This is a genomic window from Sulfitobacter noctilucae, assembly GCF_000622365.1.
In the GTDB taxonomy this organism is placed as follows: Bacteria; Pseudomonadota; Alphaproteobacteria; order Rhodobacterales; family Rhodobacteraceae; genus Sulfitobacter; species Sulfitobacter noctilucae.
In genome coordinates, this window is record NZ_JASC01000003.1 from 278,165 (window position 1) to 333,734 (window position 55,570).

General features: G+C 58.9%; 59 protein-coding genes, 1 tRNA gene and 1 riboswitch (1 of these 61 only partly in view). Of the genes, 38 read left to right on the plus strand and 22 right to left on the minus strand.

Annotated elements, in window-relative coordinates:
• From Z945_RS0103775 to metK, 7 genes are all read left to right on the plus strand, one after another.
• Positions 1–46: the final stretch of an OmpA family protein gene (locus tag Z945_RS0103775; RefSeq protein ID WP_025050790.1), read on the plus strand. The gene continues 530 nt to the left of window position 1, outside the view; 46 of the gene's 576 nt are visible here — the last part of the coding sequence; the start codon falls outside the window, past its left edge; its stop codon occupies positions 44–46.
• 11 nt (positions 47–57) lie between these two features.
• Entirely contained in the window at positions 58–378 is a 321-nt protein-coding gene (locus tag Z945_RS0103780) for a hypothetical protein (protein ID WP_174412324.1), read from the plus strand.
• 129 nt (positions 379–507) lie between these two features.
• Entirely contained in the window at positions 508–1,518 is a 1,011-nt protein-coding gene (locus Z945_RS0103785; protein WP_025050792.1) for a PhoH family protein, read from the plus strand.
• 67 nt (positions 1,519–1,585) lie between these two features.
• The gene (gene ybeY, locus Z945_RS0103790; protein ID WP_025050793.1) at positions 1,586–2,092 is read left to right on the plus strand and encodes an rRNA maturation RNase YbeY; all 507 of its coding nucleotides are present in this window, start codon (positions 1,586–1,588) and stop codon (positions 2,090–2,092) included.
• A gap of 35 nt (positions 2,093–2,127) precedes the next feature.
• Positions 2,128–3,027: a hemolysin family protein gene (locus tag Z945_RS0103795; protein ID WP_025050794.1), complete on the plus strand. Its 900-nt coding sequence runs from the start codon at positions 2,128–2,130 to the stop codon at positions 3,025–3,027.
• Between the two features lie 8 nt (positions 3,028–3,035).
• On the plus strand, positions 3,036–4,529 hold the full coding sequence (gene lnt, locus Z945_RS0103800; RefSeq protein ID WP_152541054.1) for an apolipoprotein N-acyltransferase: 1,494 nt from the start codon (positions 3,036–3,038) through the stop codon (positions 4,527–4,529).
• Positions 4,530–4,561: 32 nt separating this feature from the next.
• A riboswitch (SAM-SAH riboswitch) is annotated at positions 4,562–4,611 on the plus strand.
• 3 nt (positions 4,612–4,614) lie between these two features.
• Complete coding sequence (metK, locus tag Z945_RS0103805) at positions 4,615–5,796, plus strand: methionine adenosyltransferase (RefSeq protein ID WP_025050796.1); 1,182 nt, start codon at positions 4,615–4,617, stop codon at positions 5,794–5,796.
• A gap of 62 nt (positions 5,797–5,858) precedes the next feature.
• Here metK and Z945_RS0103810 read toward each other — a convergent pair whose 3' ends face one another.
• Positions 5,859–6,647, minus strand: coding sequence for a response regulator (locus Z945_RS0103810; RefSeq protein ID WP_025050797.1), 789 nt, complete (start codon positions 6,645–6,647; stop codon positions 5,859–5,861).
• Positions 6,648–6,769: 122 nt separating this feature from the next.
• Here Z945_RS0103810 and trmB point away from each other — a divergent pair, with 122 nt between their 5' ends.
• The 9 genes from trmB (at position 6,770) to Z945_RS0103855 (ending at position 14,675) form a co-directional block, all read left to right on the plus strand.
• Positions 6,770–7,471, plus strand: a complete 702-nt coding sequence (gene trmB / locus Z945_RS0103815) for a tRNA (guanine(46)-N(7))-methyltransferase TrmB (protein ID WP_025050798.1) — start codon at positions 6,770–6,772, stop codon at positions 7,469–7,471.
• Between the two features lie 194 nt (positions 7,472–7,665).
• Entirely contained in the window at positions 7,666–9,018 is a 1,353-nt protein-coding gene (gene aroA / locus Z945_RS0103820; protein WP_025050799.1) for a 3-phosphoshikimate 1-carboxyvinyltransferase, read from the plus strand.
• Positions 9,019–9,049: 31 nt separating this feature from the next.
• Positions 9,050–9,679, plus strand: coding sequence for a (d)CMP kinase (locus tag Z945_RS0103825; RefSeq protein ID WP_025050800.1), 630 nt, complete (start codon positions 9,050–9,052; stop codon positions 9,677–9,679).
• A 133-nt stretch (positions 9,680–9,812) separates the two neighbouring features.
• A complete protein-coding gene (locus Z945_RS0103830) occupies positions 9,813–10,190 on the plus strand; it encodes a rhodanese-like domain-containing protein (RefSeq protein WP_025050801.1) in 378 nt (125 codons plus the stop codon).
• 335 nt (positions 10,191–10,525) lie between these two features.
• Positions 10,526–12,199: a 30S ribosomal protein S1 gene (gene rpsA / locus Z945_RS0103835; protein WP_025050802.1), complete on the plus strand. Its 1,674-nt coding sequence runs from the start codon at positions 10,526–10,528 to the stop codon at positions 12,197–12,199.
• Positions 12,200–12,401: 202 nt separating this feature from the next.
• Positions 12,402–13,097 carry a hypothetical protein gene (locus tag Z945_RS0103840; protein ID WP_025050803.1) on the plus strand — a complete coding sequence of 232 codons (696 nt, stop codon included), beginning with the start codon at positions 12,402–12,404 and terminating at the stop codon, positions 13,095–13,097.
• A 236-nt stretch (positions 13,098–13,333) separates the two neighbouring features.
• Positions 13,334–13,618 (plus strand): integration host factor subunit beta, encoded by a 285-nt coding sequence (gene ihfB / locus Z945_RS0103845; protein ID WP_025050804.1) that lies wholly within the window; start codon positions 13,334–13,336, stop codon positions 13,616–13,618.
• Positions 13,618–13,968: a LapA family protein gene (locus tag Z945_RS0103850; protein ID WP_025050805.1), complete on the plus strand. Its 351-nt coding sequence runs from the start codon at positions 13,618–13,620 to the stop codon at positions 13,966–13,968. The genes ihfB and Z945_RS0103850 overlap by 1 nt, the downstream gene beginning before the upstream one ends.
• A gap of 8 nt (positions 13,969–13,976) precedes the next feature.
• On the plus strand, positions 13,977–14,675 hold the full coding sequence (locus Z945_RS0103855; protein ID WP_025050806.1) for a phosphoribosylanthranilate isomerase: 699 nt from the start codon (positions 13,977–13,979) through the stop codon (positions 14,673–14,675).
• Between the two features lie 17 nt (positions 14,676–14,692).
• Here the strand turns inward: Z945_RS0103855 and Z945_RS0103860 are convergent, their stop codons facing one another.
• From Z945_RS0103860 to Z945_RS0103885, 6 genes are all read right to left on the minus strand, one after another.
• Positions 14,693–16,189 carry a phosphomannomutase/phosphoglucomutase gene (locus Z945_RS0103860; protein ID WP_025050807.1) on the minus strand — a complete coding sequence of 499 codons (1,497 nt, stop codon included), beginning with the start codon at positions 16,187–16,189 and terminating at the stop codon, positions 14,693–14,695.
• 13 nt (positions 16,190–16,202) lie between these two features.
• Entirely contained in the window at positions 16,203–17,036 is an 834-nt protein-coding gene (kdsA, locus tag Z945_RS0103865; RefSeq protein ID WP_025050808.1) for a 3-deoxy-8-phosphooctulonate synthase, read from the minus strand.
• On the minus strand, positions 17,033–18,775 hold the full coding sequence (locus tag Z945_RS0103870) for a KpsE/RkpR family capsule polysaccharide export protein (protein ID WP_025050809.1): 1,743 nt from the start codon (positions 18,773–18,775) through the stop codon (positions 17,033–17,035). Before Z945_RS0103870 ends, kdsA begins: the two co-directional genes overlap by 4 nt.
• Positions 18,753–19,412 (minus strand): ABC transporter ATP-binding protein, encoded by a 660-nt coding sequence (locus tag Z945_RS0103875; protein ID WP_025050810.1) that lies wholly within the window; start codon positions 19,410–19,412, stop codon positions 18,753–18,755. Before Z945_RS0103875 ends, Z945_RS0103870 begins: the two co-directional genes overlap by 23 nt.
• 166 nt (positions 19,413–19,578) lie before the next feature.
• On the minus strand, positions 19,579–20,604 hold the full coding sequence (locus tag Z945_RS0103880; protein ID WP_025050811.1) for a permease: 1,026 nt from the start codon (positions 20,602–20,604) through the stop codon (positions 19,579–19,581).
• The gene (locus Z945_RS0103885) at positions 20,597–20,941 is read right to left on the minus strand and encodes an ArsR/SmtB family transcription factor (protein WP_025050812.1); all 345 of its coding nucleotides are present in this window, start codon (positions 20,939–20,941) and stop codon (positions 20,597–20,599) included. The genes Z945_RS0103880 and Z945_RS0103885 overlap by 8 nt, the downstream gene beginning before the upstream one ends.
• Positions 20,942–21,093: 152 nt before the next feature.
• Here Z945_RS0103885 and Z945_RS0103890 point away from each other — a divergent pair, with 152 nt between their 5' ends.
• The 4 genes from Z945_RS0103890 to Z945_RS19295 all read left to right on the plus strand — a co-directional run bounded on the left by Z945_RS0103890 (position 21,094) and on the right by Z945_RS19295 (position 23,582).
• Complete coding sequence (locus tag Z945_RS0103890) at positions 21,094–21,681, plus strand: uracil-DNA glycosylase family protein (RefSeq protein ID WP_025050813.1); 588 nt, start codon at positions 21,094–21,096, stop codon at positions 21,679–21,681.
• Complete coding sequence (locus Z945_RS0103895) at positions 21,674–22,456, plus strand: SseB family protein (protein ID WP_025050814.1); 783 nt, start codon at positions 21,674–21,676, stop codon at positions 22,454–22,456. Before Z945_RS0103890 ends, Z945_RS0103895 begins: the two co-directional genes overlap by 8 nt.
• A gap of 122 nt (positions 22,457–22,578) precedes the next feature.
• Positions 22,579–23,103 carry a YHS domain-containing (seleno)protein gene (locus Z945_RS0103900; protein ID WP_025050815.1) on the plus strand — a complete coding sequence of 175 codons (525 nt, stop codon included), beginning with the start codon at positions 22,579–22,581 and terminating at the stop codon, positions 23,101–23,103.
• Entirely contained in the window at positions 23,100–23,582 is a 483-nt protein-coding gene (locus Z945_RS19295) for a rhodanese-like domain-containing protein (RefSeq protein ID WP_037970412.1), read from the plus strand. The genes Z945_RS0103900 and Z945_RS19295 overlap by 4 nt, the downstream gene beginning before the upstream one ends.
• A 17-nt stretch (positions 23,583–23,599) precedes the next feature.
• On the opposite strand, the gene mdoH is transcribed toward Z945_RS19295, so the two are convergent.
• From mdoH to Z945_RS0103940, 7 genes are all read right to left on the minus strand, one after another.
• Positions 23,600–25,498 carry a glucans biosynthesis glucosyltransferase MdoH gene (gene mdoH, locus Z945_RS0103910; RefSeq protein ID WP_338152099.1) on the minus strand — a complete coding sequence of 633 codons (1,899 nt, stop codon included), beginning with the start codon at positions 25,496–25,498 and terminating at the stop codon, positions 23,600–23,602.
• A complete protein-coding gene (locus Z945_RS0103915; protein ID WP_025050817.1) occupies positions 25,471–27,000 on the minus strand; it encodes a glucan biosynthesis protein G in 1,530 nt (509 codons plus the stop codon). The genes mdoH and Z945_RS0103915 overlap by 28 nt, the downstream gene beginning before the upstream one ends.
• Positions 26,997–28,256 (minus strand): OpgC family protein, encoded by a 1,260-nt coding sequence (locus Z945_RS0103920; RefSeq protein WP_025050818.1) that lies wholly within the window; start codon positions 28,254–28,256, stop codon positions 26,997–26,999. Before Z945_RS0103920 ends, Z945_RS0103915 begins: the two co-directional genes overlap by 4 nt.
• Before the next feature lie 15 nt (positions 28,257–28,271).
• Positions 28,272–29,627, minus strand: a complete 1,356-nt coding sequence (locus Z945_RS0103925) for a tetratricopeptide repeat protein (RefSeq protein ID WP_025050819.1) — start codon at positions 29,625–29,627, stop codon at positions 28,272–28,274.
• 187 nt (positions 29,628–29,814) lie between these two features.
• A complete protein-coding gene (locus tag Z945_RS0103930) occupies positions 29,815–31,014 on the minus strand; it encodes a CaiB/BaiF CoA transferase family protein (RefSeq protein WP_025050820.1) in 1,200 nt (399 codons plus the stop codon).
• On the minus strand, positions 31,001–32,617 hold the full coding sequence (locus Z945_RS0103935; protein WP_025050821.1) for a thiamine pyrophosphate-binding protein: 1,617 nt from the start codon (positions 32,615–32,617) through the stop codon (positions 31,001–31,003). Before Z945_RS0103935 ends, Z945_RS0103930 begins: the two co-directional genes overlap by 14 nt.
• Before the next feature lie 142 nt (positions 32,618–32,759).
• Entirely contained in the window at positions 32,760–33,338 is a 579-nt protein-coding gene (locus tag Z945_RS0103940) for a GcrA family cell cycle regulator (protein WP_025050822.1), read from the minus strand.
• Positions 33,339–33,728: 390 nt separating this feature from the next.
• On the opposite strand from Z945_RS0103940, the gene Z945_RS0103945 reads away from it, so the two are divergent.
• From Z945_RS0103945 to Z945_RS0103955, 3 genes are all read left to right on the plus strand, one after another.
• Positions 33,729–34,904 carry an aspartate aminotransferase family protein gene (locus Z945_RS0103945; RefSeq protein ID WP_025050823.1) on the plus strand — a complete coding sequence of 392 codons (1,176 nt, stop codon included), beginning with the start codon at positions 33,729–33,731 and terminating at the stop codon, positions 34,902–34,904.
• A 73-nt stretch (positions 34,905–34,977) separates the two neighbouring features.
• Positions 34,978–35,883, plus strand: coding sequence for an ornithine carbamoyltransferase (gene argF, locus Z945_RS0103950; RefSeq protein WP_025050824.1), 906 nt, complete (start codon positions 34,978–34,980; stop codon positions 35,881–35,883).
• Positions 35,873–36,904 (plus strand): 2-dehydropantoate 2-reductase, encoded by a 1,032-nt coding sequence (locus Z945_RS0103955; RefSeq protein WP_025050825.1) that lies wholly within the window; start codon positions 35,873–35,875, stop codon positions 36,902–36,904. Before argF ends, Z945_RS0103955 begins: the two co-directional genes overlap by 11 nt.
• Positions 36,905–36,926: 22 nt before the next feature.
• Here the strand turns inward: Z945_RS0103955 and Z945_RS0103960 are convergent, their stop codons facing one another.
• The gene (locus Z945_RS0103960) at positions 36,927–37,385 is read right to left on the minus strand and encodes an NUDIX hydrolase (RefSeq protein ID WP_025050826.1); all 459 of its coding nucleotides are present in this window, start codon (positions 37,383–37,385) and stop codon (positions 36,927–36,929) included.
• A gap of 105 nt (positions 37,386–37,490) precedes the next feature.
• Positions 37,491–38,264, minus strand: coding sequence for a tRNA pseudouridine(38-40) synthase TruA (gene truA / locus Z945_RS0103965; protein WP_025050827.1), 774 nt, complete (start codon positions 38,262–38,264; stop codon positions 37,491–37,493).
• A gap of 91 nt (positions 38,265–38,355) precedes the next feature.
• On the opposite strand from truA, the gene Z945_RS0103970 reads away from it, so the two are divergent.
• From Z945_RS0103970 to Z945_RS0103990, 5 genes are all read left to right on the plus strand, one after another.
• A complete protein-coding gene (locus tag Z945_RS0103970; RefSeq protein WP_025050828.1) occupies positions 38,356–39,771 on the plus strand; it encodes a YcjX family GTP-binding protein in 1,416 nt (471 codons plus the stop codon).
• The gene (locus Z945_RS0103975; RefSeq protein WP_025050829.1) at positions 39,768–40,211 is read left to right on the plus strand and encodes a GNAT family N-acetyltransferase; all 444 of its coding nucleotides are present in this window, start codon (positions 39,768–39,770) and stop codon (positions 40,209–40,211) included. Before Z945_RS0103970 ends, Z945_RS0103975 begins: the two co-directional genes overlap by 4 nt.
• 1 nt (position 40,212) lies before the next feature.
• Positions 40,213–41,211 (plus strand): YcjF family protein, encoded by a 999-nt coding sequence (locus Z945_RS0103980; protein ID WP_025050830.1) that lies wholly within the window; start codon positions 40,213–40,215, stop codon positions 41,209–41,211.
• A gap of 283 nt (positions 41,212–41,494) precedes the next feature.
• On the plus strand, positions 41,495–44,485 hold the full coding sequence (ileS, locus tag Z945_RS0103985; RefSeq protein WP_025050831.1) for an isoleucine--tRNA ligase: 2,991 nt from the start codon (positions 41,495–41,497) through the stop codon (positions 44,483–44,485).
• Positions 44,486–44,551: 66 nt separating this feature from the next.
• Positions 44,552–45,007: a methylated-DNA--[protein]-cysteine S-methyltransferase gene (locus Z945_RS0103990; protein WP_025050832.1), complete on the plus strand. Its 456-nt coding sequence runs from the start codon at positions 44,552–44,554 to the stop codon at positions 45,005–45,007.
• Between the two features lie 15 nt (positions 45,008–45,022).
• Here the strand turns inward: Z945_RS0103990 and Z945_RS0103995 are convergent, their stop codons facing one another.
• The 3 genes from Z945_RS0103995 to rpmB all read right to left on the minus strand — a co-directional run bounded on the left by Z945_RS0103995 (position 45,023) and on the right by rpmB (position 46,328).
• The gene (locus Z945_RS0103995) at positions 45,023–45,532 is read right to left on the minus strand and encodes a copper chaperone PCu(A)C (RefSeq protein ID WP_037970416.1); all 510 of its coding nucleotides are present in this window, start codon (positions 45,530–45,532) and stop codon (positions 45,023–45,025) included.
• A 42-nt stretch (positions 45,533–45,574) separates the two neighbouring features.
• A complete protein-coding gene (locus Z945_RS0104000; RefSeq protein WP_152541043.1) occupies positions 45,575–45,916 on the minus strand; it encodes a hypothetical protein in 342 nt (113 codons plus the stop codon).
• 112 nt (positions 45,917–46,028) lie between these two features.
• Positions 46,029–46,328, minus strand: coding sequence for a 50S ribosomal protein L28 (gene rpmB, locus Z945_RS0104005; RefSeq protein WP_025050835.1), 300 nt, complete (start codon positions 46,326–46,328; stop codon positions 46,029–46,031).
• 330 nt (positions 46,329–46,658) lie between these two features.
• Between rpmB and Z945_RS0104010 the strand changes: the two genes are divergently transcribed.
• Entirely contained in the window at positions 46,659–47,351 is a 693-nt protein-coding gene (locus Z945_RS0104010; RefSeq protein WP_025050836.1) for a CDP-alcohol phosphatidyltransferase family protein, read from the plus strand.
• A 7-nt stretch (positions 47,352–47,358) separates the two neighbouring features.
• Here the strand turns inward: Z945_RS0104010 and Z945_RS0104015 are convergent, their stop codons facing one another.
• Positions 47,359–48,063, minus strand: coding sequence for an NAD-dependent deacylase (locus Z945_RS0104015; RefSeq protein WP_025050837.1), 705 nt, complete (start codon positions 48,061–48,063; stop codon positions 47,359–47,361).
• 199 nt (positions 48,064–48,262) lie between these two features.
• Between Z945_RS0104015 and infA the strand changes: the two genes are divergently transcribed.
• The 5 genes from infA (at position 48,263) to Z945_RS0104040 (ending at position 50,496) form a co-directional block, all read left to right on the plus strand.
• On the plus strand, positions 48,263–48,481 hold the full coding sequence (gene infA, locus Z945_RS0104020; protein WP_005978431.1) for a translation initiation factor IF-1: 219 nt from the start codon (positions 48,263–48,265) through the stop codon (positions 48,479–48,481).
• Between the two features lie 51 nt (positions 48,482–48,532).
• On the plus strand, positions 48,533–49,111 hold the full coding sequence (locus Z945_RS0104025; protein WP_025050838.1) for a Maf family protein: 579 nt from the start codon (positions 48,533–48,535) through the stop codon (positions 49,109–49,111).
• On the plus strand, positions 49,108–50,130 hold the full coding sequence (locus Z945_RS0104030; RefSeq protein ID WP_025050839.1) for a ribonuclease E/G: 1,023 nt from the start codon (positions 49,108–49,110) through the stop codon (positions 50,128–50,130). Before Z945_RS0104025 ends, Z945_RS0104030 begins: the two co-directional genes overlap by 4 nt.
• Positions 50,127–50,318, plus strand: coding sequence for a DNA gyrase inhibitor YacG (locus tag Z945_RS0104035; RefSeq protein ID WP_025050840.1), 192 nt, complete (start codon positions 50,127–50,129; stop codon positions 50,316–50,318). The genes Z945_RS0104030 and Z945_RS0104035 overlap by 4 nt, the downstream gene beginning before the upstream one ends.
• Positions 50,319–50,421: 103 nt before the next feature.
• Positions 50,422–50,496, plus strand: a tRNA-Phe gene (locus tag Z945_RS0104040).
• A gap of 66 nt (positions 50,497–50,562) precedes the next feature.
• On the opposite strand, the gene Z945_RS0104045 is transcribed toward Z945_RS0104040, so the two are convergent.
• Together Z945_RS0104045 and Z945_RS0104050 are read right to left on the minus strand one after the other, a co-directional pair.
• Positions 50,563–51,741: a tyrosine-type recombinase/integrase gene (locus Z945_RS0104045; RefSeq protein ID WP_025050841.1), complete on the minus strand. Its 1,179-nt coding sequence runs from the start codon at positions 51,739–51,741 to the stop codon at positions 50,563–50,565.
• A 10-nt stretch (positions 51,742–51,751) separates the two neighbouring features.
• Positions 51,752–52,309, minus strand: coding sequence for a hypothetical protein (locus tag Z945_RS0104050; protein WP_152541045.1), 558 nt, complete (start codon positions 52,307–52,309; stop codon positions 51,752–51,754).
• A gap of 125 nt (positions 52,310–52,434) precedes the next feature.
• Here Z945_RS0104050 and Z945_RS0104055 point away from each other — a divergent pair, with 125 nt between their 5' ends.
• The 4 genes from Z945_RS0104055 (at position 52,435) to Z945_RS0104075 (ending at position 54,752) form a co-directional block, all read left to right on the plus strand.
• Positions 52,435–52,683, plus strand: a complete 249-nt coding sequence (locus Z945_RS0104055) for a helix-turn-helix transcriptional regulator (protein WP_025050843.1) — start codon at positions 52,435–52,437, stop codon at positions 52,681–52,683.
• Between the two features lie 221 nt (positions 52,684–52,904).
• On the plus strand, positions 52,905–53,732 hold the full coding sequence (locus Z945_RS20440; RefSeq protein ID WP_161634071.1) for a helix-turn-helix domain-containing protein: 828 nt from the start codon (positions 52,905–52,907) through the stop codon (positions 53,730–53,732).
• A complete protein-coding gene (locus Z945_RS19300; protein WP_037970419.1) occupies positions 53,662–54,036 on the plus strand; it encodes a hypothetical protein in 375 nt (124 codons plus the stop codon). Before Z945_RS20440 ends, Z945_RS19300 begins: the two co-directional genes overlap by 71 nt.
• 239 nt (positions 54,037–54,275) lie before the next feature.
• Positions 54,276–54,752, plus strand: coding sequence for a nucleotidyltransferase (locus tag Z945_RS0104075; RefSeq protein WP_025050845.1), 477 nt, complete (start codon positions 54,276–54,278; stop codon positions 54,750–54,752).
• Positions 54,753–55,570 lie beyond the last annotated feature (818 nt).

Below are 55,570 nucleotides of genomic sequence, written 5' to 3' on the forward strand. Positions count from 1 at the left end.
TGGCATGGCAAAGAACCGCCGCGTCGAAATCATTTGCATACGCTAAGGGGACGTTTCGTGATCAAATCCAAAATTCTTCTCGTGACGGCCCTTGGGTTCGGACTGACTGCCTGCGGCGACTTTGAAAACGGCCTCCGCGGCTATCCGTCCGACAAGACGCGCGACCGGGGTATCAATGGTCACCATCTGAGCACGCTTCAGGCGGGCATCTGGGTCGACCCGAACGGCTGTGACCACTGGATCATCGACGATGGTGTCGAAGGCTATCTGTCGGCGCGTCTGGACAAATTCGGCAAGCCCGTCTGTTCCGGCGTTGCACCACCAACACATACCGTGGGTGATTTCAAAGGTGGCTCGTTCATTCCGGATCCAAACTGATCTTGGCTGACCAATGCTCCATAGCCGGGCCGGAGTGCGCAGCACTCCGGCCCGTTTTGCGTTTGGGGGGTGTATTTTGACAGCCGCCTCCCTATCTCAAAGTTTACACCTCACACCAAGGAGCTTCCCTTGCCTTCAAGCGATCTGTTGACAGCGCCCTCTGCGGCCAAACCCGTTGTGATCGAATTCCCTGACAACCGCCTTTTGGTTGATCTCTGTGGTGCCTATGACGCGCATCTGGCCACCATCGAGAAAGCGTTCGAGGTTCAGATCGTGCGGCGTGGCAACCAGTTGAGCATCCTTGGCGATGCCGAGGCAAGCGCACAGGCAGGGCAGGTGCTGGGGGCGCTCTACGTACGCCTTGAAGGCGGGCGCGCGGTGACACAGGCCGAAGTCGACAGCATGTTGCGCATGGGGGGCGCTGAAGCCGACACAGGAACGTTCCAGGGCGACCAGCTTGAAATGCCGGTGGGCGAAACGATCGAAATCCAGACCCGCAAGAAAAGGGTGGAGCCGCGCACCGAAGCGCAAAAAGCCTACGTCACCTCTTTGTTCGACAATGAACTCGCATTTGGCATCGGCCCTGCGGGGACAGGTAAAACCTATCTTGCGGTTGCCGTCGGCGTTTCGATGTTCATCGGCGGGCATGTGGACCGGATCATCCTCAGCCGTCCGGCGGTAGAGGCGGGCGAAAAGCTCGGATATCTGCCCGGCGATATGAAGGACAAGGTCGATCCGTACATGCAGCCCTTGTATGACGCGCTGAACGACTTTCTCCCGGGCAAGCAACTGGCTAAACTGATCGAGGAAAAGCGCATCGAAATTGCACCCCTTGCGTTTATGCGCGGGCGCACGCTGGCCAATGCGTTTGTGGTGTTGGACGAAGCACAAAACGCCACCTCGATGCAGATGAAGATGTTTCTGACCCGCTTGGGTGAAGGCTCCCGCATGGTGATCACCGGAGACCGCACCCAGATCGACCTGCCGCGCGGCGTTCCGTCTGGCTTGGCCGATGCGGAGCGTTTGCTGAAAACCATCCCCAAGATCAGCTTCAACTACTTCACCTCCAAAGACGTCGTGCGCCATCCCTTGGTCGCCGCCATCATTGAGGCCTATGAAGCAGACAGCCCTACCGGCTAGCGCTTTCTCTTTTTGGCCCTAAATCCCGCGGAGGTCCGGAGGCAGAGCCTCCGAAAGAAAACGCCTGATGCAGAACATGGACATCTCCCTTGAAGACCCCCGCTGGGATGCCGTCGATTTCGACGCGCTGGCGCTTGCGGCGGTGCGGGCGACGTTGACCTATCTTCAGGTGGATTGGCAGACGAGCGAAGTCAGTATCCTCGCCTGTGATGACGCTCGCATCGCCACACTGAATGCGGATTTCAGGGACAAACCCACCCCGACCAATGTGCTTAGCTGGCCCAGCGAAGAGCGCGCAGCGATGAGTGATGGCGGCATGCCCGAACCACCAGAGCCCGGCCCCGACGGGGCCATCGAGTTGGGTGATATCGCGATTGCCTATGAAACCTGCGTGGCTGAGGCCACGGCACATTCGAAGCTGCTCGCCGACCACATCACCCATCTGATGGTACATGCGACCCTGCATCTATTGGGGTTTGATCATGAAACCACGCGGGATGCCGCTCTTATGGAAGGGCTGGAGGTCAAAATACTTGGCAAAATGGGTCTGAATGACCCATATAGGGATTCTTAGGCGGCTGGACCCGCTGCTTCATAAGACAGGACCAAATGGGCGACACAGACGGATCATCTAATGCAGCGCCGCGCGCGCAAGAGGATGAAGAATTAGACTCGCAAGAAGACCAGACCGCAAAGAGCGGTGGTTTCTTTTCCCGCGTTATTGAGGCGCTCAGTCCATCGGACAGTGACGATTCCAGCGAAATGACACCGCCCCTCGTGGACGGGGTAACAGCACGCGGCATGATGAACCTGCGCCGGATGCGGGTGGATGACGTGGCGATCCCCAAGGCAGACATTGTTGCGGTCCCGATCGGTTCAAGCATGGACGAACTGGTTGCCATCTTTAAAGAAAGCGGGATGACCCGGCTTCCGGTCTATGATGGCACGCTTGATACCCCTGTGGGTCTGGCACACCTCAAGGATTTTGCGCTGGAGTACGGGTTCAACGGCGCGGCCAAGACCTTTGATCTGCCCGGCCTGCTACGTCCTCTGCTGTTCGTGCCGCCCTCGATGACGATTGGTGTTCTGCTGACCAAAATGCAGGCCGAGCGGCGCCATATGGCCTTGGTCATCGACGAATACGGCGGCGTGGACGGACTGGTCACCATCGAAGACCTTATCGAACAGGTCATCGGCGAGATCGAAGACGAACATGACGTCGATGAAGGGATCTATTGGACGGTTGAGAAACCCGGCACCTATCTGGCGCTGGCAAAAACGCCACTTGAAGATTTTGAAGCCGAGATCGGGCATTCCCTGACCGACCATGACGATGTGGACGAAGAGGAAATCGACACGCTTGGCGGTTTGGTCTTCATGCTGTCGGGGCGCGTCCCCGCACGAGGCGAGGTGGTGCTGCACCCCGATGGCCCGGAGTTCGAGGTGATCGACGCGGACCCCCGCCGCATCAAACGTCTGCGTGTACGCACGATGGGTGCCAACGGGTGACAGACCGAATGGCGTCGCTGCGTCGGAGCGGCATAGGCGTTGCACTCGGGGCGCTGGCAGCTTTCGGGCAGGCCCCCTACGATCAGCCGGTCCTATTGGTCGCGGCCTTCGCCTTTGCTGTCTTCGTTTACCACGACTGCACAAACCCGCGTCAGGCAGCGTTTTTTGGTTGGGCATTCGGGCTGGGCTATTTTGCCCACGCGCTGCAATGGATTGTCTCGCCTTTCATGGTTGATGTCGCACGGCACGGGTGGATGGCCCCCTTTGCCTTGCTGTTCCTGTCGGCGGGGTTGGCGCTCTTCTGGGGAATGGCCTTCTACCTTGCACGGCGGTTCGACCCACTGCGCGCCTGGCCGTTGATCCTGTGTTTGCCTGCCGTTGAACTGCTACGTGCCTATATCTTTACCGGCTTTCCCTGGGCCATGCCTGCGCAAGCGATGATCAATGTGGCGGGCGGGCAGGCACTGGCATGGATTGGCCCTTATGTGCTGAATTTGGTGATCGTGGCAGTTGCGGTCGGGCTTGCCTTGCGCGGTCTTACCGCGGCGGAGCGTATCCTGCGCTATTGTGCGCTGCTGCTCGCTCTTGGATCTGCCCTGCTGCCGCCGATGGCACCGGAGGCCGCGCTGACCGGGCAGTCTATCCGCCTGATCCAACCCAATGCGGCACAACGTGACAAATGGGACCCCGACCAAATTCCGGTCTTTTTCGCCCGGCAGTTAAAGCTGACCGCTGCGGCACCGGAAGCAGGCAAAACGCCGCCCGATCTCGTGCTCTGGTCTGAAACGGCAATTCCTTGGGTGCTGGATCGTGCCGAACCCGCATTGGTACAGATCGCACAGGCCGGCGGCGGGGCCCCTGTCGCGCTGGGCGTTCAGCGTCGCGATGACATGCAGTATTATAATTCGATGGTCGTGCTGGATGCCGCAGGCGGGGTGATGCAGACCTACGACAAACATCATCTGGTGCCCTTCGGCGAATACATGCCTTTTGCGGATCTGATGGCGCGGATCGGCGTGTTTGGATTGGCCGATCGGGCGCTTGGTGGATACGCCTCTGGACCGGGTCCACAGGTGCTGGATTTTGGCCCACTGGGCCGAGCTTTGCCGCTGATCTGCTACGAGGCTGTCTTTGCCCACGATGTGAACGCCGCCCCGGAACGTCCTGAATTCCTGATCCAATTGACCAATGATGCGTGGTTCGGCAAGGCCGCTGGCCCGCGTCAACATCTGGCGCAGGCCCAGATGCGCGCTATCGAGCAAGGCCTTCCGCTGGCTCGGGCGGCAAACACCGGCGTCTCGGCAATGATTGACCCATATGGCCGCGTCGCCGCAGCCCTGCCGCTGAACACTTCCGGCTTTCTTGATGCCGCGCTGCCGGCGCCATTGCCGCCCACGCTTTATAGCCGCACAGGCGATCTGCCCTTTGCGGTTGTGTTGCTTCTGGGGCTCGTTTTTATGGCAACAATGCGGCTTCGCGCTGAACGAAACCTTAGCGATTGACCGCTACAAGGGCGGTCGGTAAGCAAGCGCAATCGATGTCACAACGGCTTCCTGACGTGGCATTGCAATCATTATTGGAGCAGATATGTCCCGACAGAACTATATTTTCACTTCCGAGTCCGTCTCGGAAGGGCATCCTGACAAGGTATGCGACCGTATTTCCGATGCGGTTCTCGATGCTTTCCTGAGCGAGGAACCAGAGGCCCGCGTGGCGGCGGAAACTTTTGCCACGACCGATCGTGTTGTGATCGGGGGCGAAGTCGGTCTGAGTGATCAGGACAAGCTGTCCGAATACATGGGCAAGATCGAAGGCATCGCCCGCGCTTGCATCAAAGACATCGGCTATGAGCAAGACAAGTTTCACCATGCCACCTGCGAAATTACCAATCTGCTGCATGAGCAATCCGCGCATATCGCACAGGGCGTGGATGCAAAGGACGACAAGGACGAAGGTGCGGGCGACCAGGGCATCATGTTCGGCTTTGCCACAGATGAGACAGAGCACCTGATGCCTGCGCCGATCCATTACGCCCATGCGATCCTGCGCCGCTTGGCCGAGGTCCGCAAGGATGGTACAGAGCCTACTCTGCGCCCCGATGCCAAAAGCCAGCTTTCAGTGCGCTACGAAAATGGCAAGCCGGTCGGTGTATCATCGATCGTCCTGTCCACGCAGCATGAGAGCGAGACACAGACCAGCGCCGACATCCGCGCCATTGTCGAGCCTTACATCCGCGAGGTTCTGCCCGAGGGGTGGATCGACGAAAACACGGCATGGCATGTGAACCCGACCGGTGTGTTCGTGATCGGCGGACCAGATGGCGATGCGGGCCTGACGGGCCGCAAGATCATCGTCGACACCTACGGCGGTGCGGCCCCTCATGGCGGCGGGGCGTTCTCGGGCAAGGATCCAACCAAGGTGGATCGCTCTGCTGCCTATGCAGCACGCTATCTGGCGAAGAATGTGGTCGCATCCGGCATGGCGTCGAAATGCACGATCCAGCTGAGCTATGCCATCGGGGTCAGCGAACCGCTGTCGATCTATTGCGATACCTTCGGCACAGGCGAAGTGGACGATGCCGCGGTTGAAAAGGCCATTCGCAACGTGATGAGCCTGACGCCACGCGGTATCCGCGAACATCTACAGCTGAACAAGCCGATCTATGAGCGGACAGCAGCTTATGGGCACTTTGGTCGTGCACCGGATGCAGATGGTGGTTTTTCGTGGGAAAAGACTGATCTGGCAGAGGCGCTCAAAGCGGCGGTCTGACGATCTGCGAGTGAACAGATGATGGAAGGGCGGTGCTGTAACAGGTGCCGCCCTTCGCTTTTTCAGTGGCGTGGTGCACTGAAAGGTGAGGGGGGGCGGTCCCGTTTTGCCATTGTTTCCGCGGCATCTGGCACGGTGTGGTTTTGGCGCAAATCCGCGCTGAGTTCTGACAACAGAACGGCCCCGTCTTGCCGCTCCATCTCGATCAAATAGGCCCAAAGGCTCATGCAATTCTGTTCGATGGATGCGAGGCCATCGGTTTGCGCATCAGTCTGGCTGGCGCGCAGATCGCGCATTTGTCGCAACAGGCGGCTGACCATCGGCTTGATGTCTCGTGCACAACGCAATGCGCAAATGGATAACAATGCCTCAATATCGGTGCTGTCGGTTGCCGAAGCGGGCAAGGTGGCCGCTGGCAGGGTTGCGCGCAGAGCGTGACGGATCACTGTGTCAAAGCTGTCGGCAGAGAGATCATCTTTGGACAGGAAATTGTTGCAGCCGATGGTGCGGGCCTCTTCGGCGACAAGGGGTGCGGCCTGACCCGATATCATGATCGTCGGTGTGTTCAGGTTTCGGGCGCAGAGCTGCACCATTTTCAAAGCATCCAGTCCTGTCCCGTCAGGCAGAGCATAGTCCAGAAGGATCAGCCCATAGTTGCTTTCCTCCAGGTGGGTGCCGAATTCCTGCAGTGTCTTTGCATTGGTGATCTCACTGGGAAAGTCGAGGCCCGAACAAAGCCGGGCCAGACGGTGCCGGTCAAAGCGTTCATCATCAAGGATCAGGACCGCGAGCGGCGGTGCGCCATCTGCGGCGGGTCTGTTTTTGGCCGGAATGGGGGAGACGAATGCCATCAGGGGTCCTTTGCGAGGGGTAGAAGAAGCCTAGCGACATTGCATTAAGCGGACTTTAACAAGGGTAAGCCGCATCGACGGACCCATTGCAGTGTTTTCGCGCAAAGGCTAAAGCGCTGCCCATGACAACACCCCAACGCCCCCGCCGCAATTTTTATGGTCGCTTGAAAGGCAAGAGCCTCAAGCCGTCCCAGCGCAGCTATATCGCGGAAGATCTTAGTGATCTCTCGCCCGGCGCAGTCAGTTGGGAAGACAACCCCGCCCGCGACACGCTTGATCTGGAGGGGCTGTTCGGTGGTCGCCCTGTCTGGCTTGAGGTCGGATTTGGCGGTGGCGAGCATCTGGTACATCAAGCGGTCGCCAATCCCGACGTGGGGATTATCGGGTGTGAGCCTTATATCAACGGGGTCGCCATGTTGTTGGGCAAGATTCGCCGGGCAGAGGCCGATAACATTGCTGTCCACCCCGGTGACGTGCGCGATATGTTCGATGTGCTGCCGGAGGCGTCGATTGATCGTGCGTTCCTGCTTTATCCCGATCCCTGGCCCAAGGCGCGCCACCACCGACGCCGGTTTGTGACCGAAGAACATCTGGTACCGCTGGCGCGCGTGTTGAAACCGGGAGCGATCTTTCGGGTGGCCACGGATATCGAGGATTATGTCCGCCAGACTTTGGAAGAAGTGCCGCGTTTCGGTTTCGAATGGCTTGCAGAGCGGCCCGGTGACTGGCGGGCCCCTTGGGACGACTGGATTTCAACGCGCTATGAACAGAAGGCTCTGCGCGAGGGCCGTGTGCCGCATTATCTGACGTTCCGGCGGACGTGAGGCAATGGAGCGGGCAAGCCCGCATTTGATTTTATGATTTTTCCTTGGGAAAAATTGACTTGAGGCTCTGCCTCAAACTCCGCGGGATATAGGGCCAAAAAGAGAAAAGACTTTTGGCATTGGCCTGCGCCTTGGCATGGACGGGGTTTTGTGGCTGGGGTAGAAGCGTTCAATAGCAAGCGAGGACGCGTATCATGTCAGGCCACGGTGATCCTATTCCAATGACGTCGCGGGCCTGTGGTCCGTTGACAGGGCGGGCAGAGGTGCCCGGTGATAAATCGATTTCGCATCGGTCGTTGATCCTGGGCGCATTGTGCGTAGGCGAGACGACAATCAGCGGTCTGCTTGAAGGGCAGGATGTGTTGGATACGGCGCAGGCGATGCGGGCGTTCGGGGCGAAGGTGACGGACCTCGGTGAGGGCAACTGGTCGGTTCAGGGCGTTGGTGTCGGCGGTTTTGCAGAACCCGACGGTGTGATTGATTGTGGCAACTCCGGCACGGGCGTGCGGCTGATCATGGGGGCGATGGCAACCTCGCCGATTGTGGCGACCTTCAGCGGTGACGCGAGCCTGAACGGGAGACCCATGGCGCGGGTGACGGACCCCCTGGCGCTGTTCGGCTGTCAGACCGTGGGCCGGAGCGGGGGGCGTTTGCCGATGACATTGGTCGGTGCCCAAGACCCTGTATCGGTGCGCTACACTGTGCCGGTACCGTCTGCGCAGGTGAAATCAGCGGTGCTTTTGGCGGGGTTGAATGCTCCCGGGCAGACGGTTGTGATTGAAGCCGAGGCAACGCGGGATCACACGGAGCGGATGCTGGCGGGTTTCGGGGCCGAGATCAGCGTGGAGAACACGGAAGAGGGGCGGGTGATCACCCTGACCGGTCAGCCTGAATTGCAACCACAGCATATCGAGGTGCCGCGCGATCCGTCTTCGGCCGCCTTTCCGGTGTGCGCCGCGCTTATCGTCCCCGGGTCAGATGTATTGGTGCCTGGCATCGGGCTGAATCCGACAAGGGCGGGTCTGTTCACGACGCTGCGCGAAATGGGTGCGGATCTGACGTATGAAAACGAGCGTGAAGAGGGCGGCGAGCCGGTGGCGGATTTGCGGGCCAGGTTCTCGCCTGATCTGAAAGGGATCGAGGTGCCCGAAGACCGGGCGGCCTCGATGATTGATGAATATCCGGTGTTGTCCGTGGTCGCAGCCTATGCGCAAGGCGAGACGGTGATGCGTGGCGTCAAGGAGCTGCGTGTCAAGGAAAGTGACCGTATTGATGCAATGGCCGCCGGGTTACGCGCCAATGGAATCGACTTGCAGGACGGTCCTGACTGGTGGATTGTGCAGGGCCGGGGCCACGGCAATGTGGCGGGCGGGGCGACTTGTGCCAGTCATCTGGACCACCGCATCGCAATGTCCTTTCTTATTCTGGGCATGGCGAGTGAAAAGCCGGTCAGCGTGGATGATGGTGGTCCCATTGCTACGTCATTTCCGATATTCGAGCCGCTGATGGGGCAGTTGGGCGCGCAGATCAACAGGACTGAATCATGAACCGGTTCCTTAGGCTGGCGGACCGACCATTATGAGCACCACGCAGGGCTTCACTGTCGCCATCGACGGGCCTGCAGCTTCGGGCAAAGGCACGATTTCGCGCGCCGTGGCCGCGCATTTCGGGTTTGCACATCTTGATACCGGGCTCTTGTACCGCGCAGTCGGAGCCAAGGTGTTGCTGGGTGAAGAAGCGCTTGCAGCCGCGCAGGCGCTGGTGCCCGGCGATCTGGACAGCGATGCCTTGCGGATGCCGGAGGTGGCCCAGGCGGCCAGCCAAGTCGCCGCTATGCCCGATGTGCGTGCCGCTTTGGTGGATTTCCAGCGCAGTTTTGCCGCGCGGGCAGGCGGGGCAGTGTTGGATGGGCGCGATATCGGTACGGTGATCTGTCCGTCCGCCCAGGTGAAGCTGTTTGTGGTGGCTGATGCGGTGGTCCGCGCCCGTCGGCGGTTCGAGGAACTGCGTGGCAGAGGCGTCGAAACCAGCTTCGAAGCGGTCCTTGCGGATGTCGAGGCGCGCGATGCCCGCGATATGGGGCGTGCTGATGCGCCTCTGCGTGCGGCAAAGGACGCCACGGAAATCGATACCTCGGATATGGCGATTGCAGATGCAGTTGCCGCCGCCGTCGCGTTGATTGCGCAGAAGCATCCCGAAGGGGGTTAAAAGCTTTCATCGTCAGCAATCCGGAACCTATTCCTATGTGATGCATTGCCTTTGTAAGGGTCGGCGAAGCTGTGCGAGAGATGCGTCGCTTGGCCATACAACATTGACACACACAAAATGGAGTGAATGCACCATGAAGACTGCAAAAGATTATCTGGAAGCTGCCAATGAGACCGTTCCCACCATGGAAGTAAAGGAGGCAATTGCGAAACATGCCGCCGGTTCTGGTATCTTTGTAGATGTCCGCGACAGCAGCGACATTGAAAAAACTGGCACAATCAAGGGCGCGCATCGCATCCCACGCGGCATGATGGAGTTTCGTGCCGATCCGAACATGGAAGACTTTTACAACCCCGCGCTGACGAAAGACGGCGAGATCTATTTGATTTGTGGTGCAGGTGGGCAGGCGGCACTTACCGGTAAGACCATGCAGGACATGGGGTATACCAATGTGACAAACATCGGCGGCTTTCCGGGCTGGAAGGATGCGGGCGGACCTACTGAAGAGTGATACGTCGGCCGGTTTTGCGCCGGCAGAGGAAAATTGATAGATAAGCTGTCGCCGTCCTTCGGGACGGCGGCCATTTTTAATCCGCCTCGAGACAGAGCTGCCTTGGGCCTTGCGCCCTTGCAAAATATGGCCTATACGCGCCCTGTCTAAGGGGCGGATACAAGCTGCGGACGCACATCTGAGCAGGGTCGGTTTATTCCGGCCCTATTTCTTTTGTGTTACGTGACCCGAATCATAGATCAATTCACACCGCCACACCAAAGGTGGGCACCCTGTAAAGACCGGCGGAGACAACCGCGCGGCCAGAAAACTCTTATAAGGATACGATACGCTACATGGCGAATATGATGGATGAGTTTGAAGCACTCTTAGAAGAAAGCTTCGAAATGGACACGCCCGAAGAGGGTTCCGTTGTCAAAGGCAAGGTGATCGCAATTGAAGCGGGCCAAGCCATTATCGACGTAGGCTACAAGATGGAAGGCCGCGTCGAGCTGAAAGAATTTGCCGAGCCAGGCGAATCCCCCAAAGTTGAAGTCGGCGACGAGGTAGAAGTCTTTCTGCGTCAGGTCGAAAACTCCCGCGGTGAAGCGGTTATCTCGCGCGAGATGGCCCGTCGCGAGGAAGCTTGGGACCGTCTGGAAAAAGCTTACGCCGCAGAAGAGCGCGTCGAAGGTGCGATCTTTGGCCGTGTCAAAGGTGGCTTTACTGTGGATCTGGGCGGCGCGGTTGCGTTCCTTCCCGGCTCTCAGGTTGATGTGCGCCCCGTGCGCGATGCTGGTCCTCTGATGGGTCTCAAGCAGCCATTCCAGGTTCTGAAAATGGACCGTCGTCGTGGCAACATCGTTGTCTCGCGTCGTGCGATCCTTGAAGAATCGCGTGCCGAACAGCGTGCCGAAGTTATCGGCAACCTGACCGAAGGTCAGGAAGTTGACGGTGTGGTCAAGAACATCACCGAATACGGTGCGTTCGTTGATCTGGGCGGTGTTGACGGCCTGTTGCACGTCACGGACATGGCATGGCGCCGTGTGAACCACCCCTCCGAGATCCTCGCCATCGGCGAAACGATCAAGGTGCAGGTCATCAAGATCAACAAAGAGACACACCGTATCTCCTTGGGCATGAAGCAGTTGCAGGAAGATCCATGGGATCTGGTTGCGGCGAAATACCCGCTGGAATCCTCGCACACCGGGCGTGTCACCAACATCACCGATTACGGTGCCTTTGTTGAGCTGGAGCCGGGCGTTGAAGGTCTGGTTCACGTTTCCGAAATGTCCTGGACAAAGAAGAACGTACACCCCGGCAAGATCGTGTCGACCTCTCAGGAAGTCGAAGTCATGGTTCTGGAAATCGACGGAGCCAAGCGCCGCGTTTCCCTTGGTCTCAAGCAGACCATGCGCAACCCATGGGAAGTGTTTGCAGAAACACACCCCGAGGGCACGGAAGTCGAAGGCGAAGTCAAGAACATCACCGAATTCGGTCTGTTCGTTGGCCTCGACGGCGACATCGACGGCATGGTGCACCTGTCCGATCTGTCATGGGACCAGCGTGGCGAAGAAGCCATTCAGGACTACCGCAAGGGCGACATGGTTCAGGCCGTTGTCTCCGAAGTGGACGTTGAGAAAGAGCGCATCTCGCTCTCCATCAAAGGTGTCGGCGGTGATAAGTTCGCAGAAGCAGTGGGCGGCGTGAAGCGCGGTTCCGTTGTGACTGTGAACGTGACCTCCATCGAAGATGGTGGCATCGAAGTGGAATACGAGGGCATGAAAGCCTTCATCCGCCGCTCCGATCTGTCGCGTGACCGTGCCGAGCAGCGCCCCGAGCGTTTCTCGGTCGGTGACAAGGTTGACGTTCGCATCACAAACGTGGACGCGAAAGCGCACCGTTTGGGCGTGTCGATCAAAGCGCGCGAGATTGCAGAAGAGAAGGAAGCGGTTGAGCAGTATGGCTCCAGCGATTCCGGTGCATCCTTGGGTGATATCCTTGGTGCGGCTCTGAAAAGCGAAGACTAAGTCTTTCCAATAGTGAAATAGAAAGCCCCGCAGAAGAAATTCTGCGGGGCTTTTTTGTTGGGACGGTCATGTCGCCTTCAGTCTCATAAGGCGATTGCAGATCGCACCGAACTTCAGGGGCCGAATGTGGCAGGCCGGCACCGTTGTACCCCTGAGACCAATGCGCTAAGTCCGCCGGCACATAACCGAACGGAGTATCCGCATGCATTCCCTCGCACTTGGCCCTTTGCAGATCACGGATGAAACAGCCAACCTTCTGGCCAAACGGATGCGGCAGGTGGCCTATGTGCTTTTGGTCCTGAGCATGATCATTCTGTTCCGCTGGATAAAAATTCCGCGCGCGCATATTCCGTTGTTCGATGTCGCATCAGAGGTCAATTTCTGGACCTGGCTGAACGTGTCCTACATGCTTTTTGCGGCCTATATGATGGGGCTGAGCGCTTTGGTGCGCAGGTACAGTGGCGCGCCCTTCTGGGGCTGGGTACTGGCAGGAGCTGCGGTGTTGTTTCTGTCGCTGGACGATTTCATCAGCATTCATGAACGCTTTGGCGCGTTGGGACAGGCGCTTGGTGGTGGTTCCGGGCTGCTGCACTTTGCCTGGGTGATCCCGGGTATTATCGCAGCGGCAGGATTGGTGCTTATCTTCTGGACCGCCATGCGCAGTGCTGCACCCGTGGTCAGGCGTGATTTCGCCCTTGGCCTTGCCTTGTTCTTCGGTGGTGCGGTGGGACTCGAGATGGTCAGCGGCTGGGTTTTGTCGAATTTTGGCCACCGCAGGCCCTATACGCTTTTGTACCACCTCGAAGAAATGTGCGAAGCCGCCGGGATCATTTTAATCGGACGAGCAGCACTCAAAGACCTCATTCGGGGAGCCTCTGGTGCGCCCCCTGCGCCGTGACGCAGGCTCCGTTTTCCGATCTGTTGTGGGTGCGAATCGACTGGATGCATTCGACGACATCGCTGCGATGCGGCTAGAGCTTTTCCGCCGCCTCGGCGCAAAATGACTTAAAATCAGGGCGTTCGGCCAGAAAAACCACGCCGTAAGAGTTTAACCTGTCTTCCAAGCTGGGATGTTCTTTCCTATAGTCGGGCACGATCTGCAAAAAATTATTTATCTCGCGGGGGGATACCAAAATGATCCGGTCAGAGCTCATCCAAAAAATAGCGGATGATAACCCGCACCTTTATCAGCGCGACGTGGAGCGTATTGTCGGCACCATCTTCGACGAAATCACAGCTGCCATGTCAGATGGCAACCGGGTCGAACTGCGCGGTTTTGGCGCCTTTTCTGTCAAGAAGCGGGATGCGAGGGTTGGACGGAACCCCAGAACGGGTGAAACCGTTCATGTGGAGGAAAAGCATGTGCCTTTCTTCAAAACCGGTAAGCTTTTGCGCGACCGCCTGAACGGGAATTCCTGATGCGTTATGTCCGCTACTTTTGCATCGCTGTGTTTGCGATTGCGCTTATCGCTGTTGCATTGGCAAACCGCGATGTTGTGACGCTGCAAGTTCTGCCTCAAGAGGTGGCGGGCTGGTTCGCCGTTAATCCGCAAGTGCAGTTGCCTCTGTTTCTTGTGATCCTTGGAAGCATCGTAGCGGGGCTTTTGGTCGGATTTGTCTGGGAATGGATCCGCGAGTACGGTGAACGTGCCGAGAAAGCGCGTCTGGCCCGCGAGACCCGGCGGTTGGAGCGGGAGATTGCGCGCCTGAAAGATGAAAAGCATCAAGGCAAAGACGAGGTTCTTGCGCTTTTGGACAAGACCGGCTGAAGCCAGATATGCCCGCCCATACGAATGTGAAGATCTGCGGCCTGCGCCGCCCTGAGGACGTTGCCACGGCCGCGGAGGCAGGAGCGCGGTATGTCGGGTTTGTTTTCTTTAAGAAGTCCCCCCGGCATCTGGCATTGGACGCCGCCGCAACGCTTGCGCTTTTGGTGCCAGAGGGCATTTGCAAGGTTGCGCTTGTAGTCAACCCGACTGACGCGTTTCTCGACCGGCTGCTAGAGGTCGTGCCGATCGACATGGTACAACTTCACGGCGGTGAAAGCCCCGACCGGGTGCGCGAAATCAAGGCGCGGACGGGCCTGCCGTTGATGAAAGCTGTCGGTGTCGCGGACCAGGATGATCTGCTAGCGCTTGATCGCTATATGCAAGTTGCAGACCAGATATTGGTAGACGCCAAACCGCCGAAAGACGCTGTGCTGCCCGGCGGAAATGGATTGGCCTTTGACTGGCGGTTGTTGGCGGGCCGCAAATGGCCTGTACCCTGGATGCTGGCAGGCGGGCTGACGCCCGACAATGTGGCAGAAGCTGTGCGGATGACCGGAGCCCGGCAGCTTGATGTTTCAAGCGGCGTAGAAGCGGCGCCGGGCGTCAAGGACGCGGCATTAATCCAGGCGTTTTGCGCGGCGGCTTTGTCGGATGAAGCAGGCAAGCCTGCTTTGGAGGCTCTGCCTCCAAACCTCCGCGGTATTTAAGGCCAAAAAGAGAAAGATCAGATTGTCTGGTCGTAGTCCCCGACGCCGGGTTCGGTACGGATCACGGCGTCGATATCTTTAAAGATGGCGCGCATTTCAGCCTCTGAAGTGGCACTTTCGCAGACGACCACGAGGTTCGGCGTATTGGATGAGGCACGCACAAGGCCCCATGCGCCGTTGTCGAGGATCACGCGGGCGCCGTTGACGGTGACGACCTCTTTGATGGCGCGTCCTGCGATTGTTTCACCTGCTTCGTGCTTGGCCACCAGTTTGGCGACAAGACGGTCGAGGATATCGTATTTCTCGGTGTCGGCGGCATAGGGCGACATGGTGGGGGTGGCCCATGTCTGCGGCAGCGCCTTGCGCAGGTCGGACATGGACATGTCGGGATTGCGGTCCATCAGCTTGCAGATTTCCACAGCGACGCGCATGCCGCAGTCATAGCCACGCCCGATGGGTTCAGCGAGGAAATAGTGGCCTGATTTCTCGAAACCGGCGAGCGCGCCGATCTCTTTTACCCGGCGCTTCATGTGGGAATGGCCGGTCTTCCAATAGTCGGCGGTCACGCCGTGTTTGATCAGTTCGGGGTCGGAGGCGAAAAGACCGGTTGATTTGACGTCAGCCACGAAGGTTGCATTCGGGTGCAGCTTGGCCAGATCGCGGGCCATGATGACGCCGACCTTGTCCGCGAATATCTCTTCGCCTTCATCGTCCACCACGCCGCAGCGGTCGCCGTCGCCGTCGAAACCGAGGGCGAAGTCAGCGCCCGAGGCTTTCACGCTCGCGCTCATGTCATGGAGCATCTCCATGGCTTCCGGGTTCGGGTTGTAGTGCGGGAAGGTGTAGTCGAGCTGGTTATGACTTGGCACAACCTCGACGCCGAGACGCTCAAACAGTTCGGGACCGAAGGCCGAGGCCGTGCCGTTGCCGGTGGCGCAGACGACCTTGAGCTTGCGGGTCATTTTGAAGTCGCCGACCAGATCGTCGAGGTAGGCCTCACGCACGCCCGGCACGAATTCGTATTTTCCGCCATCGCGCGGCTGCCCTTCGCCATTCAGCACAATGTCGCGCAGTTCGGACATCTCGTCTGGGCCGTGGGTGAGGGGGCGTTCAAATCCCATCTTTACGCCGGTCCAGCCGTTCGGGTTGTGGGAGGCTGTGACCATCGCCACTGCTGGCGCATCCAGATGGAATTGGGCGAAATAGGCCATCGGGGAGACAGCGGGGCCAATGTCCTTGACGTGGATACCGGCCTGCATGAGCCCCAGCATCAGGGCGTTCTTGATCGAAAGCGAGTAGTCGCGGTAGTCATTGCCGACAGCGATCACAGGCTCGATCCCGCGGCGGTGCATTTGTGTGCCAAGGCCGAGGCCCAAGGCTGTAACGCCGGGCAGGTTGATGTCGTCGGGGTATTTCCAACGGGCGTCATATTCGCGAAACCCTGTGGGCGTGATCATGGCGTCGCGCAGGAATTCCCATGTGTTCTTGGTCACGGTCAGTGCGGGTTTGGTCACGGGCAGTCTCGCTTTAGAAGGTGAGGGGATGTTGTTTGGCCAATGCATCGAACTGCATCAGGCTGGCGATCAGCGCTGGCATCCGGTCCAGATAGATCATGTTCGGCCCGTCGCTGGGCGCATTGTCAGGGTCTTCGTGGGTCTCGATAAACACCGCCGCCACACCGATCGCCACGGCGGCGCGGGCCATGACAGGCGCAAATTCGCGCTGGCCGCCGGAGGAGCCGCCTTTGCCGCCGGGTTGCTGTACAGAATGGGTAGCGTCCATCACCACCGGATAGCCGGTGGCGGCCATCTGGGGCAGGCTGCGCATGTCAGCGACAAGGGTGTTGTAGCCAAAGGAAGTGCCGCGTTCGGTCAGCAGAATACGTTTGTTGCCGGTGGACTCGATCTTGTCGACGATGTTGCCCATTTCCCAAGGGGCCAGAAACTGGCCCTTTTTAACGTTCACGACTTTGCCGGTGTTGCCTGCGGCAAGCAGCATATCGGTCTGGCGGCATAAAAAGGCAGGGATTTGCAGGATGTCGACAGCTTCGGCGGCGATGGCGCATTGGGCTTCGGTATGGACATCTGTCAGTACCGGCACCCCGTTGGCACGGCCCACAGATTGCAGCACCTTCAAGCCTTCGTCGATGCCCAAACCGCGTTTGCCCGCAAGCGAGGTGCGGTTGGCCTTGTCATAGCTGGCCTTGAAAACATATTGCGCGCCAACGGCTTCGCAGGCTTCTTTCATCTGCCCCGCAATCATCTGGGCATGTGTTTCGGATTCAAGCTGACAGGGGCCGGCGATGACCGTCAGGGGGCGGTCAATGCCGATGATAACGTCACCAATTGTGACTTGGGTCATGAAGTTACCTGTTCTCTGAGGATCGACGCTGTCAGGGACAACATAAGATAGATGCCTGCAAAGATAAGGAAAGCCAAGACGGTGTTCTCAAACTTACGCGGATAGGTTGCCTCATCCGGGGCCACGGGCTGCACCGCAACCGTTAGATAACGGACCTGACGACTGGCCTCGGTTCGGGCCTGATCCATGGCGGTTTGCGCTGATTGCAGCACCATGTCCGCCGCGGCCAGATCGGCCTGTGCCAGTTGCATTGTCACGGCCTGCTGCGCCAGCGAGTTGTCGCCGTCGGTGGCCGAGCTCATTTTCTCTCGCAACTTTTCGAGTTGATCGTTCAGGCGCCGCACATCGCCCTGCACACCGTCCAAACGGGCACGGTTGGGGCGGGCGTTATCCAAAAGAGCGGCCAACTCGAGCTCTTTTTCGATCAGCAGCCCTTCGTAGGTGCTGATTTGGGTGCGGATCGCGATGATTTCAGCTTCGGGGTCGACGCCGTTCTCGATCTGCATCTTGATCAACGCCTCTTGCGCGTCGCGCCGCTTTTGCTGTGCAATCTCAAAACCTTCAAGCGCATCCCTCATGCCGTCTTCGCGCTTTTGCTTGGACAGGTCGTTCACGCGCTGTTCTGCGTATTCGATGAGGCTGTCTGAGAAGGAGGCGGAGACGACAGGATCGGCAGCGATTACCTCCATGCGGATCACGCCTTCGGTCGGGTCGTAGCCAATTTTGACGTTCTTTTTGTAGACCTTATAGGCCTCTTCGTTGGTGGCTTCCGGGGCCAAACGCTGAATCGGGTCGATTTCTGCGTCTGAGAAATGGGTTTTGAACCCGGCGTCCTCGTTGAGGCGCAGCATTGCGTCCTTGGACTGCAGGTAGGCCTGTGTCGCGATGCTGTCGGCAGAGTTGGCGAATTGCGTGGGCAGGATGCCGCCAAAGGGGCTGGTGCCCCCGCCGCCTTCGCTCTGAATGATTAGAAACTGGCTGGTGGTCGCGTACATCGGGGTAGCGACTTTGTAGAAATAATATCCTGCGGCGAATGTCGGCAGCATGACGAAGAACGCCAGCCGCACCATGAGCAAACCCAGTTTGCGGCGGCGGCGGCGGGTGATGTCGCGCTGGATATCAGAGATTTCGCGCTGGCGGCGTTCTGCGGGGCTGATATCGGTCGAAGGCAGGTTTGCACCCTGTGTCGGCAACGTCTGCGGGAGCTGGATACGGCCCATCTGCTGACCAGTTGCTGCAGGCAGGGCATTGCCTGCGCCTGTTTGCGGGCCGTCGGCGTCAGGCACCACCAGTTCCAGCATATTTGAGCGTTGGAAAGGGTCGATCCCCTTGGCGCGCAGCAAGCTAACGGCGTCGAAATCAGAGGTGGGTGCCAACCCGTGCTTTTGAGCAACGCGGCGTGCCATGCGCAGTTGACGACCTGTCAGCCCCTCGCGGCGGATCGCGTCGATATCTGTTTCACCCGCGACCTGGGTGGCCGATGCCACGTCACCGCTGCGTGCAGTCTGTTGCGGTTTTGCCGGCTGCGGAGCGGGTTTTGCAGCCCGCGCGGCCTCAGGCTTTGCTGTGGTTTGGGCCGGCTTTGTGGCACCTGGCACCGGGCGGGGACTGGGACGGGGCTGCTTGTCCTCTGCCTGCGCAGCCGCTGCTGCAGCTTCGGCGGTGCCCTCCGCCGGAGCGGAAGTGGTCGGCGTGTTCCGCTTGATGCGAAATTTTCTAGCCTTGGGTTTGGTAGTCATACAACTGTTTCGCTTCTTCCAAGGTATCGAACATAATAAACTGGCCCCCCACGAGGACGGCGGCCGAACGGGCAAACTTTTCAAGCGTTTCAGCCTGATGCGACACGATGATGATCGTTGTGGTCCGCAGTCGTTCTTGCAGGATCTCGCCCGCCTTGCGGTTGAACTCTACGTCGGTGGTGGATGGCATGCCTTCATCAATAAGGTACATGTCGAAATCGAGCGCCAACATCAAGGCAAAGGAAAACCGCGAGCGCATCCCGGCGGAGTAGGTGCCCAGCGGCTGATCGAAGTATTCGCCCAGATTGCACAGCCAGCGGCAGAAGCTTTCGACATAATCCGGGTCCAGCCCATAGAGCCGTGCGATATACCGCGCATTCTCCATCGCTGAGACTTTGCTGACAACGCCGCCCATAAACCCCAGCGGGAAAGAGATGTTGCAAGTGCGCCTGATCTCGCCTTCGTCGGGCTTCTCTAGGCCTGCCATCATGTTGATCAGTGTCGTTTTGCCGGTGCCGTTGGGTGCGAGAATGCCGAGCGACCTGCCCAGTTCCACACGGAACGAGGCTTTGTCCAGGATCACCTTGTGCTGGGTGCCTGTCCAATAAGACTTGGACACATTTTCGAATTCCAGCATGCCTGCTCCGGTTGCTGCCTTGGTGACGTTTGTTCATTCCTCTTGTTTCAGAGGATTGCACAAATAGGTATACCGCGACTTAGGCGATATTATGTCCTAGATGGAAACAAATGTACAATTCCCAGCATCTGCAACCCTAGAGGTAGACCCATTTTGTCGATGCAATTCAGGCAACGCTCTGCCAGATCAGCCCAGCCGTGACGGCCCCGACCAGGGCAAAGCCCAGATAGGCCGCAAAGATGCGTGGTTTAACCAGTGCCCATACCGCAATGGCGGCGGGAATGCAGCTGACGCCACCGGCGATGACAAAGGACATGGCGGCGCCTTGGCTCATGCCTTGTGCCAGCAATGCGTCGATCAGCGGTACGGCGGCATAGCCGTTCAGATAGGCCGGCGCACCGACCAGTGCCCCCAGCAGGATCGGCGTAACACCATCGCCGCCCAGCACGCTTGCGATCATATCCGCCGGAACATAGCGCAGCATCAGGGCTTCGATCAGATAGGCCAAGGTCAGCCATTTGGTCAGGAAAAGCGCGTTGTCGATGGCCGTCCGGTTAAACGTCTCACGTCGCTCGGCGTCGGGCCAGAACTTCCATACCGGCGTACCGGAGAAGGGCTTCTTCACGCCGCAGCATCCACCGATACTGGGTCGTTCGCGCAGGGGATCCGCAAAGAGCGCGGTGTTGGAGGCCAACATCACGCCAAAGCCGCCCATCATCCCGACACTGACGGCGGCCAAAGTTTTCGCCAGGGCAAAGTCAAAGCCAAGGGTGCCTGATGTGATGGCAAACATCGCCGGATCCATCAGGGGTGAAGCCAACCAGAAGGCCATGACCGCGCCCAGTGGCGCGCCAACCGCAAGCAGGGCCGCAATAAAGGGGATGACTTCGCAAGAGCAAAAGGGCGACAGCCCGCCCAGCAGTGCCGCCATCACAATCATCCGCGCCTGATTGCCCTGGAACGCGCGGGCGAGCAGGTTTTCAGCGCCAGTTGCCTTGAGGAAGGCCACCGCAAGCACCGCAAAAGCGATAAAGGGGGCCGTATTGCCAAGGGCACGCAGAGTGAAGATGATTGTTTCGCGCAGGGTGTCGGGCGCGAACACTGCGATCCCGACAAGGATTGCCACGATCACCCCCCATGCGCCGGGGTTCCAACGAAATGGTGAGCCTTGGGATTGGGTGGTATCAGCCATGATCGTGCTCCTCGCAGGGGGCTGCCGCATCTGCGCAGCATTCGGTCAGAAGAAATTGCGCCAAGGCTTCGATTTCGGCATAGGCGACAGCGGCGCAGATGGTGCTGCGGCCTTGGCGTTCCTGTTTGACCAATCCAGCGGCGGCCAAAAGTTTCAGATGATGTGTCAGAGTTGATCCGGTAACACCCGTTCGCTCTCCCAAGGCCCCGATGCTCAGCCCCTCTGGTCCCGCACGCACGAGGGTACGCAGGACCGACAGGCGTTGCTCGGACCCGAGAGCGGCAAAGCTAGCCGCGGCGAGGGTGAGGGGCGGAATGGGGAGCGAATCTGTTTTCATGTTTCTAGAATTATCGAAATAACTTAGGTGCGCAAGTTTTATTTCGATGATCTTCGAAATCAGCTGTTCAGAAGGGGGGTGGTACGGGGTGGTATTTGAAAAAGGGTGAGACAGGGGTTGGCGCCTTTGATCTGCGGGGTATTTGGTTGTGCATGACGGATATGAGAGATGACTTGCGGTCCTGCAGAATATGTGCGGAGCGGTTTGCGGCGACTGCCACGGCGCATCAGCCCAACCCGGTGGTCTGGTTTGCGCCGGGTGCGCGCATTCTGATTGCCTCGCAGGCGCCCGGTTTGCGGGTGCATGAGGCCAATACGCCTTTTTGGGATGCCTCGGGCAAACGCCTGCGCGATTGGCTGGGAACCGACGAAGATACCTTTTACGACCGCAGCAAGGTGGCGATTGTCCCGATGGCGTTCTGTTTTCCGGGCTATGACGCCAAAGGCAGCGATCTGCCGCCGCCGCCTGTCTGTGCGAAAACATGGCGGGCGCAGGCTTTGGCGGTTGTGCCGGACGTGCGCCTTACGGTTTTGATCGGGGGCCATGCGATGAAGTATCATCTGCCGGGGTTCACCCGTGTGACCGACGCTGTCGCAAGTTGGCGCGACCATCCGCCCGGCGTCTTTGCCTTGCCACATCCGTCGTGGCGCAATACCGGATGGCTAAAGAAAAATCCGTGGTTCGAGGCAGAAGTGCTGCCGCGACTGCGACAGGCCGTTCAAGAGGTGCTGCATGACTGATCCGACCCCCCTAGATACCGCCCATGAGGCGATGATAGCCGCGCCTGATGATGATGCGGCGCGGTTGCGGTTTTACGAACGTATCGCGGATGTCGAGCTGTTTCTGCTGCTGGAGGCCGAGCCGGTAGAGGACCAGATTAATCCGGTCCTGTTTGAGGAAGGCTACGTCATCGTGTTTGACCGCGCCGCACGGCTTGCGGCTTATGTGGGCGAACCTGCTCCTTACGTTGCGGTCTCAGGGCGCACTGTGGCGGCGATGCTTGAAGGACAGCCTCTGGGCCTTGCCGTCAATCTGGGAGTGGCACCGTCGGAAATCCTGCTGCCGCCCGAAGCTGTCAGCTGGTTGCGCGCTACGCTTGACCATTCAGCGGGCGAGGTCGAGGCCCGGATCGAGCGGGTCTTGCCACCTGCGGGCCTGCCTGAAAGCCTGATTGCTGCAATCGACGCGAAGCTTGCCACCGCGACCGGCATGGCTGCCGGGGCCTTTCTGGTTGCGGTCGACTATGTGGGCGGTGGGCGCGGGCATTTGCTGGCTTTTGTCGGCGCGATCCCACGGGCGCAGGATGCACTGGTGCGGGCAGCCTCAGAGGCGCTGACTTTTTCAGGTATCGAGGCGGGAGCGATGGACGTTGGGTTTTTCGGGCCTGCTGATCCGACCGTGGCCAAACTGGCGAAAGTCGGGCTGCGGTTTGATCTGCCGCAGGACGAAGGCCTGCAACATACGCCGCGCATGCCGCCGGGGTCGGACCCATCAAAGCCGCCGATCCTGAAATAATCCGGCAATTTTCTCACGGTAGCTGTGTGCAGTCTCACATCGCCGAGAGGTATTGCCTTAGAGGATGCAGTGTGTGTTTTCCTGCCGTAACGTCATCGCATGTCTGGCACAGGAGAGACCGCATGAACCGTTTTATTCTTACAATTGCTGCCGCTGCGACGGCCATCGGTCTGACCGGTCAGGCCTTCGCAGGTGAGCAATACGTTGATGAAACAGGCTTTGCCGCATCGGGATATGATGTGGTGTCCTATTTTGATTTGCCGCAAGCCCCGGTCGGTAGTGCACAGCCCGCCCCCCTGCCGGGCAATGCGGGGATCACAGCTGAGCACAATGGTGCGACTTTTGCCTTTGCAACCACAGAAAACCGCGATGCTTTTCTGGCCGATCCGGCACAATATGCGCCGCAATATGACGGGCATTGCGCCTATGGCGTATCCAAGGGTGGCAAGGTGCCGGGCAATCCAACCCTGTGGCGGATCGTGGACGGCAAATTGTACCTCAACATCACAGAAAATGTCGTCGGGTTCTGGGAAGAGGACATTCCGGCCAATATCAATCTGGCAGAAGGCAATTGGCCCTCGATTGAGCCGACGCCCGGTTCCGACCGGGCAATTCCAAAGTTCAGTTCAGCCGCACCGGTGAAATGACGGGCAGTTCCGACACCTCTCAAGAGCCCGCCCCGCCGCACCTTGTGCGGCGGGCGCTGCTTTTAGGCGGCGTCGCAGCGCTTGGTGCATGTACTCTGGCAGCGTCGCGGTGGTTCAACGTGGATGCAGATGTGGGGCAGGGCGACTTGACCGCCCCACAGGCGCAGGCCGCTGCGGCGGCAGGCGCGATTGTGTTGGTCGATATTCGCAGGCCGGACGAATGGGCACGCACCGGAATACCGGCAACTGCTGTGCCAATCGACATGCGTTCAGCCGATTTTCTGGATCATTTGTTGGTAGCGACCGGTGGCAAGCGCGATGTGCCGATCGCACTGATCTGTGCCAGAGGGGTGCGCTCCGCCGCCTTAGCATCGCGCCTATCCGATGCGGGGTTCACTCAGGTTCTTGACGTGCCCGAAGGGGTGTTGGGATCCGGAGCGGGGCCCGGCTGGCTGAAACGCGGCCTGCCGTTGCGGTAGGTACGCGGCCTTTCGATTTACTCAGCGGCCACCTGAGGCATAAGAACGGCTTTGACCCGCGCCCGTTCGATACGCGCCCGTCCCACAATCGCAGGCTCACGCAGGGTCTGCGGATTGTTCATCGCCAGACCACCTCGAGCCGTATTTGCGACCTTTAGCGAAGACAACGCAGACAGGGGTACAGCGCAAAGCAGGCTTGCCGCAATTGGCACCAGCCAAAGCGAAATCAGACCCGCCAACAGACCCATTGTCAGGAGCAGACCCACCAAGGTCTCCACCCAATGAAACTTTGCCAGGGCCAACAATGGATAGCCCGTTGCATCGCGGCGTTGTGGCGACCAAGGTTCTGACCGCGTGAACGTTGCTCGCAGAACTGCCTTGGTTTGCTGAATCATCATTACAGGCGCATATGCGATGGACAGTGCCACCTCGACTGCAAAGGCCGACAGGAACGCGCGGTGCCCACCAAAAATGCGGGTGGCGGCAGGCGTCGCCGCGATGATGGTGGCGGCCGCGATCTTGGGTGTTAGCAGCATGGCGTACATGATGACCAAAAAGACGGCGCTGTCGATTTGGCTCATGGCGGGGGGCCAATCGGGGAAAAGCGGATTGGCCTCGTTGAAATAGCGGATCACGTTGGTGTCTGCGCTTTTGCCCAACAATGCCCAGATCACCAACAGAATGAACCACGCGGGAGACAGAAGATAGCTGACCGCGCCGTGAAACATATGGAACCGCGACACAGGATGCAGCCCACGTGTACCCAGAAGCCGAAGGTGTTGCAGGTTGCCCCGGCACCAACGGCGGTCGCGCAGCGCATAGTCGATCAGCGTGCCAGGCGTTTCCTCGAAGCTGCCCGAGACACGGGGCAGGAAGCGTACGCGCCAACCTGCGCGGCGCAGAAGTCCTGCTTCAACGAAATCATGGCTAAGGATCAGGTCGTCACGGCCGCCGCTTGTAAGATGCGGTAGGCCTGCGCTGCTGGCAAAGGCGCGTGTGCGGATGATGGCGTTGTGGCCCCAGTAGTTGCCTTCGGAGCGCGACCAGAGCGCCAGACCTTCGGCCAGCAACCAGCCATAGGCCACGTTTGAAAACTGCTGAAGGCGGGCAAAGAGCGTCTCCGCTCCGATCAGCATCGGAAAGGACTGGATCAACCCGGCATCCGGGTCTGTGCTAAGTTCCGAGGCCAACCGCTCGATCGCGCGGCCCGACATCAGGCTATCGGCATCAAGCACCAGCATCGCCTCATAGTCTGCACCCCAGCCGGTGACCCAATCGAGCAGATTACCAACTTTCTTGTCTGTGTTCTGCGGACGGCGTCGATAATAGACCGGAAAAGGAGCAGTTTCGCGCAATTGCGCAAAAGCGAGTTCTTCTTGCGCGGCGATTTCGTCGTCGCGGGTATCCGAGAGGGCGAAGAGGCTATAGCGGTGGACAGCGGATCTGTTCGCCAGATCATCCAGCATGGCCGCGGCATTGCCGAAAACGTCCCACGGGACTTCGTTGTAGATGGGGACGAGCAGTGCCACATCCAGTGGTTCAACCTGCGCAGACGTGCGTGTTTCAGAAGTTTCGCGTGCCAAAAGCCCTGCGATGGCAATACCGACAGTACTGACAGACAGTGTGACCCAAACAAAAGTCGCCCCGATCATCATCAGCAAGGCCCATTCCAGACCCGTCATACCGGCACCCTCAAGCCAGCCGTAAATCCCGTACATCAGAAAGCCTGTGCCCAGAAGTGCGGGGATAAAAAGTGCCATGCGCCAAATGAACGGACGATCCCCCACAGGCTTTGAGACCCGACATGGCGGTGCCTTGTGCAAGTCCTGGGTCCGCATATTCAACGGTGCCGGGGGCGGCATGTTTTCGGAATTCTTCAAGGCGCAGGTCACGTCTTTGTCCACCGGTAAAGCCACACTTCGCTAAGCGGGTCGCCGTTCAGGCGCAGCTGCGCCCGAAATTCGACCAGACCGGCATCACCCGGCTCGAAAGTGAACGCCAGACGGGGGCCTTTGGTTTCCGGATTTTTTTGAAGAATGCCGGGGGTGACCGTTCCGGTGCTGCTGCGCACAACAATTTCGACCGTGCCAAGATCGTCAGGCACGATATCTGCAGCTGCAAAATCAATCGCGACGACGATCCCGCCTTCGGGCCGACCGCCCATCGCGGTATTGATCACCTTGACCGGCATATCCGCCGCGGGCGCAACCGGGTCCTCCCCCCAGTGGAGCGTATAGCTCATCTGGTGGCTGGTACCTGCGGGGAACGGGTTTTCAGGCCGCCAGTAGCTGACGATGTTGTCATAAATCTCAAGGTCCGCTGGAATCTCCACAAGCGTCACAGCACCTGCGCCCCAGTCCTCGCCGGGGGTGATCCAGACAGCGGGGCGGTCATGGTAGAGCGCTTCAAGGTCGTTGAAATCCGAAAAGGCACGTTTGCGTTGCATCAGACCAAATCCGCGTGGGTTCTGGTCGGCAAAGGTGCTGATTTGCAGGCTGGTGGGGTTTGCCAGGGGCCGCCAGATCACCTCGCCACCGCCGTTCTGTATCAACAACCCGTCGCTGTCATGAACGGCGGGGCGGAAATCGGAGAAACGCTGGCGCATGGTGTCATCGAACAGGAACATCGAGGTCAGGGGAGCGATACCCACATGGGTCATATCCTCGCGTGCAAAGAGCGTGGCGCTGATCCGCATTTGTAGCACATTGCCGTGGGTGATCTCAAACCGGTATGCGCCCGTGCAGGACGGTGAATCCAGCAGCGCGTGCAGCACCAGTCTGCTGCTATCGGCGTCGGGTGTTTCCATCCAGAACGCTGTAAAATCGGGAAACTCTTCGCCCGCCGGATCGCCGGTTTTAAGTGCAAGACCACGGGCAGAAAGACCGTAAATCTCGCCCGTGCCGATGCCGCGAAAATAGCTCGCGCCCTGAAAGACCGCGTATTCCTGAAAGATGCCGGGCTTTTCCAGTTCTGCCCGCAGGCGCAGGCCAGAATAACCTAGCGTTTCGTTAATATCGACCTCGGGGAATTCCTCGGCAGTGTCGAAAACGCCCATGTCAAAGGAGATGGGCCGCGCAGTGCCATCCTCGACAACATGCAGCGCCACGGCCTGCGGGTAATACAGACCGGGTGGGAAGACATCCATCCGCTGGGGCAGATCGCTGTTCTCCCACAGGGCATTGCGCCCGTCGAACCAGATTTTTCGGTATTGATCGTAGCTGAGTTTGCGCCAGCTTTCAGGGATCATGGGACGCGGGGCGTAAGGCTCGGCTGCGAGGGTGCGGGCCAGATCGGTAACGGTGTCCGCATCAAAGGGTGTTGCCTCATCGCCAAGATGCAATCCCGGTTCTTCGGCCCATGCGGCAGCGGGCACCACGGCAAGTGCCGCCAGTGATTTAAGAACGTCGCGCCGGATCATGCGGGCACCTTCACGCGCCAAGGCTGCGATTTGAACCAGCCTGCGCCATAGGCCACTGCAACAAGCGACGCGCAACCTGCCAGATTGACCAGCAAGGTGGTGACCACATCGCGACCCAGAACGTCCATCACGAAACCCAGAAACCGTGCCGTGAACATCGAGAATACAAAGACCGCAAGACTTTGCTGGCCGACCTTGAGGATCACGGTAAGCAACCCGGTCCATAGCCGCGCCAGCGCACCGCTGCCCCGCGCCAACAGGTTGTCACCCCGATCGCCAGCCAGGACCCAAAACACATAAGCCATTGCCAGAAAATGCGCGTATCGCAGGATGCCGAAATCCGATTTGTCAATCAGCGCAGCATAGTCGTTGCGCCAGTCGCGGGCCCATTCGAACCCGAATTCGCGTACGCCGATGCTGGACAGGGGAACTATGGCCAAGACCATCACTAGCGCCAGTCCGACCAACAGGGGCGTCACAGGCGGTTTGGGCAGCCAGCCGCGCATAAAGGCAAAACCTGTGAAAAAGATGAGCTGCCAGGCGAAGGGGTTGAAGAACCATGTGCGGTCAGTCCAAGGCTCTGCCGGAAATTCTAGGTGCAGATGGCCGAGACCGAACTGCTCCAGAAGCGCCGTTTGTCCCATGAGCCAGACGCCGATAACAAATGCTGCAACTAGTCGCAGATCAATGCGCGAAAGCGCCATGACCACGGGCATCATCAACAGGACGATCATATACATAGGCAGGATGTCGAAATAATTCGGCACCCAGCGCAGTGTCATAAAGCTGAGCAGCATATTGGGATTTTCCCAATTGTCCGACTCTACAAAGATCATCCAGAGGTTCAGTTGCCCCCAATAGTTGCGCCCGGTGATGTCGAGGTCGGTCAGGAACACCGTCAGCGCCAGTGTGGCAAAGAACAGGCCCACATGCGCCCAGTAGACTTGCCAGACGCGAAACAGCACCCGCGCCGTACCCAAGAGCCAGCCGGCGCGGTCAAACCCGCCGCCGAAAGCGATGGCGCTGGCCATACCTGAACAAAAGACAAAAATCTCGGTGGCGTCGGAAAAGCCCCACCGCGCGGGAATCCACAGCGACAACAGATTGCCGGGGGTATGGGCCATCAGGATGATGAACATCGCAAGCCCGCGAAAGAAATCAAGCCGCAGGTCGCGCACGCGTGGTGCGGCCCGCGTGGCGGCAACTGCAGCAGCGCTCGGAGCCGTGGAGGGGGGGGATATGTCGGCAAGTGTCATCTTGGAGGCAGTCTTTTAACCTTGTTGGGCAGGCCGTTGCCGTGCAGCGGCAAGTTGGTCCAGACGCAGAGCGGTAAATCGATCCTCTCGCCCGGCCCGCAGCGCCAGCCGGTCGCGCAGGATCGCTTCTGCCGCGTCGAAATGGCCCGCCCGCAGGCCCGCGTCAATGGTCATACGTTCGAACACATCGCGTTGTGCATGACTTCCGCCGATGGATTGCATCTTTGGGCGGGCATCCGCCAATTGAACGAAGGCATCGCCATATCTGCCTTCAGAAAAAGCATTTAATCCTGCCAAGGCGTTCAGCCCCGGATCGGCGACACGTTCGGCCATATCTCCGGTCTGGCGGGCGTCGCGGGCAAAGCGCTGCGCCATGGCGGTACGCGCCGCACCTTTCTGCGCCCCAGACAGTGCCAGCTGGTAATGTAGATCGGCAAAGACGAGACAGCCATCGTCGATGCGGGTCTCAGCCAGGGTGCCCAGCTCTTCCCAGCGGGTGCCAACGGCCATTCCTTCCAGTTCAAGCCGCATCAGCAAAGAGGTGGCATTGGCGACGTCGCGGTAGTCGTCGGTTTTATCGGCGCGGATCTGGTCGTCGTAGAGCGCCAGCGCCATGTCATTCTCTCCCCTGTCGAGGTGCAACAACGCTTTGTGCCACCAGACGTGATAGCGGAAATTATTTGATCCATCCCAAGCGTGGCGGTGGTTCTCGATCAGCGCGATGCCTGCGTCCGGCTCGGCGCGCATGTCATGCACATGCGCCACCGCATGCAGACCCCAGGCGTCATCGGGGGCCAGTGTCAGCCCGGCACGGCCCGCCAGTTCCGCCGCCGCATAGCTGCCTGTTTCTTCAAGCGTGAAAGCATGGCACCCCATCAGATAGCCACGCAAAGGATGATCGGGGGTATGGGCCGGCATCACCCGTTCGATTGACCGGCGCATGCCAGCCGCATCGCCCAGAACAAATCGGATGCCGTGGCAGACCTTAGCGCTGAGCGTGTCCTGAGGGGTGGCGGCCAGAACCGTCTCCAGCGCGGCAACTGCACCCGTGGGGCTGTCTGCCAACCATTGATCGAGCGCATCAATCCAGCCGCGTTCGCGGGCGGTGATGCTGGTTTGCGCGGCGGCCTTGTGCGCGGCGAAGCGGGCATCTTCGGCGACCTGCCACATCTCGGCCCGACCCATCATCAGCGAAAACAGACCCCGTGCCGCATGACCCATGGCAAAGTGTGTCTCCGCTTCCAGCACTGCGCCCAAGTGCTGCGGTGTGGCCGCTTTGTGCGCCAAGAAGGCGCGGATCATCGCGTTCCACGCGTCCACCGTTGAGGCAGAGGCCAAGGTGACGGGGGCGTTGCAAATATCAAATCTCATCGGCGCGGTCCTTCCGGGAGCGGGCGGTTGAGACAGAGTTTACGGGGTTTGACCTGTGCGAAATACGGATTTGACATGGGCACACGTCAACGTGAAGTGAGTGATCGCTTTTGTGAGAATTCCCGCCGAACCTTGCAACATTCACGGGCAAATCTGCGGTTTAGCAGGAGTTTGTTGCGCAATGCCCCTATAGATCAGGTGCGTCTGGCCCCCAACGGTCAAGTACTTCGTCAGTGTCCTGCCCAAAGCGCGGCGGCGCACGGGTGTAGCGGACAGGCGTGGCCGAAAACTTGAGCGGATTGCCTAAAAGGCGGACCTTGCCGTCTTGTAAATCAGCACCCGCTACTTCGGCGACCCCGCCGCGCGCCTGTACCTGATCCGAGGTGAGAGCTTCTGCGATGGTATTGATCGGCCCGCATGGCACGCCAGCGCTGTGCAGACGATTGAGCACGTCAGCTTTGGGCAGGGCCGCCATCGCCGGACGGATTGCGGGGATCAATGCTGCCCGATGTGCAATGCGGTCGAGGTTGGTGGTGAAACGCGGATCGCTTGCGACCTCGCTCAGCTCCAGCGCATCGCAGAAACGGGCGAATTGCGGGTCATTGCCGACGGCCAGCAGGATATGTCCGTCGGCGCAGGCAAAGGCATCGTAAGGCACGATGTTGGGATGCGCATTTCCGCGCCGCTCGGGCAGGGTACCCGATGTCAGATAATTCGTGCCTTCGTTCACCAACCATGCCATCGCGGCATCCACCAGCGACAGATCAATATGCTGACCTGCACCCGTTGCATCACGGTGGCGCAGCGCAGCCAGAATGCCGATGGTGGCATACATCCCGCACATCACATCAGCGATGCCTACGCCGACCTTCATCGGCGGGCCATCAGGCGCCCCGGTAATTGACATGATCCCGCCATATCCTTGCGCCATCAGGTCATAACCTGGCTGACTGCTATTCGGTCCGGTCTGGCCAAAGCCGGAAATCGAACAATAGACAAGCCCGGGATGCGCTGCGCAGAGCGTTGCATGGTCCAGTCCATATTTAGCCAGTCCTCCGGGTTTGAAATTCTCGATCACAACATCGGCGCGGGCCGCCATATGGCGCAGGATGCGTTGACCTTCCGGGTCTGCAATATCAATGGCGACAGAGCGTTTGTTGCGGTTGGCAGCCATGAAATAGGCCGATAGGTCAGTGTCTGCGCCGCCGCCGTCCTTTGCGTAGTGCGGGCCCCAGCCGCGTGTGTCATCGCCGCCTGTCCTGGGGTTCTCGACCTTGATTACCGTTGCCCCCAGATCACCGAGCATCTGTGTGCAGGTCGGCCCTGCAAGAATACGCGTCAGATCAAGGACAAATACGCCGTCCAACGCGCCCTTAGATGCGGCCATCGTATGCGCCCCTGTCGATCACTGCTGCAATCACGGTGAAGGTGTCTGCCACCAGCGCATCTTTCAGCGCCGCCTCCAGCCCGGCGCGATCCTGCACGGTGACACCGGCACCGCCAAAAGCCAGCCCCATCGCGGCAAAGTTGTGCTGCGCGAAATCAACGCCGTGGTTGGACATCTGCCGCTCGCGCTGTTTCTTTTCGATCAACGCCAGTGAAGCATCGACAAAGACGACGAAGATCGGGGTCACATTCAGCTCGATAGCTGTAGCAAGCTCGCCAACCACCATAAGGAATCCCGCGTCGCCGGAGAATGACACAACCGGACGGTCCGGCGTTGCCAGCTTTGCGCCGATGGCAAGGGGCACGGCGCAGCCCATCGTGCACAGCGCCGAGGATTGCATCAGCTCGCGCGGGGCGTAGCATTCCCACATCTGGCTCAGCAGGATCCGGTGCGCGCCGCTGTCAGCAGAGGCTATCGTATCGCGGGGCAAAACCTTGCGGCAGGTATCGATTACCGCAGCCGGTCCCCAAGCGTCGTTCTTCGGAAAGGCATCAGCCAAAGCGGATTTCAGTTGGTATATCTCGCCCGCCGCCCAAGTGTCCTGTCGGTCCAGCCCCGTACTCAGGGCCGTGAGCGTTGCCGCGCAATCGGTCACGAAATTGAGGGTAGATTGGTGCATGTAGTGGTGGTTGGGGGCGGCGGTGATGTCGATCACATTCTGATCGACCGGTTGCCAGACATCGCGCCAGCCGGGGCGCATTTCGATCGGGTCATAACCGACACAGAGAATAAGATCGGCGCTTTGCACGAAGGGCACGAGATGGGTGTCGGCCAAAGGCGACAAACCCGCGCCGCCAAGGCTCAATGGGTGGTCTTCCGGCAATATGCCCTTGGCCTTGTAGGTGGTAATCACAGGTATGTTGTGCGCCTCGGCAAAGGCCTGAACGGCGGGAGCAGCATGTTGGTTCAACGCATCGACACCCACAATCATCACAGGCCGCTGCGCCTGCGCCAGCCACTCGCGCGCTGTTTCAAGATCAGGCCCGGTCGGGGCGGTAGGGGTGGCAGGTCTGCGCGGGGCAGGGGCTTTGGTGCTGACAGGTGCTTCGGCCACCGAGATCGGCACGTCGATATGCACCGGACCCATACGGCCCTCGGTGGCGATGGCTACGGCCTTGTCCGCGATGGTGTGGGCCGCGCCGGCGCTCAGCGTAAAGCTGGCCTTGGTGATAGGGGCAAAGACGGCACCCTGATCGACGACCTGATGGGTATAGCGCTGCGCCTCGTCCGCATCCATGCAGCCTGAAATCACGATCAGCGGCACCTGATCTTGCAAAGCGTTGGCCACTGTATTGACCCCGTTCAGCGTGCCAGGGCCAATGGTGCCCACAAGAATGGCGGGCGCATGATCGCGGTGATGCACACCTTCTGCCATGAACCCTGCTGCGTTTTCATGCTTGGCCAGTACGAACCCGATGCCTGCGGCCTCCAGCGCATCAATCACGGTCAATACTTCGCCGCCGGGCATCCCAAAAGCGGTGCGGCATCCGGCGGCATAAAGTCGGCGTGCAAGGGCATCAGCAGCGCGGATGGTATCGGACATGAGCGAGCCTTTCAGGCAGGGGTCTGCCTATGATCAACCACGCCGGAAGGTCCGGCGCAACTCACGCTCTTGTCGGAATTGTTGCAGCCGGAGTGCCTGGACTGCCCGAATGTCTCAGGGATACGGGGGAAGGCCAGTGGCCTTAGCGCCGACGGTCGCGCCGCGATGACATCGGCTGGAAGGCAACGCCAACATGCGCCTCGCAATAGGGCTTACCCTGCTTTACAGGCAATCCGCAGAACCAGAAGTCTTCGGTCGCGGGGTCACCGACGGGCCATTTGCAGGTACGTTCGGTCAAATCCATCAGGCCGATCTTCTTGGCCTTCTTCTCGACCTCGTTGACCTTGGCCAAAGCCTCTGGTGAAATCTCGTTGGCCGATGGCTGTGGCGGCAACGGCTGGCCTGCGGGAATGATCTGTTTGCGTGCAGGCAATGTGGACTTGGGCGGCGCTGCTGCAACGGTCTGCATAATAGGCTTTTCCGGCTTTGGTTCCGCCTGGGGCTTGGCTTCCGGCTTCGGAGCCGGCTTGGCCTTGGCCTTCGGCTCGGCTTTCGCAGCGGTGCCTGTGCTGGTTGCGCGGTTGGACAGGCCCAAGCGATGCACCTTGCCGATTACAGCGTTGCGGGTCACGCCGCCCAGCTCCTTGGCGATCTGGCTTGCGGATTGGCCTTCGCCCCACATCTTCTTCAGTGTCTCAACGCGCTCATCTGTCCAGGACATCCCAGGCCTTCCTTCGGTCAAAAAGCGGCCCCCTTGGACCGCTTTGGCAAATTCAAAGCCCTATACTAAGCCTATCGTCGCTGCGTGCAAGGGACGAAGCACCCCTGACGCGGCGCGACCTTGCAAGAAACAGCAGTGAAAATAACTAGAATACATAGAATCCTGCACAGTTGATGAAAAAAAGCTGGGCAAAACCGCAGTCGGGTCGTATCAACCCGCCATGATCACAGTGGTACATACCTCGTTCCGACGACGCCAAGGCTAAACCTGCGCGTGACCTGCGTGCCGCAGGTCTGATCCCGGTGCGCTGCACCACCCCCAAATCCCTTGACCCGATACGCCGCCCGTGGCCTTTTGCGCTTTTCAGCGGCCCTTATAAGGATGATCCAGATGATCTCTTCCGTTCTGCCGACCTATAACCGCGCCCCCCTGAGCTTTGTCTCGGGTGCCGGATCATGGCTGACCGAGGCGGATGGCCGACGTTTTCTGGATCTGGGGGCGGGCATCGCGGTCAACGCGTTGGGTCATGCCCATCCGGCATTGGTTGCCGCTTTGACCGATCAGGCAAACACGCTCTGGCACACGTCGAACCTCTACCAGATCCCTCAGCAACAGGCGCTGGCGGATAAACTGGTGGATCACAGCTTTGCCGATACGGTATTCTTCACCAACTCCGGCACTGAATCCTGTGAGCTGGCGGTGAAAATGGCACGCAAGTATTTCTACGACAAAGGCCAGCCCGAGCGGGTCGAGATCATCACATTTGACGGGTCTTTCCACGGGCGCTCCTCCGCGGGGATCGCAGCGGCAGGGTCCGAGAAAATGACAAAGGGCTTCGGTCCGCTGTTGCCCGGTTTTGTGCATCTGGGCTTTGGTGATCATGGTGCGCTGACGGCGGCGATCAATGACAAGACCTGCGCCATCCTGATCGAGCCTGTGCAGGGCGAAGGCGGCATTCGCCCGGTGCCCGACCAATGCCTCAAAGGCTTGCGCGACCTGTGCGATGAACACGGCATCCTGCTCATATTTGACGAGGTGCAATGCGGTGTGGGCCGGACGGGCAAGCTCTTTGCCCATGAATGGGCAGGCATCGCGCCCGATATCATGATGGTTGCCAAAGGCATCGGGGGCGGCTTTCCGTTGGGCTGTGTTCTGGCCACCGAAAACGCGGCTTCCGGCATGACTGCAGGCACCCACGGCTCGACTTATGGTGGCAACCCGCTGGGCTGCGCGGTCGGTAATGCGGTGATGGAGATCGTGTCCGATCCGGACTTTCTGGCCGAGGTGAACCGCAAAGCCAGCCTGATGCGCCAAAAGCTCGAAGGGCTGATCGCCAGCCACCCGAATGTCTTTGACAGCGTGCGCGGCAGCGGCTTGATGCTGGGCATCAAATGCAAGGTCGCACCGGGCGATGTGGTTAACGCGGGATACGCCCAAGACGTCATCACCGTGCCCGCCGCCGATAACGTGATCCGCCTTCTGCCCCCGCTCATCATCTCCGACGAAGAGATCGCCGAAGCCGTCACCCGCCTCGATAAAGCAGCGGCGTCCCTCGACGCATCCTGATTCTCTTTTTGGCCTTATATACCGTAGTGCTGGCCCTTCTGCACAGCCCGACGATGCAAATGAAAAGCGACATATGACACACTTTCTGGATATCCACACCACGCCTGCAGACGAACTGCGTGGCATCATCGACAACGCCATCGCGATCAAGACGTCCCGCGCGGGCCGCCCCAAAGGCGCACCGGACGACGACCAGCCGCTGAAAAACCATATGGTCGCGCTGATTTTCGAGAAACCATCGACCCGCACCCGCGTCAGCTTTGACGTGGGCGTGCGACAGATGGGCGGGCAAACGATGGTGCTGTCGGGCACTGACATGCAGCTGGGCCACGGCGAAACAATCGCCGACACTGCCCGCGTGCTCTCGCGCTATGTCGATCTCATTATGATCCGCACGTTCGAGGAACAAACCCTGCTTGATATGGCAGAATACGCGAGCGTGCCTGTGATCAACGGGCTGACGAACCGCAGCCATCCCTGCCAGATCATGGCCGACATCATGACGTTCGAGGAACATAATGGCCCGATCAAAGGCAAAAAGGTTGTTTGGTCGGGTGATGGCAACAACGTCTTTGCCAGCTTCGCCCATGCGGCACAGCAGTTCGACTTTGATTTGACCTTTACTGGCCCGCCCCCGCTTGATCCTGAACCTGCGTTGCAGGGGCTCTACACGATTGAACGCGACCCGAATGTCGCGGTGCAGGGGGCCGATCTGGTCGTCACGGACACATGGGTGTCGATGCACGATCCGCAATCGGCCCGTGAACGCCGCCATAACCAGTTGCGCGGGTATCAGGTGAACGAGGCACTGATGGCCCGCGCAAAAGACGATGCGCTTTTCATGCACTGCCTGCCTGCCCACCGCGAAGATGAAGCCACAAGCGCGGTGATGGATGGCCCCAATTCGGTGATCTTTGACGAAGCCGAGAACCGTCTGCATGCGCAAAAGGCGATCATGCGCCACTGTCTTGGCCGCTGACGCGCCACATATTGTTGTTGCCGGCGCAGGGGCCATCGGCTGTTTCGTCGGAGGCCTTCTGGCGGCATCCGGCGCGCGGGTCAGCCTGCTGGTGCGCCCGCGCATCGCGGCAGAGGTTCGAGCGCATGGGCTGACCCTGACCGATCTGGATGGCATGGTGATAAATATGGACGCGCAAGCGCTGACGCTTGCCGAAAACCCTGCCTGCCTTGCCACCGCTGATCTGGTGCTGGTCACGGTCAAATCCCGTGATACCGCTGGCGTGGCTACGCTGATCAACCGGCATGTTCCCGCCCGTATTCCGGTCATCAGCCTGCAAAACGGCGTAGGCAATGCGGCAACCCTGCGCACTGCTCTGCCGGGGCAGGATGTGCGTGCGGGCATGGTGCCCTTCAATGTCGTTCCGATGGGGCAGGGGTGCTATCACCGCGCGGTGGACGGGGATATTGTGATCGAAGCCGGACCGGGAGAGTTGTCGAAATACCTTACGACGCCGCATCTGGCCTGCTCCGAAAGCCGCGACATAGAGGCGGTGCAATGGGGCAAGTTCCTGATGAATCTGAACAATGCCCTGAATGCGCTCAGTGGCTTGCCCTTGCAAAGCCAGCTGAAAGACCGCGCTTGGCGCAGGTTGATGGCTGATCAATGGGCAGAGGCGCTCGGTATCCTAAGCGCAGCGGGCATCCGGCCGGTTTCCTCGACACCGGTATCGCCCGCAACGATCCCGTGGGTATTGCGCTTGCCCACGCCAATCTTTACCCGCGTGGCCGCGCGTATGCTCCGCATTGATCCGCAGGCGCGAACATCAATGTCTTATGACCTGATGGAAAACCGCCCGACTGAGATAGACGCCCTGCAAGGCGAGGTTGTGCGGATGGCAGACGCGCAGGGAGTATCGGCACCGATCAACACAATGGTAATGGATGTAATACAAACGGCCGAGCTTGCCCGTGAAGGGTTGCCGAACCTGACGCCATCGGTGCTGCGCAATGAGTTGAAACGTATGGTCGGCAGTAACTGAAATGCCGCTCGACCCTGTAGACTCAGAAGTCGCGCAGGATCTTTTTCAAATCCGGTTCATCCACCAGTTCAGCCGCCTCTGCCGGGGAAAACCACTTGCGGGTGCGTTCGTCTACTTCCGGATAAGTTTTTTCAAGATTGCGCACGCGGGTCAGATACACTTCTGCCTCGACCGGAACAGTTTCTCCCGAAGACAATCCCTTTTCATAGTCAAAGACACCCATGGGCTCTTCTTCGATGTCGGCCTTGCTCACGCCGGCCTCTTCCCACGCCTCTTGCAAGGCCGCCTCAAAATCGGTCTTGCCTTTCATCGGCCAACCCTTGGGCACAATCCAGCGCCCGGTGTCGCGACTGGTGATCAAAAGCACTTGCTTGCCCGCGTCCGTCACGCGGTAGCATAGCGCCGCCACCTGCTGGCGCTTTTCGACAGGTTCTACGTGGCTAAACATCTCTGCCCATGCCCGCTTCAGAGTATGTATCATCTGGGGTTCACCGAAGACTATTATTATTTTTGTAAGCTATAACATAATACTAAGTGATTCGCGTTTCAAGTGCGTTACCCGGATCGCTTGGATCTATGGCTTGTGTCAGTCAGCCGCGAAGGGATCGACCGGGTAGACGACATGCGCCAGATAGAGACCCTCGGGCGGGCTGACCGGACCGCAGGCTGCCCGGGTTCTCGCCTGCAAGGCACGCTCCACATCCTGTGGTGTCCATGAACCGGCACCGACCCGCTCCAGCGTTCCGACAAAACTGCGCACCTGATTGTGCAGGAAAGACCGCGCACGGACATCGAAATGATATTCGATGCCGCCTTCGGTCTCCACTCGCGTGATCTGCAACCGGTCCAGCGTCTTGACTGGTGTCTGAGCCTGACAGATGGTTGAGCGGAAGGTTGTAAAGTCATGCTTTCCAACCAGAATATCAGCCGCCTCTTGCATCGCATGGATGTTTAGTGGCTGCTTGACCTGCCAGACCAGCCCGGCCTGATGGGTGGCGGGCGCACGGCGGCTGAGCACCCGAAAGAGGTACTGGCGTTCCTGTGCAGAAAACCGTGCATGAAATTCTGGCGGAGCCGGCGCGCAGGCGGTAACTGCAACGGGATGTGGTTTCAGGTGGTAATTCAGTGCCTCTGACAGGCGAAACGGTTCCCAGTCGCGTGTCATGTCACAATGCGCCACTTGGCCCAGGCCATGCACCCCTGCATCCGTGCGCCCGGCGGCCGCAATGTTGTGTTCGCGCGGTTCCAGTTTCGCCAATGCCGCTTCGATGGTGCCCTGCACAGATGTCAGGCCGATCTGGCGTTGCCAGCCGACAAAGGGGGCGCCGTGGTATTCGATTTTCAGGGCATAGCGGTTCATGGAAAGCGATTTACGCCCCGGCATGGCGACTGGCAATCCCTATGGGGCGCACCTATGTTATCGCTACGAGCAATTGAAGGCGGACAAGGTTTTGGTCATCTCACGTATTGCCGATGGCATCTGGCGGCAGGTCGAGGCGGTTCAGGACACGGTGTCAGAGACGCTGTTCGAGCCGGTGATCCGCTTAGGTGTGACGGGGTTGGCACGATCGGGGAAGACGGTATTTATTACCTCGCTGGTCGCCAATCTGCTGGACCGGGGGCGCATGCCGGGGTTGCTGGCCGCAAGCGAAGGCCGGATCGAAGCTGCGTTCCTGCAACCGCAACCCAATGATACGCTGCCGCGCTTTGAATACGAAGCACATCTGGCGGCGCTGACGGGCAGATCCCCCCATTGGCCCGATAGCACCCGCGCGATTTCCGAGTTGCGGTTGTCGCTCAAGGTACGGCCCAACGGATTACTGGCAGGGCTGCAGGGGCCGCGCACGGTGCATCTGGATATCGTGGATTATCCAGGTGAATGGCTGCTTGATCTGGGGCTGATGGAGCGCAGCTACGAAGATTGGTCGCAAGAGACGCTGGAGAGGATTAAGAATCGGGAATCTGCCTCTGAATTCATGGGGTTGGTGTCCGAAGTTGACGTCGATAAATCGCATGATGAAGCCGTGGCGCAAGACCTTGCCAAACGTTTTGCCGCCTACCTGACGGCGGCGCGGCTTGAGGGGTTCTCGGACTGCACGCCGGGGCGGTTTTTGCTGCCGGGTGATCTGGCCGGGTCTCCAGTGCTGACCTTCGCGCCACTGCCCGTCTCAGGCACAGGCGCGCGCGGTTCGCTGCACCGCGAGATGGCACGGCGGTTCGAGGCCTATAAATCCCGCGTTGTGCAGCCGTTCTTTCGCGATCACTTTGCCCGGATTGACCGCCAAGTGGTGCTGGTCGATGCGCTGGGGGCGATCCATCAGGGGCCGCGGGCCGTCGATGATTTACGCCATGCGATGAGTGAAATCCTGACCGCGTTTCGCCCCGGCAAAAATTCGTTCTTACGCGGCTTGTTGGGCGGCAAGCGGGTCGAGAAAATCTTGTTTGCGGCGACCAAAGCGGATCATCTGCATCACAGCCAGCACGGAAAGCTAAGTGCGATCATGCAGGCGCTGACCCGCGATGCGCGGAATCGGGCGCAATACGCAGGCGCGGGCACACAGGCGATGGCAATTGCATCCCTGCGCGCCACAACCGAAGCCACGATGGAGCATGAAGGCACGCCACTTGACGTTGTGCGCGGTACATTATTGGACAGCGGCAAGGAAGCAGCGTTCTATCCTGGTGATCTGCCTGAAGATCCCGCGCACCTGTTGAGCCCGGCGCGGGCGGGCGCGGAGAAATGGCTGGATCAGGACTATCAGGTGATGCGTTTTGCGCCTGCACCTCTGGCGCTGAAACCCGGCGATGGTCCGCCGCATATCCGGCTGGACCGGGCGGCGGAATTCCTGATCGGGGACCGGCTATGATCCATCTGCGCAAAGCGCGGTCCACAGATGCGGGCAAGATCGGCGCGATTCTGACGGAATTCACTGCAACAACAGACTGGATGCCGAAGCTGCACACCGGGGCAGAGGACGTGGCCCATGCGGGGAGGCTCATTGATAGCGGTGCTGTCATTGTGGCGGAGCAGGGCGGTTTGGTCGTGGGATTTGCGGCCTGTGCTGATGGCGATCTTGATGCGCTCTATGTGGCTGCAGCTGCAAGGGGGCAAGGCATCGGGCAGATGATGCTGGCGCATCTGATGAGCCAGCATGACAGGCTGGCACTATGGACTTTTCAGGCGAATTCAGACGCGCAGAGGTTCTATATGCGGCACGGGTTCGTTGAGGGTGAGCGCACCGACGGGGCTCGAAATGACGAGAAATTGCCGGATGTCCGGTACGAATGGCAGCGAAAGGGCGGCTGACATGGCCAAGGGACCGATATTGTTCGATCTGGAAGCAGAGGCCAGCCCGCGTCCGCAGGTGGCTGATGCGCCACCGGTGCCGGATATCGTCCCGGTTGCGCCGCAGGGGCAGGCGATGCAGGCCGCTGCCCGATTGGCGGCCCGTCAACCCTCGACCTTGGTGCGGGCATTCTGGTGGCTGGCGACCACGCTGGTCGGCGCGGTTGTGTCGATTGCGGCATGGACCTTCGTCACTGATCTGATGGCGCGGGCTCCGCTTTTGGGCTGGGCGATGACGGTTCTTCTGACTGCCTTTCTGTTGGTGCTGGCGTTGCTGGGGCTACGCGAAATGGCAGCTTTCGGCAGGCTCGCGCGGCTGGACGGGTTGCGCCATGACGCAGCGCAGGCCTTGGCGCAGGAAGATCTGAAGGCGGCGCGGGCGGTGACGGACAGGCTAGTGGGCCTGTATAAAGGGCGCGAGGATACCCGTTGGGGTCGCGAGCGGTTGACGGAGCTGCGCGGCGACCAGATGGATGCGGCGGGCTTGCTGGCGCTGACCGAGCAGGAATTGTTGCTGCCCTTGGATAAAGCCGCCAGCCGCGAGATTGAAGCGGCGGCGCGGCAGGTGGCGACGGTTACAGCTTTGGTGCCTTTGGCGCTGGCAGATGTCGTGGCGGCACTGACGGCGAACCTGCGGATGATCCGGCGCGTGGCGGAGGTTTATGGCGGGCGATCTGGGTTCTTCGGATCATGGCGTCTGACCCGTGCCGTGCTGAGCCATATGGTTGCGACGGGAGCGGTCGCAGTGGGTGATGATCTGTTGGAGCCGGTTCTGGGCGGGACCATCATCGGCAAGCTCAGCCGGCGCTTTGGCGAGGGGTTGGTCAATGGGGCGTTGACCGCGCGGGTCGGGGTGGCGGCAATGGACGTCTGCCGCCCTCTGCCTTTCTCGGTTGCCAAAAGGCCTTCGATCCGCGGGATCATCAAGAATGCGCTCGCGGGATTGTTCGGCAAGGGATGATCCAAAGGGGCAGGCAAGCCTGCACGCGATTTTGTTGATTTGGCCCCGGCCAAATCGGATGCGAGACGCTGTCTCGCGCTCTGCGGTTTCAGGGCCAAAAAGAGATGAGACTTGTAGCAGGGTTTTGGCAGGCCTATAAGCGGCGTATGGCTTGGCTGACGCTGATCATTATTCGAATTATTTCCCCGGCGCTCTGAATGCTTGAGCTGCCGGGCAGAGGTGTTTGAGCTATTCGCACCGTTTGAACCAGACACATTCCAAATCTATCCGAAGGACGCCCCACATGTGCGCCGATACGCCAGAGACGCTTGACTATAAATCAACCCTGAACCTGCCGAAGACCGATTTCCCGATGCGGGCGGGACTGCCCAAACGCGAGCCGAACTGGCTGGCGCGGTGGGAGGAGATCGGGGTCTATGACCGGTTGCGGGAGAAAGAGGGCCGTAAGCCCTTTACGCTGCATGACGGGCCGCCCTATGCGAACGGGCATTTGCACATCGGGCATGCATTGAACAAAACCATCAAGGACATGATCGTGCGCAGCCATCAGATGATGGGGCGGGATGCGCGGTATATCCCCGGTTGGGATTGTCATGGTTTGCCGATCGAGTGGAAGATCGAAGAGCAGTACCGCAAGAAGGGCCGCGACAAGGATGCCGTGCCGATCAACGAGTTCCGCGCGGAATGTCGGTCCTTTGCAGCCGGTTGGGTGGATATCCAGCGCGAGGAGTTCAAGCGGCTTGGGGTGCAGGGTAATTGGGCCGAGCCTTATCTGACGATGGACTTTCATGCCGAGCGGGTGATTGCCGAGGAGTTCATGAAGTTCCTGATGAACGGCACCCTCTATCAGGGGTCCAAACCGGTGATGTGGTCGCCGGTGGAGCAGACCGCATTGGCCGAGGCCGAGGTGGAATACCACGACAAGGACAGCTTTACGATCTGGGTCAAATTCGCGGTAACAGATTTTGCTTTGCAGGATCTTGTCACCGGTGGCGAGGAAGGCTCGATCGATGATCGACAGCCTGTCATCGAGGCTGAAGCGCAGGCGGCGCAGGATTTTGTGGGTGCCAGCGTTGTGATCTGGACGACGACGCCCTGGACCATCCCGTCGAACAAGGCCGTCGTGTTCGGCGAGGATATTGCCTATGGCCTTTACGAGGTGCTGGAAACGCCAGAGGAGTGCTGGGCGGCACCGGGTGAGCGGTTTTTGCTGGCTGACAATCTCGCCGCCGATGTCTTCGCGCGGGCGCGGTTGGAAGAAGGACAGTGGAAACGCGTCCGCGATGTGACCTCTGCCCAACTGGCGGGTATGACGCTGAAGCATCCTTTGGCCGAGGCTGAAGAGGGCAAGGGCGAATGGGATGACCGGCGCGATTTCCGGGCGGCGGACTTTGTGACCGATACCGAAGGCACGGGGTTTGTGCATTGCGCGCCAAGTCATGGTTTGGAGGAATATGACCTTTACCGTGATCTTGGCATGCTGGAACAGGTCATCACCTATAATGTGAATCCCGATGGTCGGTATCGCGACGATCTGCCATTCTTTGGCGGCAAGGCGATTCTCAAGCCCAACGGAAAAGAAGGCAATGCCAATGCCGCTGTGATCGACAAGTTGGTCGAGGTGGGCGGATTGCTTGCACGGGGCAAGATCAAGCACAGCTATCCGCATTCCTGGAGGTCCAAGGCACCTGTGATCTATCGCAACACGCCGCAGTGGTTTGCCGCCATCGACAAGCCGGTAGGCGACGGTCAGGACGCGCATGGTAAGACCATCCGCGAACGCGCTCTGACCGAGATCGACAATGTGAACTGGACGCCCAAATCGGGGCGCAACCGTCTGCATGCCATGATGGAGGCGCGGCCCGATTGGGTGCTGTCACGTCAACGGGCTTGGGGTGTGCCGCTGACCTGTTTCACCAAGAAGGGTGCGCTGCCCACGGATGAGGACTTCCTTCTGCGCAATCCGCAGGTCAACCGCCGTATCACCTCGGCTTTTGAGGAGGAAGGTGCCGATGCGTGGTACGAAGAGGGTGCCAAGCAGCGGTTCCTTGAGGGGATTGTGAACCCGGATGACTATGAGCAAGTGATGGACATTCTGGATGTGTGGTTCGATTCCGGGTCGACCCATGCCTTTACCCTGCGCGACCGCGAAGACGGAACCGAAGACGGGATCGCGGACGTCTATATGGAAGGCACCGACCAGCATCGCGGGTGGTTCCATTCCTCGCTCTTGCAGTCGGTCGGCACCACGGGCCACGCGCCTTACCGCAATGTTGTGACGCATGGCTTTACGCTGGATGCCAAGGGGCTGAAAATGTCCAAAAGCATCGGCAACACCATCGTGCCCGAAAAGATCGTGCAGCAATATGGTGCCGATATCCTGCGCCTTTGGGTGGCGCAGACAGATTACACGCAGGACCAGCGCATCGGGGACGAGATCCTCAAGGGGGTTGCGGACAGCTATCGCCGCTTGCGCAACACCATGCGCTATATGCTGGGCAGTTTGCCGGATTTCGATGCGGCCAAAGCGGTTGATTATGCCGATATGCCAGAGCTGGAGCGTCTGATCCTGCATAAACTGGCGGTGTTGGATGAGGTCGTGCGCACGCGGTATGCGGCTTTTGATTTTCAGGGCGTCTATCGTGCGATCTTTGATTTCGCGACGCTTGATCTGTCGTCCTTCTATTTCGATGTGCGCAAGGACGCGCTCTACTGCGATGGCGATACGGATCGGCGCCTTGCAGCACTGACGGTGCTGGATCATCTCTATGCGCGTCTGACAACATGGCTTGCCCCGATCCTCGTCTTCACGATGGAGGAGGTCTGGTTGGAACGGCATGGCGCGGATACATCTGTGCACTTGCAGGACTTCCCCGAGACGCCCGCGGCATGGCGTGATGATGCGCTGGCTGCGCGGGCTGACACGGTCCGGGCGGTGCGCCGCGTTGTGACGGGTGCTTTGGAGGAGCAGCGTACCGCCAAGGTCATCGGATCGTCGCTGGAAGCGGCACCGACGGTCTATTTGTCGGCGGAACTGGCACAGGTTGTCACCAACCCCGATACCTTTGCCGATCTGTGCATCACCAGCCAGATCACAATCGTTGAAGGCGAAGCGCCCGAAGGGGCCTTTACCCTTGATGAGGTAGAGGGCGTCGGAGTGGTCTTTGCCCGTGCCGAGGGCGAGAAATGCGCGCGCTGCTGGAAGGTGCTGCCAGACGTTGGCACGCATTCACATCCGGGTGTCTGCGGGCGCTGTGATGCGGCGATGAGCTGAGGCTGCGGCCTCGCTTGGCGCAAGAAACGGATTGAGGCTGGGCGCATCTGCGTCCAGTCTTGTTTTATGAAACAACGTTCTGTCCATACGCCCTTTGGTGATCTGACTGTAACTGAAGAGCAGGGTGCCATTACGGCATTGGTCTGGGGCTGGGTCAGGAAACAGGCTTCTTCTGAACTGCTGAACGAAGCCACGGCGCAACTTGCCGACTATGCCGCAGGTGCGCGGGAAGACTTTGATCTGCCTTTGCATGTCGCTGGCACGGCGTTTCAGCGAGATGTCTGCCGCGTGATGTCGGCCATTCCCTTTGGATATACGCGCACTTATGGCGAGATTGCACAGGAGCTTGGTGTGCCTGCGCAAGCCGTGGGGCAGGCCTGTGGTGGAAACCCGATCCCTGTGATCATTCCGTGCCACCGGGTTATGGGGGCCAAGGGGCTGACCGGGTTCTCCGGGCGCGGCGGAGTCGAGACCAAAGTCGCCCTGCTGCGCCACGAGGGTGCGGCAGGGCTGTTGATTTAGCGTTCCGTCAGGCGCTTAGCTGTCGCTGGAGTGATCCATCTTGCCATGATCCATTGTGCCGTGGCCTGATGCCCCGTGATCCGGCTTGCGCTCGTGATCAACGGGAATCGAAATCTCCATCTCGCCCGCCTTTTCAAAGGTTAGCGTGACGGTGATGTCTTCGCCCTGCACCAGTGGGGCATTCAGGCCCATGAACATGATGTGATCCCCGCCGCGTGCCAATGCATGCATGCCACCTGCAGGCACGACAAAGCCTTCTTCGACTTCCATCATCTTCATCACGCCATTGGCGTCTTCCAAATGGGTATGAAGTTCCACCCGACCGGCAACGTCGGAGGCGGCTCCGATCAGTCGATCATCTGTATCACCGTGGTTCATCAGTTCCAGAAAAGCTGCACCAGTGACGGAAGTGGGCGTCGAGCTGCGGATATAAGCATCTTTGACCATGATATCACCGGCGAGAACGGGGCCCGCGGCCAGCATCAGCGCGGCAATGCCGCTTGCGAAAAGAGTATTCAATTTCATTGTGTTATCCTTGCGTGTCTTGAGTTCCGAAGTAAGGGAAGATCAAACAGGCAAAGGGGGTGCCCGCGGTCGTGCGGCAGAGCGTGGCGTATTAGCCAGAAAGAACGCATGTGGCGCTTGGCGATGTGAAACCGGGCGCAGGGTTTGTGGCACCGCTGCGGGCACAAACCGGGTGTTCAGCCCATCGCCAAAGGCGCAGTCCGGGCAAATATGGGGTGCTGCAGTGGGTGCTCCTTCAGCGTCCGTATAGACCGTGACAGAGCCGCTTCCGATGCAGAGCACCATCTGCCCCGTCGCCGCCGACGCCCCACGGGTCACCGCCATCGCCTGGCTCGTCAGGGCCAATAGCAAGGCAAGGGTGAGAGAAAGGAAGCTGCGCAGCATCATAGAGGCCTATCTAGTGCAGGCTGATCCGAACCGCGAGAGGCAAAAACGACGCAACCCCGGACAGGGTGTCCGGGGTTGCGTCATATTCTACAATGATCGAAAGCTGAGCTTAGGTCAGTGCATCCGCAGTCGCGGAGGACTTTGCAATCGCCTTCTTGATCTTCAGTGCGTTGGCGGACAGTTCGGTGTCCTTTGCCTTGGCAAGAAACTTGTCCAGACCACCGCGGTGATCGACAGAACGCAGGGCGTGGGCCGAGATGCGCAGCTTGAACGAACGGCCCAGTGCTTCCGACTGGAGCGTTGTGTCGTTCAGGTTCGGCAGAAAGCGGCGACGCGTCTTGTTGTTCGCATGGCTTACATTGTTGCCCGTCATCGGGCCTTTTCCGGTCAATTCGCAGACGCGTGACATGGGCTTATCCTTTTGCTTTAGTGGTGTGGCAACGACGGCCCGCTGCGACACATAAAAGAGGCCGCACGATGCGACCCCGGAAACTTGTCCGCTGGCTTTAGTGGGAATCGACTGAGGGGTCAAGCGGTAGTGGCAGATGTTCCCTGCGCAATTGTTGTATACCAGCACATCCCGGCCCCCAAAAGGGTAAATCCTGCGCAAAGCGCGCCCGACCCGTGCTGGGCAGTGGTGCAGATGGTGGGCCCTGCACCCATTCAAACGCCGATCCAAATGGGGCCGCTGCCCATTCCGCCCTTCCATCATGGATCAAGATTTGCGACACCTGATGGTATGACAATTCAAATGCGCGCCCTTCTTGTTCACCTGCTCACCGCCACCGGTGCTGTTTTTGCCATGCTAGCCATGCTCGCGGCGGTGGAGCACGAGTGGAGTATGATGTTTCTCTGGCTTATCATCGCCTTCTTTGTAGATGGAATTGATGGGCCATTGGCCCGAAAATATGACGTGCAAACCAACGCCCCGCAATTCGATGGCGTCCTGCTCGACTTGATCATCGACTACCTGACGTATGTGTTCATCCCGGCATTCGCGCTTTTCACATCCGGTCTGATGGACGGGTGGAGTGGCTGGGTCATGATCATCGTGGTCACGTTCGCCTCGGCCATGTATTTCTGCGACACGCGCATGAAAACAAAGGATAATTCCTTCTGGGGGTTTCCGGGGTGCTTTAACATGCTTGTGTTGGTGCTGTTCGCCTTGGCACCGCCTTGGTGGGTCAGTCTGATTGTCGTGACTGTCCTGTCGATTGCGATGTTCCTGCCGATCAAGTTTGTTCACCCCGTGCGCACCGAACGCTGGCGGCTGATCACCTTGCCAATGGCACTGGGCTGGACGTTCTTTGCGGCCTGGGCGGCCTGGGTCGATTTTGACCCCGAAAGCTGGGCGCACTGGGGATTGATTCTAACCTCGATCTATCTGGTCAGTGCTGGGGCCATTCAACAGCTTACCGAACCTAAAGAATAACTGCGTTCTACGCCCCTACGGGTGCTGCCAATACTTCGGCCACCCAATCGGTGACGGTCACTGAGGCAGGCCCGATGCGGTGTTCGGCGAATTGGTTGCCGACCGCAGAGGGTTCGAGGTTGAATTCAATCGTATGCGCCCCCGCGCGGCGGGCCTCGGCCACGAAACCGGCTGCTGGATAGACATTGCCCGAGGTGCCGATGGCAACGAAAATGTCTGCTCCGGCCAGATGGTCAAAGAGGGTATCCATGTCATAGGGCATCTCTCCGAACCAGACGATGTCGGGCCGTGCGGCGGGGGCCTTGCAGGCGGGGCAGGCATCACCAGGGGCCATCACCATCGGCGCTGGCCACCGATGATCGCAAGCAGCACAAAGCGCACCTTTAAGGTGGCCATGCATATGATAAAGCGATTTTGTGCCACCGCGTTCGTGCAGATCATCGACATTCTGTGTGATCACGACCACCTCGCCGTCATACTCCGCTTCCAACCGGGCCAATGCGCGATGCGCAGCATTTGGTTCGACTTCCGCCGCCTGTGCGCGGCGGCCATTATAGAAGTTCACCACCAGTTCGGGGTCCTTTGCAAAGCCTTCAGGCGTGGCAACATCCTCAACCCGGTGCTGCGCCCACAGACCGTCTTCGGCGCGGAATGTTTCGATTTCGCTTTCGGCCGATATGCCGGCGCCGGTCAGGATTACGATTTTGGTCATGGGGCAGGCTCCGGTGCTTGGATGGACGCTGCCTTGATTAACATAGTGCGCCGCCGACAGACCAGCGTTTGCAGTCAAGCGGAACGCCATAGGCCGCTTCAATCCGGGCATTGTGCTGAATAGCCCTTGAAAAAAGGCAAAGATGCGCTCATTTAGGCGCGTGCCCCGCTTTTACGGGGGAATCTATGTAGGAGAGAACATGGCCAAGGAAGATACGCTCGAATTTCCCGGTGTCGTGAAGGAACTCTTGCCTAACGCGACGTTTCGGGTCGAGCTGGAAAACGGCCATGAGATCATCGCGCATACGGCAGGCAAGATGCGCAAAAACCGCATTCGTGTTCTGGCAGGCGACAAGGTGCAGGTCGAAATGACCCCCTATGATTTGACCAAGGGTCGGATCAACTACCGCTTTAAGTAATGTAGTTTGAGGAACGTGGGCCGATACTGGCCTGCGTGATATGGCGTGATCATGCAGTTTATCCTCGGATCAGGCTCTCCCAGACGGCTAGAGTTGCTAGCGCAAATCGGGGTCGTGCCGGATGACGTGCGCGCGCCCGATATCGACGAAACCCCTTTGAAAGCAGAGCTGCCGCGCCCCTATTGCGCCCGCATGGCGCGTGAAAAAGTTGTGGCGGTACCAGCGGGGCAGGATGACATTGTCCTTTGCGCGGATACCACTGTTGCGCTGGGCCGGCGTATTCTGGGCAAGCCTGACGATTTGACCGAAGCCGAGGCGTTTCTGCGCTTGATGTCAGGTCGCCGTCACAAGGTGATCACCGCCGTCGTGGTAAAATGCGGCGATACCCTGTGGCAGCGCGATGTGCAGTCTGCGGTCAAGATGAAATCGCTGTCGGACGCCGAGATCAAAAGTTATCTGGCCAGCGGTGACTGGCAGGGCAAGGCAGGCGGATATGGCATCCAGGGTGCTGCCGGCGCCTTTATCCCTTGGATCAGCGGGTCATTCACCGGCATTGTCGGCCTGCCTCTGGCCGAGACCGCCAATCTGTTGATCGCCGCCGGATACCCCTTGTATGGAGAACGCCTGTGAAAGGCCGCACAATCATTCTGGATCACTTGGGCGAGGTTGAAGCCGCTGCACTGATGGTCGATGGCAAGTTGGAGGATCTGATCGTCGACAGCGATGCGCCACGCCCGGGCACCATCTACCGCGCCATTGCGGACCGTCCGGTGAAAGGGCAGGGGGGCATGTTCCTTAAAACGCCTGATGGCTCCGCCTTTCTCCGCCAGATTAAAGGCATGTCGCCCGGTCAGTCGATCCTTGTGCAGGTGAGTGGCTTTGCCGAGCCGGGCAAAGCGATTCCCGTGACGGCCAAGATCCTGTTCAAAAGCCGTTATGCGATTGTGACACCCGATGCGCCGGGATTGAATATCTCACGCAGCATCAAGGACGATGCCGAGCGCGACCGTCTGCTGGAAATCGTGAATGATGCCGCGGAAGGCAGCGCGCATGGCGTCATCCTGCGCTCTTCCTGCGCGGAGGCCGATGGCGAGGAAATTGCTGATGACATCGCGGCCATGCTCGATCTTGCCGGCAAAGTGCTTGAGGACAAAAGCACCGAGATGGAAGTGCTGAGCGAGGGCGATGGCCCCCATGTTCTGGCCTGGCGCGAATGGACCGAAGCGGCCGAGGTGGTGACCGACGCCGGCAGCTTTGAACCCCAGGGCGTGATGGAAGCGATTGAAGCGGCGCAAAGTGCATTCGTCCCGTTGGGCGGGGGGGCGTCAATGTATGTGGAGCCGACCCGCGCCTTGGTTGCGGTCGATGTGAACACGGGCAGCGACGCGTCCTTGGCCGCAGGGATCAAGGCCAATATGGCCTGTGCGCGTGCTTTGCCCCGTGCGCTGCGCGTGCGCGGTCTTGGCGGGCAAATTACATTGGACCTTGCCCCCATGCCCAAAAAAGAACGCCGCCCCTTCGAAAATGCCCTGCGCGCGGCCTTTCGCAGTGACGAGGTGGAGACGACCCTGGTGGGCTGGACACCACTCGGGCACTACGAATTGCAACGTAAACGCGCCCGTGTGGGATTGAACGAGGTTCTGAAATGACCTGCCCGATCTGCGGCGCCGAAACTGTAAAAGAGTACCGTCCTTTTTGTTCAGGTCGCTGCGCTGACCGCGATCTGGTCAAGTGGCTGAACGGCTCTTATGCGGTGCCGTCAAATGATCCCGAAGATATCGAGGCGGCTGCAGAAGCATCTGAGGCGGTCCAGAATGATGGCCAAAAGCCACATTAGGTTGGCGGTCAGACAAAGGGCTGGAAATCTTGGAAAAAGAGGCTGGACACCCCGCCCGCAACCTCCTAGAACCCGCTCACCCAGCCAGCGAATGGCATCCCGTGCCCGGGTAGCTCAGGGGTAGAGCAGTGGATTGAAAATCCTCGTGTCGGTGGTTCGATTCCGCCCCCGGGCACCACAAAAATCAAAGACTTAGATACCCTCCGACTATTTGCGCACAAGTGCACGTGTAATTCATGTGTAATCAGGTCGAATTATTTGGCTTTAGCTTGCGGATGTTATTTTCCTGGATCCCGCTGACCCGCCCTTCGAGCCGATCCATTGCCGCTTCGATGTGCGATCCGCTTTGATGCGCGTAACGCGCAACCATGGACAACGTCTTGTGACCGGAAATGCGTTGGACTGTGGGCAGGTCGACGCCCGCCTGAACCAGATGCGTCACCGCCGTATGGCGAAGCGTGTGGGGGGTGATCTGTTCGGGATCAAGGCCAGCGCGTTCAGCGGAGCGGCGAAAGGCCTTGCGGATCGTGTGGACGTGGCCGGTGGCGCTTCCCGGCGAGGGAAACAACCATTCGCAGCCGAGTGGCAACATATCCATGCGCTTTCCAAGGTACTCGGACAGTTCACGCGTGATCGGTTGCTCACGAGATCCCGCCTTCGCCTGCGGAACCCAGATCGCCCGCTTTCCGACATCGACATCTTCTCGACGGATCGCGAGAATTTCCGAATGCCGCATCCCCGTGTGCAGTCCGACCATGACGAAGGCGTGGACGTTTTCGTTGTGGTCCGATGCCGCCGCTTCCAGCAATGCAACGCACTGATCATCCGTCAGGTACACGATCCGCTGGTTATCTTCTTTGAAGCGATTGATCCTGACTGACTTGCTCTTGATCCACTTCCACTCGACGGCTTGGTTCAGCAGATGCGAAAGTGTGGCCAATTCCCGATTTACGGTCGCCTTTGCTGCACCCGCAATGCGGCGAGCCTTCTTGTAGCGTTCAACGTCGAAGGACTCGATGGCACTCAATGGCTTGGCCGCAAGAAATGGGAGCAAGTGCTGCCGTAGCTGACGCTCTTTGATGTCGATGTTTTTTCCGTCACTGTCCCGAAGCCTCTGAACGTAGCGGTCTGCGGCTTCTTCGAAGCTCAAAGGCGTCTTACGCCCTTCTGGCAACTCCAAGCGCTGACGCCTTGCATCGGTTCTGGCTTGAGCAATGAAATCTTCCGCCTGCTGCCTCGTCACCCCCTCGGACTCTCGGCCTATCACGCGATGAATGCGCTGACGGTCGACCATGATGTTGACGGAGTACACACCGTCACCATTGGCGTCGCGACGGAACGTTATGCCATGTTCCGTCAGGCTTTCCCCGACTTGCAATGCGCGAATAGCAGGGCGTTTAAGTTTGTTGAAGCGAACAGCCATAAATCACCTGTTAAAACGGGATCTCAGAATCAATGTCTTGCGGTTCTTCCGGTTCCGGCTTCGCGGATTTTTGAGAGATGACAGGCAAAGATTCAGTGTTTTTTTCTCCTGCGGCCACAGCAAGGATGTCGTTCCAATACTCGTCGACACGCTCGCGAATGATCTTGTTGAGGCCGATGCTGTATTTCCATTTCTCTTTCTCCCAACGGCCCAACCAAAAGTATCCGTTCTCTTCGATTAGAGACCAAACGTGCTGCTCTTCAAAGGTCATGAGTTCGGGCGCAACAAGGGCGAGGGAAACCAATCGTTGGCTCTCTCTCACATGCCACAGCACGTCAGCCATTGAACCGAACGTTTCAGATTCGCCATAAGGTACATCTCGCCACTTGTTGATGACGAGTGTTTGAATCTGCTCAGCCAACATCGACTCGATGAAGGAAGACTTGGTGCGCCGCTGCGATCTTGCGGCCAGTTCGCACAGGTAATTGAGACGCGGATCAAGCCGAATCGAGACGGTCTCCGTCCTGCCCAACTTCGATCCAGAGCCCTTTGGAACCTTGATTGCCATGATGTCCTCGTGTCGAAACGTTCTGTCATGATCCATTTTGCACGTTACGTATTGAGTTTCAACACATGTCTTGCTCTTCTTGTCGCGTACTGATCGACGAAGTCTTTCGAGCAAGGAAACAAACCATGAAAATCGATACTGACACTCAGCGCGTTTTCATTCACCCGGATGGACGGATGGATCGCAAGAACGCGGCCCGTTACCTTGGCTGTTCGCCAAAGACGCTGGCCGACTGGGCAATGAAAGGCCAAGGACCGCAATACGTTCTTCTGGGCGGTCGCGCTTTCTATTTTCTTGAAGACTTACAGTCTTGGATCGCAGCTGCGCCGCGTCTCGCCGGAACCGGCGGTCGCGAACTCCGGGCGAGCGACTAGGATCGTAACAGTGCCGGGAGCCAAGAACCCGAATCGCAGGCGTATCCGTAACGCGCGCACCTACTCTGTGCCCGAAGTCGCGGCTCTTCTTGAAGTTCACGTTTACACTGTTCGCCGATGGATCGACAGCGGGTTGAGAACTATCGATGACCTGAATCCCACACAGGTCCATAGCGCTGAACTTCGCAGATATCTGCCCGAAGAACCTATGGGAGGCGATGATGAGCCATAAAGCCACACACTGGCTCGCCACGATAGACCCTAAAAGGATCAGTGCAGGAGCGTTCCGCGTCCTGTTCCATCTTTGCGATCACCACAACGACGCCAAGGATCCCCAGCTTGCCTGCTTTCCCTCTCAGGAGACGTTGATGGAGCGGACCGGACTGTCAAATGGCGGCCTCAATAACTGCCTCAATCTGCTCGAGGATGCTGGTCTGTCGAACCGTAAGCGCAGCACGATTCCCGGAACATCGACGCGCAGGACATACTACATCTTGGGGTGTGACCAGATTGAATCCACCAGCCAAACTCCACCAAATGGAGGTAGACCAAACTCCACTCAGGTGGAGCCAGAAAGGGAGCAAACTCCACTTTCAGAGCAAGCAGCCTCCACTATTAAGGGGAGCAAACTACAGTCAGGTGGAGAGGAACCAGTAAGGAACCGAAAAGAGGAAAGCAGTAGCAGTAATGACGCGCGTGAATTTAACCCTGACAAATTTCTCGCCGATGTAGTGGCTGCTGCTGGCTTGCGAGGCGGAACGATACCGACACATTGGCTACCCCCCGCAGCCACGATGCACGTTATGCGCTGGATCAATGACCTTTCACTTTCACCGGCGGAGATTTTGCAGACCGTTGCTGCCAACAGACAACAGCACCACGACCCGCCGCGAGGACCGAAAGCTCTCGACTACGCGATGCAGAACCTTGCCAAGACCAAATCAGCCGGTCCGATGAAAATTTCAGAAAGAAGACAAAATGGAACAACTTCCCGCACCAACGCCACGCTTGACGCAATCGCTCTCGCTGCAGCAATGCGAAGATCATAGGCGGAGCATTGGCATCGAGGTAGAAATCATCCTCGACGGCTACTGGCAGACCATGCCCGGGCCCCAGATGAAGGCCGCCATCCTCGCTGACTGGATGGACGAACTGGAAGACTGGCACATCGACCAAATCCGTTGGGCACTCCGCGCATGGCGCGGCCGAAACCCCAGCAAAAAGCCGAACCCCGCCCACATCACTCAGATCCTGAAAAACGAGCGTGGCCGGGCGCATGTCGCCGGCCCGACGCAGGCCAAGCCGCTGTTCGCCATTGATCGACCAGTGCGCCGCATCGGTATCGCAGGATGATCAATCCGATCCCTCACAGTTCCGCAAGCGTCATCTCCTCGCGGATCGCTTCAAGCGCAACCTTGGCTTTGAACTCTGGCGAATGGTTCTTTCTTTTCTTCATTTTGGATCGTCACTTTCTTCATGCGATCCACCTTAACGGCTGGCCCAAATCTCCGCGACCACCTCTCATTGATGCGTTCTTACAGTTCCTCTAATTAACCTATGGCCAACTGTTGGATCATCGAAGGGGCGCTCAAATGTTGGAATGTAAGCAAAACAACTTGTTTGAAGCTCGTGAGATGGAACTTCTGCGCGAGTTCTTGAATGCGGGCGTTCAATTTGCTGCGGTCGGGGGGGCTGCTGTGATTCTGCATGGCCATTGTCGGGCCCGAGAAGACTTGGATCTGGTGATTGATGGGGCGCATTCCAATATTGATCGATTGGAACACGTCTGCCTTAACTGGTACAGGTTCACACAAAAGTTGATACAAGGTCTCAAGCAAGACGATGCCAAAATTCGGGATAGGGAGCGAGGGGTTGATTTGCTCAAAGAGATTGCTGGAGTTCCAACTGAAGATTTAATGCGAGACCGAATTTTTGTGACCGTAGGTGACGTGTCCGTTCCTGTGATGTCGCTAGAGCACTTATTTGCATCAAAGAAATGTATTGGTGAAGACAAAGACTTGGCCGACATTGATGCACTAAAAAAGATAATGTTGCATGATAAAGAGTGAAGCATCCGGCCCAGACCGGTCGCTCGACAAGGTGACCTGCGCGGCAGTGCAGCTTCACCAGACCGGACATTCCTGCATCGTGCAGCATTTTCGGAGGATGAAGGTCGGCAGAGCGGACTTTTCCGACCTTGGGTCAATGTGCTCCAACGTCCGCTTTGGTCACCGTTCAAGAAAGGGTCGTTTTTGACCATCCAAACTGCGCACCTATCAATCAAGGGCTTGGCGGTGTCAGAAATCCCGTGCAAAATCGAGGCGGTTTTGACGGGTTTTAGGCCACGTCGCTAGACGTGATGGTGGGAGCATGATGTTGGATGATGAAGCAGCTCTGGTGGAGTCGGACATGTCCGAAGAGATCGAGATCGACGGTTACCTGTTTGAGATCAATATTTTTCGGTTGGAACACGAAACCGCCTAGACGCTCGAGGTCGTGGATCAAAGCAACACGTCCCACGTCTGGGATGACACCTTCTCTTTCGACGCAGCGGCCTTAATCGAAGCACGGAAAGAGCTGCGGTCGATGTGTGCGAAGGCCTTCATGGCCGGAGAGGCACGTCCGACCCTGCACTGACGTAAACACTTAGGTCCGAGCACTGCTTGGCCTTATTCATGTGCAACTCGAAGGGAGCATTCTGTGCTTCGACTCAGTTTTGAACCAATCGGTTCGAACTTGGTCCGGCCTCCCAATCCGGCCGATTCATCGACCCGGGCCGCCGAAATGATTGGGGGGCCGTCAGCAGGCGAGGGCATTTTCGCGTTATGGCTTTATCTTGGTTGTGGGTAAAAAACCGTAACTTCTGCACGCCGAAAAAAATTGAAAA

Bases quoted from the DNA above. Each gene is read 5' to 3' on its own strand.
- Z945_RS19300 (WP_037970419.1), top strand. From the start codon at position 53,662: ATGGAACAACTTCCCGCACCAACGCCACGCTTGACGCAATCGCTCTCG.
- lnt (WP_152541054.1), top strand. From the start codon at position 3,036: ATGGCGTCGCTGCGTCGGAGCGGCATAGGCGTTGCACTCGGGGCGCTG.
- Z945_RS0104000 (WP_152541043.1), bottom strand. From the start codon at position 45,916: ATGCTGCGCAGCTTCCTTTCTCTCACCCTTGCCTTGCTATTGGCCCTG.
- Z945_RS0103875 (WP_025050810.1), bottom strand. From the start codon at position 19,412: ATGCTGGAATTCGAAAATGTGTCCAAGTCTTATTGGACAGGCACCCAG.
- Z945_RS0103885 (WP_025050812.1), bottom strand. From the start codon at position 20,941: ATGAAAACAGATTCGCTCCCCATTCCGCCCCTCACCCTCGCCGCGGCT.
- Z945_RS0103830 (WP_025050801.1), top strand. From the start codon at position 9,813: ATGAAGACTGCAAAAGATTATCTGGAAGCTGCCAATGAGACCGTTCCC.
- Z945_RS0103880 (WP_025050811.1), bottom strand. From the start codon at position 20,604: ATGGCTGATACCACCCAATCCCAAGGCTCACCATTTCGTTGGAACCCC.
- aroA (WP_025050799.1), top strand. From the start codon at position 7,666: ATGTCAGGCCACGGTGATCCTATTCCAATGACGTCGCGGGCCTGTGGT.
- Z945_RS0103960 (WP_025050826.1), bottom strand. From the start codon at position 37,385: ATGATACATACTCTGAAGCGGGCATGGGCAGAGATGTTTAGCCACGTA.
- rpmB (WP_025050835.1), bottom strand. From the start codon at position 46,328: ATGTCACGCGTCTGCGAATTGACCGGAAAAGGCCCGATGACGGGCAAC.
- argF (WP_025050824.1), top strand. From the start codon at position 34,978: ATGACACACTTTCTGGATATCCACACCACGCCTGCAGACGAACTGCGT.
- Z945_RS0104075 (WP_025050845.1), top strand. From the start codon at position 54,276: ATGTTGGAATGTAAGCAAAACAACTTGTTTGAAGCTCGTGAGATGGAA.
- trmB (WP_025050798.1), top strand. From the start codon at position 6,770: ATGACAACACCCCAACGCCCCCGCCGCAATTTTTATGGTCGCTTGAAA.
- Z945_RS0103920 (WP_025050818.1), bottom strand. From the start codon at position 28,256: ATGACACTTGCCGACATATCCCCCCCCTCCACGGCTCCGAGCGCTGCT.
- Z945_RS0104025 (WP_025050838.1), top strand. From the start codon at position 48,533: ATGCAGTTTATCCTCGGATCAGGCTCTCCCAGACGGCTAGAGTTGCTA.
- rpsA (WP_025050802.1), top strand. From the start codon at position 10,526: ATGGCGAATATGATGGATGAGTTTGAAGCACTCTTAGAAGAAAGCTTC.
- Z945_RS0103900 (WP_025050815.1), top strand. From the start codon at position 22,579: ATGAACCGTTTTATTCTTACAATTGCTGCCGCTGCGACGGCCATCGGT.
- Z945_RS0103925 (WP_025050819.1), bottom strand. From the start codon at position 29,627: ATGAGATTTGATATTTGCAACGCCCCCGTCACCTTGGCCTCTGCCTCA.
- Z945_RS0103980 (WP_025050830.1), top strand. From the start codon at position 40,213: ATGGCCAAGGGACCGATATTGTTCGATCTGGAAGCAGAGGCCAGCCCG.
- ihfB (WP_025050804.1), top strand. From the start codon at position 13,334: ATGATCCGGTCAGAGCTCATCCAAAAAATAGCGGATGATAACCCGCAC.
- Z945_RS0103915 (WP_025050817.1), bottom strand. From the start codon at position 27,000: ATGATCCGGCGCGACGTTCTTAAATCACTGGCGGCACTTGCCGTGGTG.
- Z945_RS0103935 (WP_025050821.1), bottom strand. From the start codon at position 32,617: ATGTCCGATACCATCCGCGCTGCTGATGCCCTTGCACGCCGACTTTAT.
- Z945_RS0103825 (WP_025050800.1), top strand. From the start codon at position 9,050: ATGAGCACCACGCAGGGCTTCACTGTCGCCATCGACGGGCCTGCAGCT.
- Z945_RS0103945 (WP_025050823.1), top strand. From the start codon at position 33,729: ATGATCTCTTCCGTTCTGCCGACCTATAACCGCGCCCCCCTGAGCTTT.
- Z945_RS0103895 (WP_025050814.1), top strand. From the start codon at position 21,674: ATGACTGATCCGACCCCCCTAGATACCGCCCATGAGGCGATGATAGCC.
- Z945_RS0104010 (WP_025050836.1), top strand. From the start codon at position 46,659: ATGACAATTCAAATGCGCGCCCTTCTTGTTCACCTGCTCACCGCCACC.
- Z945_RS0104015 (WP_025050837.1), bottom strand. From the start codon at position 48,063: ATGACCAAAATCGTAATCCTGACCGGCGCCGGCATATCGGCCGAAAGC.
- Z945_RS0103995 (WP_037970416.1), bottom strand. From the start codon at position 45,532: ATGAAATTGAATACTCTTTTCGCAAGCGGCATTGCCGCGCTGATGCTG.
- Z945_RS0103990 (WP_025050832.1), top strand. From the start codon at position 44,552: ATGAAACAACGTTCTGTCCATACGCCCTTTGGTGATCTGACTGTAACT.
- Z945_RS0104055 (WP_025050843.1), top strand. From the start codon at position 52,435: ATGAAAATCGATACTGACACTCAGCGCGTTTTCATTCACCCGGATGGA.
- Z945_RS0103890 (WP_025050813.1), top strand. From the start codon at position 21,094: ATGACGGATATGAGAGATGACTTGCGGTCCTGCAGAATATGTGCGGAG.
- ybeY (WP_025050793.1), top strand. From the start codon at position 1,586: ATGCAGAACATGGACATCTCCCTTGAAGACCCCCGCTGGGATGCCGTC.
- truA (WP_025050827.1), bottom strand. From the start codon at position 38,264: ATGAACCGCTATGCCCTGAAAATCGAATACCACGGCGCCCCCTTTGTC.
- Z945_RS0103940 (WP_025050822.1), bottom strand. From the start codon at position 33,338: ATGTCCTGGACAGATGAGCGCGTTGAGACACTGAAGAAGATGTGGGGC.
- Z945_RS0103855 (WP_025050806.1), top strand. From the start codon at position 13,977: ATGCCCGCCCATACGAATGTGAAGATCTGCGGCCTGCGCCGCCCTGAG.
- Z945_RS0104035 (WP_025050840.1), top strand. From the start codon at position 50,127: ATGACCTGCCCGATCTGCGGCGCCGAAACTGTAAAAGAGTACCGTCCT.
- Z945_RS0103930 (WP_025050820.1), bottom strand. From the start codon at position 31,014: ATGGCCGCATCTAAGGGCGCGTTGGACGGCGTATTTGTCCTTGATCTG.
- ileS (WP_025050831.1), top strand. From the start codon at position 41,495: ATGTGCGCCGATACGCCAGAGACGCTTGACTATAAATCAACCCTGAAC.
- Z945_RS19295 (WP_037970412.1), top strand. From the start codon at position 23,100: ATGACGGGCAGTTCCGACACCTCTCAAGAGCCCGCCCCGCCGCACCTT.
- Z945_RS0103975 (WP_025050829.1), top strand. From the start codon at position 39,768: ATGATCCATCTGCGCAAAGCGCGGTCCACAGATGCGGGCAAGATCGGC.
- Z945_RS0104045 (WP_025050841.1), bottom strand. From the start codon at position 51,741: ATGGCTGTTCGCTTCAACAAACTTAAACGCCCTGCTATTCGCGCATTG.
- Z945_RS0103870 (WP_025050809.1), bottom strand. From the start codon at position 18,775: ATGACTACCAAACCCAAGGCTAGAAAATTTCGCATCAAGCGGAACACG.
- kdsA (WP_025050808.1), bottom strand. From the start codon at position 17,036: ATGACCCAAGTCACAATTGGTGACGTTATCATCGGCATTGACCGCCCC.
- Z945_RS0103810 (WP_025050797.1), bottom strand. From the start codon at position 6,647: ATGGCATTCGTCTCCCCCATTCCGGCCAAAAACAGACCCGCCGCAGAT.
- Z945_RS0103850 (WP_025050805.1), top strand. From the start codon at position 13,618: ATGCGTTATGTCCGCTACTTTTGCATCGCTGTGTTTGCGATTGCGCTT.
- Z945_RS0103840 (WP_025050803.1), top strand. From the start codon at position 12,402: ATGCATTCCCTCGCACTTGGCCCTTTGCAGATCACGGATGAAACAGCC.
- Z945_RS0104050 (WP_152541045.1), bottom strand. From the start codon at position 52,309: ATGGCAATCAAGGTTCCAAAGGGCTCTGGATCGAAGTTGGGCAGGACG.
- Z945_RS0103795 (WP_025050794.1), top strand. From the start codon at position 2,128: ATGGGCGACACAGACGGATCATCTAATGCAGCGCCGCGCGCGCAAGAG.
- metK (WP_025050796.1), top strand. From the start codon at position 4,615: ATGTCCCGACAGAACTATATTTTCACTTCCGAGTCCGTCTCGGAAGGG.
- Z945_RS20440 (WP_161634071.1), top strand. From the start codon at position 52,905: ATGAGCCATAAAGCCACACACTGGCTCGCCACGATAGACCCTAAAAGG.
- infA (WP_005978431.1), top strand. From the start codon at position 48,263: ATGGCCAAGGAAGATACGCTCGAATTTCCCGGTGTCGTGAAGGAACTC.